Below are 57,671 nucleotides of genomic sequence, written 5' to 3' on the forward strand. Positions count from 1 at the left end.
CCGCCAGATCTTCTACTTTGTAGTTCATGCAGTTATTCTAAGAGTAACTACTCGAATCGTCCAGAGATCGAGCGAATCTGCCGGAAAAGATCGGCATTTCTGCCCTCGCCTTGCCGGTGTTGTGAATCTCACGCGGAAAATTTCGGGTACAGCGTCACTCTGCGCCCAGAACAGGCCACTTCCCCTATGAATTGTCCAGCTTGCCTACCGGAAAGCCACTAGAGTAGATCCAGCGTTTCCGTGCTCTGGACCCGCGATGCGGACGGTTGAGTTGGGCCGCCAGCGATCGCGACTGGAAGATCGACCTACGAGGATGCCCGGCGATGAATGAGTTCCCGATGGAATTGATGGAACAGACGAAAGAACCCGTGCTGACCACCGAGCAGGCCGCTCTGCGTTGGCTCAAGCAGGTCGAGGGAACCGTCTACCACAACCGCAACGGTGCCGACAGCGGCAACGCCTGGGTCGCGGTGGTCCGCACTCCCCCGGCAAACGGCAGGACCGGGAAGATCATTCTGGCTTTTGGCGAATCGATTCAGGAAGCGGCCGGCGCCGCGGAATCAGAGTGGAACACGCTGTGGTCGAACCTGAGCGCCCAGCACTGAGCGGCTGCTCAACCCAGCGCCGAGCCCCAACCGAACTATCTCTGTCCCAGCAACTTGATCACGACCCCCGCCCCGGCGTTCGCCTGGGCGAGCACTGAGATGCTGGCCTTGCTGAGAATCTGATTCTTCAGCAGATTGGATGACTCTTTCGCAAAGTCGGTGTCGCGAATTTGCGAATTGGCTCGCGCGGTATTTTCGATCGCGATCAACTGACTGCGAACCCGGGATGAGAGCCGGTTCTCCGTTGCACCCAGTCGCGCTCGACTGGAAGACACCGAACGAATCGCCTGGTCGAGCCGGTCGAGGGTCGCTGGGTCCGACGCATCGAGTCCTTCGACACCAAGCGATGACGCTGACTGATCGGTTGACGCGACCTCGGTCGCCTCTCCGCCACTGCCGTCGACGATCTCAATGCTCTCATTGCCGTCCAACAATTTCGTTCCGTTGAAGTTCGTGTTGCTGGCAATATCACTCACCTGCGCGGTCAGCTGGTCGAACTCCTGCTGGATGGCCTTCTTCTGGCTCCCGTTGAGTGTCCCGTTCTGGGCCTGAATGCTGAGTTCGCGCAGTCGACCGAGAATGTTTGAAGTTTCGTTTAGCGCTCCCTCGGCGACACGGGTCGCGCTGATGCCGTCATTGAGATTCCGCACTCCCTGGGTCAGGGACGAGGTCAGGGACTTCAACCTTTCCGAAATCGCGAGACCCGCCGCGTCAAACGACGCCCGGGGAATTCGACTGCCCGACGACAGTTTCTCGAGGCTCTTGGACAGGTTGCGCGAAATCGTATTCAGACTTCGCAGACTGCCGTTGCTCGAACCGAGACTAATGCCGATCGCCATGGTGTTCTCCTGAGGCGCCGCTTGCGCGGAACGCTTCATTTTTATGCAGTCTTCACGCAGACGACGTGCAATTTAATTTCAAATCGAAAGCAAACGCCGCCGTGCGTTTCAAATTGCAATCTATTTGTACTCTTCGGACACAGCGGGAATTAATTGAGGCGAAATTACACGGGAGCTTTCACTCCGGTCTATGCACGAGAAATGGGTGTGGGTTGCTGGGGGTTCGTGCGGCTTGATGCGGGTGGTCTACCCGGTGGGGTGGATCTCGTCATGAGGTTCACGCAACGGGGCGGTGGCCGTGAACGATCTCTCCAAAGCGTCGCAACACCTGGGTTCCGTGTTCGCTGTCGCAGGCGCTGCTGCTGATCGCGTCGGGATCCAGACCTTCTTCGAGCAATTCGGAGCGCCGCGCGCTGACATAGCCACGCACGATCTCGGCGTCGAATTCGGGATGAAATTGAACCCCCCAGGCACACGGTCCGTAGGCGAACGCCTGGTTGGGGTCCCCCGCGCTGGCGGCTCGATGCAGCGCGCCGGCGGGCAGCTCAACGACTGATTCCACGTGACTGACCTGCACGCTGATCTGCTGAGGCAGCCCGCCCAGGAGCGAATCGTCGGCGAAACCAACGCCCATGCGAACCTCGACGGTTCCGATCTGTCGACCCAACGGATTGCGTTCGACTCGCCCCCCGAGTGCTTGCGCGAGCAGTTGATGGCCATAGCAGATGCCCAGCAGCGGGATCTCGCGATCGACAGCGTCCGGGAGCCAGGCGGCGCATCGCTCGCTCCAAGCTTCTCGCTCGGTCACCAGTGCGCTCGAACCCGTGATCACCACCCCCGAAATCGCACTGGGGTCGGGCAGCGCGTCTCCTTCGTAGACCGAAACAACTTCGATCTCATCCGCTGAAAAATCGAGCCCACTCGCAATCCAGTTCTCGAAGTCGCCGTGTGCTTCGACAATGTCCGGCAGGGTTGTCCCGGTCTTCATGATCAATAGCGGCTTCAACGGGCGACTCCCGATCGGCCGCGCGGCTCGGTCAGTCTTGCATGAAGAAACTGCAGCACGATGCCCGAGGCGGTGGCGACATTGAGTGAGTCGACGCCCGGGGCCATCGGGATGCGCAGCGAGTGGTCGACATACTCGAGTGTCTCGCGGCTCAGTCCCTTGCCCTCGGTCCCGAGAATGAGTGCGATGCGCTCACCCAGATCGATCGACGACGACACGGCGGAGAGCGGGATCGCGTCCTCGGCGAGATCGAGTCCGATCAACTGATAGCCGGCGGAACGCAGGCTCGTCAGGGAATCCGGCCAGCCGTCAAAGCGCGCAAAGGGAAGTGTCAGGGTGCTCCCCATCGATACGCGAATCGCTTTGCGGTAAAGCGGGTCGCAGGAGCGGGGACACAGCAGGACGCCCGCGGCCTCGAACGCCAGGGCGTTGCGAAAGACATTTCCCATGTTTTCCGTGTTCGTCAGACCTTCCAGCACGACCAGCAGCGAAGCACCTTCTGGGGACGTGGCAATGAGTTCTTCGGGTCGCGTCTCGACGCCAATCCTGCCCGCGGCAAGGCAACCTCGATGCATGTCGAAACCCACGATTTCATTGAACACTTCTTGCTTCGCAAGATAGACCGGTGCCGTTTGGGGCAGTCGCTCCAGGACCGGGCGGATGGCTTCGCAGGCGCGCGGGGTCAAGAACAGCGAATCGGCGCGAAACCGCGAGTTGCCCACCAACCGCTCGACGACAAATCGGCCCTCGGCCATGAACACGCCCCGGCTGCGCCGCAGGTCGGCGTCTCGCACGTTTCGATAGTCCGCCAGTCGCGGATCGTCGAGATTTTCGACCCAGATCGTCTGCATCGGGAGATCCAAGCACAGGGCACGAAGACCTCGCCACTGTCCCCCGCGGATAAGGAACGGCGGTGAGAAAGTCGCTGCGAAGTCAGCACAATTGCGCCACCCTGCAGCCGCTGAACTGATCGCCCCCCGGGCGGGAGCAGGAGCGGGAGCGCCTAGATTGCCGGAACTCATGACCAAGCGGGTGGCTGTAACCGGTGCCACAGGCCTGTTGGGTGGATATTTGATTCGCGCGTTATTGCAGCGCGGAGCGAATCCGATCGCGGTCGTGCGCAATCCGCAACTCGCCGCACCGCTGCGCTCCCTTGGGGTCGAGGTGCGGACAGCAGATCTCGGGGATGTCGCAGCCCTGACGCGCGCGTTCGAGAGCGCCGATACTGTGATCAGCAACGCCGCTCTGGTCAGCTTCAAGCCCCACCCGTTCAGTCGCTATCTAGACGTCAACGTCGAAGGGACAATCCATGTCTTCAATGCGATGAAAACCGCGGGGGTGGGACGGGGGATTCAGATTTCTTCCGTGGGAATCTATCGAGGGCACCGAACTCGGGTCGACGAAGATCACCCGCGCTACGGAGAGACTCACCGACACCACCGGTTCAACGGCTACAAGGTCAGCAAGGCGCTCTCCGAAGAAACGGCCTGGCGCTACGCATCCAAATACGAAATTGACCTGACGAGCCTGCGCCCATCTGTGCTCTACGGCGCCTTCGATCGCAACTTCGGCATGTGGCACAAACGCGCCCTGCGCATGCGACCGCTCGCACCCTATCCCTACTTCGCGCGCTTCTGCCTGGTCTACGCCGGAGATGTCGCCGAGGCCACCATGCTGGCATTGGAAAACCCGACCTCGTCCGGCAAGGCGTACAACGTCACCGGGGACAACTCCAGCCTATGGGAATTTGCCGACGCTTGGATGGCAGAGGACCCGGAGTGTCAGAGCCGACGGCTCCCGTTGCCGATCCGGTATCGCCGCAGCTATTCGTGCGGGCGGATCCGGCGTGATCTCGGCTGGAAGACACGCAGCCATGTCGAGGGAATTCGAGAGACCTTGGCACTCGAAGACGAGTCGCGGCAATCCTAGAGGCGACGATCAGGGGAGCGCGTAAAAGTCGTTTCCCTTGTCGTCGATGATGATGAAGGCCGGAAAATTCTCGACTTCGATTCGCCAGACCGCCTCCATCCCGAGTTCTTCGAACTCGAGGACTTCCACCTGCTTGATGCACTCCTGGGCGAGAATCGCTGCGCCGCCGCCGATCGAACCCAGGTAGAACCCTCCGTATTCCTTGCAGGCATTTGAAACTGCCTTGGACCGGTTTCCCTTGGCGAGGGTGATGAAGCTGCCGCCGTTCTGCATGAAAAGATCCACATAGGAATCCATGCGCCCTGCGGTCGTGGGTCCGAACGATCCCGAAGCGTATCCCTCGGGCGTCTTGGCGGGTCCGGCGTAGTAGATGATGTGGTCCTTGAAGTAGTCCGGCAGCGGTTCTCCCGCGTCGAGGCGCTCCTTTAGCTTGGCGTGGGCGATATCTCGGGCGACCACGATCGTGCCCGACAGCGAGAGACGTGTCGTCACCGGGTATTGGCTCAGGGTCTCGCGCAACTCCGCCATGGGTCGATTGAGGTCGAGCTTGACCACGTCTTGATCATTGCTGTCTTCTATTGGTTGGGGCAGGAACCGCGCGGGCTCCGTTTCGAGTTGTTCGAGAAAGATTCCATCGCTGGTGATCTTGCCGAGAATCTGTCGGTCGGCGGAGCACGAAACTCCGATCCCGACGGGACACGAGGCACCGTGGCGCGGTAGCCGAATGACCCGAACGTCGTGACAGAAGTACTTGCCGCCAAATTGTGCGCCGATCCCCATTTGCTGGGTGAAGCGATGAATTTTCTCTTCGAGGTCGGGGTCGCGAAACGCGCGGGCGGTCTCGTTGCCCTTCGTGGGCAGGGTGTCGAGATAATGAGCACTCGCCAGCTTCACCGTCTTGAGTGTCATCTCTGCCGACGTCCCGCCGATCACGATGGCGAGATGGTAGGGAGGACAAGCGGAGGTTCCGAGCAGCGGCAATTTCTTGGCCAGAAATGCCATCAGCGAGTCTTCGTTCAACAGCGCACGCGTTTCCTGGAACAAGAAAGTCTTGTTCGCGGAGCCGCCACCTTTCGTAATGAAGAGAAACTTGTACTCGGAGCCCTGGGTCGCGTGGAGATCCACCTGGGCCGGCAGATTCGTTCCGGTGTTCTTCTCGTCATACATGGTGAGGGGCGCCATCTGGGAATAGCGAAGATTGGTCGTCGAGTAGGTTTCATAGATTCCGCGCGAAATTGCCTCTTCGTCATCGAAACCGGTGTAGACGTCCTCGCCCTTCTTGCCGAGAACGATTGCCGTGCCGGTGTCCTGGCAGGAGGGCAAAATCATGTCGGCGGCGATGTTTGCATTCTTCAGCAGTTCGAGGGCCACGATGCGATCGTTGCCCGACGCGTCCGGGTCTTCGAGAATCTTTGCGAGCTGCGAGAGATGGCTGGGGCGGAACAGATGTGAAACATCGCGGATTGCATGGGCCGCGAGAAGCGAGAGCGCCTCGGGAGCGACCTTCAACACCGTGCGGCCGTCGAATTCGACCGTCTTTACGTGCTCGTCGCTGAGCAAGCGGTAGGGGGCGCTGTCTTCCCCGAGTTCGAATATTTTCTGAAATTGAAATTCGGCCATGCTGCGCCCCCAGTCCCCTCGTTCTTCGTTGATGCGATTCGCTTCGGCGCGGACTCATCGAGGGACACGCGATCCGGAGTTTTCGCAGGGCCAGAGTAGCGAATAATGACCTCGTTCTCGTCGGCCCCCGTCAGTTCTAGGGGAGGAGCGCCGCACGCCCGCGCGGCGAAGACCGTCGATTCCAGTGGAGGGCCCACACGGCGGCTGGCTCCACTTGCCTTGCACCAAAACTGCGCACGGGTGGTTCATTTTTGGAAACTCAGGCTCGCGCCGCTGGTGTCCGACAAGAAATCTGAGAGCAGGCTGCCGCGGTTGCCCGACAAGCTACGGCACTGGGCGAGTTGGGCGTCATGTTGCCAGAGGGGTGTACACCTGTCGGGTCGAAAATTGTGAGGCTTGAAGCGGCGTGTCAGGGGGAATCCCGACTCGAACGCTGCGCCGGTCCCCGGGCGGGTGTAGGACACCTGCCCCGCGGCGTTCGGCCCTGTTACACTGAAAACCTATGAAGAATCTGAGCCGCTTCAGCCATTTTGCCACCAAACACGAGCCCCCATTTCGACGGGGCGTCCGTTTTGCTGCCATGATCGCGCTGGTCCTCGCGAGCGTTTCCTGTTCGGGTACGGCCGAGAGCATGGAACTCACCTGCGAACGGATCCCTGGCCTGCTCAACACGTTTCTTCACAAGCACATCAGCTATCGCCATCTCAACGACAAGCTTCGCACTCGAGCGATCGACTCCTATATCAAGCGCCTCGATTCCGCAAAGACCCTTTACACCACTCGCGAAGCGGCGGCTCTCAAGTCATCACTCCAGGGGATCTTCTTCGATGTCGGCAGCGGCGAATGCACGAGCCTCGAAGAGATCCAGAAGGACATCGTCGACCGTTACGAAAAGATGCAACAGTACGTCGAGTCCTATGTTCGATCGGATGATTACGCGGCGGATCCCGAAATCGAACTGGTAATCGATCCCGACAGGCGAGCTCGCCCCAAGAATCTCGAGCAACAGCACGCGCTTTACCGCAAGTTGGTCCAGTTCCAGATCTCCAACTACATGAGCAACGGGAACACCCTCGAAGAGGCAAAGGACAAGCTGGTCCACCGCTACGAGCTCACGGTCAAGCGGGCAGTGGAATTTGACAATGAGGACATCTACAGCCTGTTCCTCGATGCGTTCGCGAGCGCCCTGGATCCTCACTCCAATTATTTCAGCGCGGAAAACAACGAAGACTTCAAGATCCAGATGGGACTCTCGCTGATCGGCATCGGTGTCGGGCTGTCGTCTCGGGACGGATATTCGATCGTAGAGAAAGTCATTCCGGGGGGCGCCGCCGACAAGGTCGGGAAACTCAAACCCAATGACAAAGTCATCGCCGTTGCCCAGGACGGTGAAGAACCCGTAGACGTGATCGACATGGATCTGCGTAAAGTGGTCCGGTTGATCCGCGGCGAACGGCATACAGTCGTACATCTTACAATCCTGCGACAGGACGCGAAGACCGAACGTTTTGTGGTCAGCATCACCCGGGACAAGATCAACCTCGAAGAACAGGCAGCGAAGCTCACCTTCGAAACCATCAAGATCGCAGGCAAGGACGAGAAAATCGCCATCATCGACCTCCCGTCGTTCTACGGAGGCCGTGACCCCTCGGAACGCAAGAGTTCAACCGACCTGCGGAAACTCCTGCAGCAAGTGGCTGAAGCCAACGCAGTGGGGCTCCTGCTCGATCTTTCACGCAACGGTGGAGGGCTGCTGGACAGCGCTCGCGAAATCGCGGGATTCTTCATCCGCGAAGGCGGCGTGGTTGCAGTCAAGGACGAGTACGGGAACGTCCAGATCATGCGCGACGATGACCCGAATATCTTGTTCAAAGGACCCATGGTCGTGCTGACTTCCCGGATCAGCGCTTCAGCTTCAGAAATTGTCGCCGGCGCGATGAAGGACTACCACCGCGCGGTCCTGGTCGGCGACGATCACACCTTTGGCAAGGGCACAGTCCAGACCCTGGTCCCGCTGCCACCCGGACTCGGAGCGCTAAAGGTCACGACAGCACTCTTCTTCCGACCCGGCGGAAATTCGACCCAGCATTCGGGCGTCTTTTCGGACATCGTGGTGCCCTCGCCGTTCAATACAGACGACTTCGGGGAGTCCAACCAGACTTACGCTCTCGAGGCCGCAACGATCCCACCCTTCCTCGACGCAAGCGCAAATCTCAACGAAAGCGGTTCCGGCCCGGCAGACTTCTACTCCCCCGTGACACCCGAAATTGTTTCCAAGCTAGCCGTGCTTTCTGCCAAGCGAGTCGCGGATAGCGAAGACTTTGCGGAAGTGGAACGCAAGCTCAAGGAAGTGCAGAATCGCGCCGGGGTCATTCGTCTTTCGGAAATTCTCAAAGCAGAGGAAGAGGCCGAGAAGAACGCCGCAGACAGGGATGAGAATGTAGAAGAAACGGACGAGGAAATAGACAAGCCCTCGATCCAGCGGACGGAAGCCCTCGAGATCTTGCGAGACTACGTGTTGCTTTCCCGCTCACTCCCCACTTCGACGACCATTGCAGCCGAAGTACGTAAAGCCACGGTAGACGAGCTCTAGCCGTCGGCTGTCTAGTCCGGGCCACTTTTCTTGAAGTAGTCGGCCATCACATGCAGCAGCGCGGAAAAGGTGACCCGTTCCTCGATCACGAGAAGCGCGCCGAGATCCAGACAGCGATGGAAGCGCTGCAGCATAAGCAGGTGTTCAACCTGCTTCTCGCTGAGGAACTTCAGGCTGATCCCGATCTCTCCAAACAACCTCGGGTCGGCCGCTTGACGCGTGATGATCTGGTCGATCTGGTCGAGAGAAATCAACCCCACCCGCAGCCCTATGGAACCGAGCGTGTTCCCGCTCCCGCACCACTCCCCCGGTTCGGGAATGTCGCTGTCCGTGAGACCGAGCGACTGCTTTAGAAAGCTGACGAATTTCGTGTTCTGAATTGGATCCACCACAATCCGTTCTTCGGTCGAACCCGAATCCAAATCGAGTCTCCCGAGTCATAGGTTTTGAGAATGCAATCTCGATTTGCCGGCGCGCATCGTCTTGCTCATGCGAATGCACCGGGGCGTCGAAACCCAGCGTTGAGTCGACGTCAACCAATTCGTCCCCAACTGGACGATCCGGTTGCGTTGCACAACCAGGTCACGGAGTAGCGCGCAGATTCATGAGCGAGAAACTCGAGCAGTACCTCGAATCCACCGCGGATGATCTTCCCGCGATGCCCGCCATCGCACGTGAAATCATCCGTGCAGTCGACGACCCCAGTTCGTGCATTGCCGACATCAAGGAATTGATCGAACAAGACTCTGCGATAGCGGCCAAGCTGCTCAAGATGTCCAATTCTGCGCTGTACGGATTTCCGAGCGAGATCAACAGTATCTCTCACGCCATTTCACTGCTCGGCACTCGCACGGTTCGCAATCTCGTACTCGCGGTTTCGCTCAAGAAGACCTTCAGGCGCTTCGGGTTGATGGAACAGCTCTTGTGGCAACACTCCACACTCTCGGGACCTGTTGCGGCAAAGCTCTCAGCTCTTCCGCAGATCGATGTAAGTTCTGACGAGGCGTTTACGGCCGGCTTGCTGCACCATATCGGCAAAACCGCACTCGCGAACAGCCATCACGACGAATACGAGCAGGTTATCCAGCGCGTCTACAATGAGAAAATCGGATTCGTCCAGGCGGAAACCGAGCAATTCGGCTTCGACCACTCGATACTCGGCGGTGCGATCGCAAGTCGCTGGAACTTGCCCGATTCTCTCGTGTCCGTCATCGAGAACCACCACAATTCTGGCGCACTGGCAAGTTTGCCCGAAGGCGTTGCGCGACTGACGGCGCTCATAAGCGTGACCAGCATCTGCTTGACCAAGCTCGGAGTCGGTCGCGCAGAATCGGTCGATGAAATCGAGCCGGCAAATCTCCCCGCCTGGAACTACCTCGATCTCACCGAGGACGACGTGGAACATATCCTCGAAATTTGCACAGATCAGATCAAGACTTCGCAAGAACTCATCAGCTGAGAGACGTCGATGGCCCGCCCGGGGAGTCTCGGCTAGTGTGGGCACCTCATGTCCTTGGAAATTCTCGGCGACAACTCGACAAACACAATCGATCAGATGCGCAGCGCGATCGAAGCTGCGGTCGATTGCCATGAGATCTCAATCGACTCGGGAAGCCCGGGGCACTTTGCCATTCGAGTGGTCTCGGCCGCCTTTGTAGACCTTGGGCGCGTCAAGCAACAGCAGTTGATCTACGGCGCAATCGCGCACCTGATGAAGGGCGACGGCGCACCTGTCCACGCCATCGACCGTCTCGAATGCGTGGCCCCCTGAGTCCCGACGACTCAGAATAGATCGCCCTGTGCAGATCCCTCGTCCACCGGCGACTTCTTTGCTGCAGTCTTTTTCTTCGTCTTGGATTTTAATGGGGTCTGCACAACCTTTGGTTTTGTCTTTGAACTTGTCTTTGACTTAGAACTTGGCGGCAAATACTTGACCTTGCTCACTGGTTTGGCCGCCAGGCGGGTCCCTCTCGTCGACGGACTCGTCAACTCGAGAGTCGAAAGATCGAACACGGCATCTTTGACCCGCTGCCGCTTCGCCGGGGTGAAATCCAGCTTCAATGTCCCCAGGTTTCCCGGGGTCAGCAGGAAATCCATCTTCCCCTCGCGGTTCTTGATGAGTTGATACTCCTTGTTTCGAATGAACTTGTGGATCTTGATCCACTTGCCATACGCGATCTTCTTCTTGTCCCGGTAGACCACCACGAATTCTGCGCCGGCTTCGGGATCAAAGACTTCACAGTGGATCAGCTTGCCAGTAAAGAAGATTTTGTCGACGGGAGTCATGATGCGATACGTCCCGTCGTTGGCAATTCCGAGCACGAAGTCAAATTCGCTCACGTTCATTCGATACATGTCGCCACGCACCGCCGACCCGAAAAACCCCGTATCTCGATCGTATGCGAGCTTGATGTTCTGTCTTGCGACGGATTTTTTGTCCACCGCTTCGATGCGCGTGATGTGGGTTCGACGCGGATAGTCTGCACCGTACTTCTCGATCAATGCTTCGAGATAGTCGATCACTGTGCGCTTGAGTCGCTTGAGCTTCCCATTGATCTTCTTGATGCTCTTCACGATGTCGTCGATCGACTTGCGGTTTTTGTCGATGTCGTACGCGGAGATTCGACGAATCCGGATCTCCAGCAAACGCTTCACGTCGTCATCGATCATCGGGCGCACGAACAACTCTTTGAACTTCGCCATGCCCTTGTTCACTTCATCCGCGACGGCGTTTTCTGTCTTTGCCTTTTCAATGCGCTTGTAGACTCGATTCTCGACAAAGATCTGTTCGAGCGTCAGCCAATGTTGCCGGTCGGTGAGTTGACCTCGTTCGTACTCGAGTTCGGCTTTGATCTGATCACACAACCGATCGGTCAACGTGGTCAGAACCTCGGTCACGGTCATCTGGACCGGGCGTCGGTCCTTGATGATGATCATGTTCGAAGAGATCGAAACGCTGCAGTCGGTGTACGCGTAGAGTTGAGGAATCAGTTCCTTCGCCTGGGTTCCCCTTGCGACGGTGATATCGATCTCGACCCGATCGGTCGTGAAGTCGTCGATCGAAGCGATCTTGAGCCTTCCCTTCTGGGCCGCACCCTCGATCGAAGCGATGATGCTCTCGGTGGTCGTGCCGTAGGGAATCTCTTCGATCACCACATGCTTCGGATCGCGAACCTTGATGCGCGCGCGCACTTCGACCTTGCCGGCTCCGTCGTCGTACGCGGCCACATCCATCAAACCGCCGTGTAGAAAATCAGGAAACAGCTCGATCCGCTTCCCGTTCAGCAGATCGATCTGGGCCTCCCACAACTCCGGCAGGTTGTGCGGAAGGATCTTGGTCGCCATGCCGACGGCTATGCCCTCGGTCCCCAGCATCAAAGCAACGGGCAGTTTTGCGGGCAGGAATACGGGCTCTTGCCAGCGACCGTCGTAACTCGGGACCATCTCGGTGAGTGGCCTGAAGAACATGGTTTCGAGGGCCAGCGGTGTCAGGCGGCACTCGATGTAGCGAGGCGCTGCCGAGGGATGACCCGTCAGGATGTTGCCGAAGTTCCCCTGCCGCTCGATGAAGTAACCCTTGTTGGCCAGCACGACCAGGGCATCGCCGATGGAAGCGTCGCCGTGTGGGTGCAGCTTCATCGTTTCGCCGATCGCGTTGGCGACCTTGTGATAGCGCCCGTCTTCCATTGAAAAGAGGGTGTGGAGCAGACGTCTCTGCACAGGCTTCAGGCCGTCGCGCAGGTCTGGAATTGCGCGGTCGAGAATGAAGTAGCTCGCGTACTCGACAAAGTGCTCGTGCATCAGGTCTTCGAGTTGCGCCATGTCGTCCTTCCGAATTACCCAGTCGGTCCTGGCGGTGCGCTCAGAGCACCGTTTCGATCAAGTGTTCGATGATGAATTCTTTGCGCTCGGGCGTGTTCTTCCCCATGAAGAAATCGAGCACCACGGGGACCTCGCCCATGTTCTTCGCCGTGATCGGTACGAGTCGCATCCTCTCGCCGATGAACTGACCAAATTCTTTCGGGCTGATTTCTCCGAGTCCCTTGAAGCGGGTGATCTCCGGGTCGCGAATTTCTGCAAGCGCCTTGTCTCGCTCTTTCTCGCTATAGCAGTAACGAGTCTCTTTCTTGTTTCGCACCCGGAACAGCGGGGTTTCGAGAATGTATAGATGGTCCTTGATCACGAGTTCTTCGAAGTAGCGGCAAAAATACGTGATCAAGAGATTTCGAATGTGCATCCCGTCGACATCGGCATCGGTCGCCAGGATGATCTTGTTGTACCGCAGCCCCTCTATGCCGTCTTCGATCCCCAAGGCCCGCATGATGTTGTAAAGCTCTTCGTTCTTGTACACCGCGTCCCGCTTTAGACCCTGACAGTTCAGGGGCTTTCCCTTCAGCGAGAAGATCGCCTGGGTCTGGACATCGCGAGACGGAATCATCACGCCTCCGGCAGAATCACCCTCGGCCAGAAAAATCGACGTCTCGTCCCGCCGGCTTCCCTTCGCATCGTTGTAGTGAACCTTGCAGTCGATCAACTTGGGAATTCGAATCGTGACTTTCTTTGCGCGGTCCCGAGCCTCTTTCTTGATCGACGAAAGCTCCTTCCGGAGCCTTTCGTTCATCGAGATTTTTTCGAGTACCTGCGCGGCATCGGCCGGGTGTTTATGCAGCCACAAAACGACTTGCTTCTTGACTGCAGGAACAATCCAACTCCTCACGTCGGTCGAACCCAGTTTGTTTTTGGTTTGACTCTCGAACACCGGGTCCTGGAGCTTGATCGACACAGCGCCCAGGATGCCCTCACGGACGTCCTCCCCGGCAAAGTTTTTCTTCGCAAACTCGTTCACGCCCTTGAGCACCCCCTCGCGGAACGCACTCTGATGAGTTCCTCCGTCAGTCGTGTACTGACCGTTCACGAAGGCGAAGTAGTTCTCGCCATAGGTGTTGGTATGGGTAAAAGCGAATTCCAACAGTTTGTCCTTGCAGTGCGCAATATCGTAAAGGGACTCACTCTCCCCAATCTCATCGCGCAACAGATCCGCGAGACCGTTCGTGCTATGGAATTTTTTTCCGTTGTAGATGAGGCTGAGGCCCGAGTTCAAATAGGCGTAGAAGTTCAGCCGATGGGCGATGAACTCCTCATTCCAGCCATACTCACCAAATATTTTCGGATCGGGCGTGAAGGTGACGAGAGTCCCCGAACGCTCGTCCGCGGCCTTGCCCTTCTTTTCCTTGAGGAGCTTCCCCTCCGCGAAGGCAGCGCTGCGAAACTTCCCATCGCGGTAGCTCGTGACCTCGAAATCGCAGGAAAGAGCGTTTACGGCCTTGCTCCCGACTCCGTTGAGGCCGACCGAAAACTGAAAGACATCGTCATTGTACTTGCCCCCGGTGTTGATCTGGCTGACGCAGTCCACGAGTTTTCCGAGTGGAATGCCGCGACCGAAGTCTCGCACCGTTACCGATTCGCCGTGGCGGGAAATCTCGATCCGCTTGCCTTCCCCCATGATGAATTCGTCGACGGAGTTGTCGATCACTTCTTTGAGCATCACATAGATGCCGTCGAGAGGATGATTGCCGTCTCCCAGTCGCCCGATGTACATGCCCGTGCGCAGGCGGATGTGTTCGAGGGCATCGAGGGTCCGAATCGCAGCCTCGTCGTACTTCACCGCCTGCTTGGCTTTTTTCTTGGCCGCCGTCTTTGCAGTCGTCTTTGCCATCAGTTCTGCGGGTTCCCCAGATACAGCCCATGCGTGCGTCCGCCGTCATGGGACGGGGCACCGGGCAGATCAAATCTCGAGGGGTTTATTTGGGGGGACTCGGGGCCAAGAGTGGCGGATACCCGGAGCGGCATCAAGCAGCAGAACCAGAGAATTTGCTCAACTCAACTCCGGCGTCGCCCCGCGGGTCGGCAGGAGATCTCCTCGGGCTGCAACAGACGGCCCGTCCCGCCCAGCTCCGTACAGCACACCGCTGCGGCGCGGGAGGCCAGGTGAAGCGCTTCGATGAACGAGAATCCGAGGCACAAACCCGCCGCAAATGCGCCGTGGAACACATCGCCGGCCCCGGTGGTATCCCGCACCCGAACCCGACGAGGTGGAATCTCGACAGGGCGGTCTTGCCATAACGCAAGAGCACCGCGTTCGCCCAGGGTCAGCACCGGGGTTCCGCCAAATTCCTCTCGCAGCGCAAACAGGATCTCCCGCGGAGTTCCCCCGTGCCACGCCAGGCCAAATTCCAACGGCAGAATCGGGTAGTCCACAAAGGGAAGCAGTCGCAAGCACGCGGCGCGGGGACTGTGGAAGTCTGCGACCACGGGCGCACCGCACTCCCGGGCGCGGCGCACCCCACGCAGCGCCTGTGCCGGGAAGTGGCCATCGATCATGAGCACGGAGTCCCGGTTCAGGCCTGTGAGATCGAAGTCCGGTGCCGACGACTCGATCTTGCGTCGATCGGGCACAAGGAAGCGTCGCTCCCGAGTCTCGTGATCGACCAGCACGATCGCAACAGTCGTTGGGTGCTGCTTGCTGCGAGTGACACCGCGCGTCACCACACCGTGTTCCCGCAGCTGCGCGATGATCGCCCTGCCCTCGCGATCGTCTCCGAGCATGCTCAGCAGCTGGGTTTTGACGCCGAGCGCAGCCGACTGCGCCACGGCATTGCCCATCATTCCACCGGCCGCGACCCGGCGTTCCAGGTAGCGAGCGCGCGGGTTGTCCATGCGGAAATCGACGACCAGGTAGGTCTCGTCCAGCACACTGAGTCCGAGTCCCATTACCTTGCGTAAGGCCACGCCGCGAGGCTAACCCGCCCGGGGATCGGCCGGAAGTGGATTCGTGTCATTCAAAAGTCGGCGCAGTTCCTGTGCATCTTTCAGCGAGAGTTTTGCCGGCGCCTCTTCCCGGGTCGCAAGCTCGAGGGTGTGCAAACCCAACGCGCGATAGAGCGTTCCCAACTCGGGCGCCGATTCCTCGATCGCGCGCAGATGCAGCGCAACGGTCTCCCCATCGCCTCGCTGAATGGGGCCGGTGAGAGCCGCCGCAGGGCCCAGAAGCCCAATGTTCTCGAAGGTGGACTGGATCAGAGGTTGCAGTGCGGGCCACGCAGTGGTTCGCTCGACTCCGGCGGCTTCAGTGGCGCTGAGTGCGGCGTCCATCAATGCACACAAGTAGTTGCACGCGATTACGGCACCCGCGTGGTAGAGCACCTTGGCCCGAGTCTCGATGCGAACGCATTGGGTTCCGATTTCTGCGCCAAAAACTTCGAGAACCTCGAGCGCCCGGGCATCCCCTTCCAGAAAACATGAGCTGCCGGGCAAGTCGGCCTCGGCACGCGCCACCGTGGGGAAAGTCTGGAGCGGATGAAACGACGCCACGGCAACCTGACGGTCCTCCTGCACCGAGGCGAGAATCTCACTCGTCAGGGCTCCCGAACAGTGCACCAGAATACTGCCGTCGCTGATGGCGGCGGCAGCAGCAAGATCCTCGGCGACGGCTCGGATCGCGGAATCCGACACCGTCAAAAAAATCAGATCGGAAGTGCTGGCGGCTTCGACGGGAGTGAGGGCCTGGGTCTCCGGGCCAATTGCAGCGGCGGCCGCCTGGGCGCGACCCCGATCGCGGCCCGCGACCGCGGTCACTCGGTACCCAGCGGACCGCGCAAGTTTGGCGAGGGCAACCCCGAGCTTGCCCGGACCGATGATGGAGATCGAGGGACGTGCCGCGATCCCCGCTCTTTTCTTCTCGCTGGACATGGTTGTTTCCGTCGCCGGCTCAGACGCAATGGACAGGCAAAATGCCTGTTCAGACGCTGCTGAAAGCCTGCGCAAAATTCAAGTCGCTGGAAAATCACTGGACGCACGGGATCTGGAGGCGCCGCACCAGAGCGATGGCGCAGCCGCCCGACAGATTTGGTATTTAAACCCGCCATGGCAATGGTACCGATCGGCGAAATCAATCAGGGCGTGGCTCCCGCACAACCGGGGGAGTTTCCGGGGGTTTCCCTCGGCGCGATCGATCTGCCCGTCCCGGTGATCCTCGCGCCCATGGCTGGCATCACCAACACGCCCTTCCGCACCCTGTGTCGGGAGTTCGGCGCCGGCCTCTACGTCAGCGAAATGATTACCGCTCGAGCCCTGGTCGAGCGCAATCCCCGAACCCTGCAACTCGCCAGCTTTGCCCCGGAAGAGAAGCCCCGGAGCCTCCAACTCTACGGGGTCGACCCGCACTACGTCGGTGAAGCGGTCGCATTCCTCGTCGGCGAAGGACGAGTTGACCATCTGGACATGAACTTTGGCTGCCCGGTCAGAAAAGTGACGCGCAAGGGAGGTGGCGCCGCGATTCCGGCGAAGCCCAGGTTGCTCGCCAACATCGTGCGCGCGGCGGTCAAGCATGCGGAGAAGATCCCGATCACGATCAAGTTTCGCGTGGGCATCGACGACGACATTCACACGTATCTCGACTCCGGGCGCATCGCCGAGCAAGAGGGATGCGCCGCCGTGTCTCTGCATGCTCGAACTGCCGCACAGCTCTACGACGGCGAGGCCGATTGGGACACCATCGCCGAACTCAAGCGTGCCGTTTCAATCCCGGTGTTCGGCAATGGCGACATCTGGGAAGCCTGGGACGCATTGCGCATGATGCGACACACGGGTTGCGATGGTGTCGTCGTGGGTCGCGGTTGTCTCGGACGCCCATGGTTGTTCCGCGACCTGGCGGATGTCTTTGCAGGGCGCTTCCCCAAAGCACCGCCTGCCTTTGGCGAAGTCATGCAGATCATGTTGCGCCACGCCAGACTGCTTGCAGCCTGGCAGGGCGAACGCTGGGGGATCCGCGCGTTTCGCAAGCAGGCGACCTGGTACACCAAGGGCTTTGCCAAGAGCGCTCAATTGCGCGGCGAACTGATTCGCATCAACACGATCGCAGAACTGGAAGAAGTTCTCTCTCACGCCGATCCGACTCTCGAGTTTCCGGCCTCTGCCCTGCGCGTGCCCAGGGGCAAAAAGAGCGGGCGCCAGCGCGTTGCGCTGCCCGAGGGCTACCTCGACGACCGCATGGACGACACCCCTCCGGTCCCGGCGGCGGAAGCGGATTTTTCTGGCGGTTAACAGCCAGTTGAAGAACCCTGACCGAGCCAGGTGCGGTCAGGGTTTTTCAACGGGCTGTCAAGCGGGAAGCAGCCAGGCGAGAATCAACGGCAGCGCGACCAGCGAGATCGTTGTGGAGGCGACAACGACTCCCGCAACTTCGTCCGGGTCCCGGTTGAACTTTTCAGCGAACAAATAATTGATCACGGCCGCCGGCATGGCGCAGTCCAGGATCACGACGCCGCGGATCACGCCGGTCAGCTCAAAGGCGCTCGCGAGGCCGACTCCCACACCAAAACCCATCGAGAGCCGCATCATGCCGAGCGCGAAAGATCGGGGCAGACGCTTTACGCGCAGAGTGGCCAACGAGACGCCAAGGGTGAATTGCATCAAGGGAATCGTGATACCGCCGAAACTCTGGGTGGTGCGCAAAAGCCAGGTCGGGACTTCACTGTCGGTCGCGATGACCAGCAACGCCGCCAAAACCGCGTAGACGAGCGGCGTTCTGAACAACTGCCGAAATGAAATTTTGCCGCTCCAAATCCACTGTCCCAGGGTGAACTGGATGGCCGAGGTCAGCGCAAACACCACTACGGCGTAGAGCAGTCCCTCAGCTCCAAACGCGAAGAGGCAGATGGGAAGCCCGAGGTTTCCGGTATTCGGAAATATCATCGGGGCGAGAAACGAACGAATCGGGAGGCCTGCCATGCGCAGGCCGGCGTAACCCACCACAGCGAAGATTACGAAGGCCGTGGGAATGATTACGGCGAGGCGCACGAGCGCCGTCAGCTCGACATCCAGCGCAACCAGACTCGAGAAAACGAGACAAGGTGCGCCGAGGTTCATGCACAGATCAGCGATCAGCTGGTTGTCGATCGGCCGCCCGATGCGCCGCCATACATATCCGACGGCGATGCAGAGGTAGACCGGCGCAAGGATGGAGAACAGCTGCTCGAACATGGGCGACGAATATCCCTCGCAAGCATGCGGCCCCGGCAGCGGCCGACCTGCGGGAGATTAGAGCGCTTCGAGCATCAGATCCGCCAGTTTTCGGCTGAAAGCGGCCGGATCGCCGAGTTGAGCCCCCTCGGCGAGCTGCGCCTGTCCAAACAGCAGCTGGGCGTAGTTTCCAATGCGCGCGTCCTTTGCATCGGCTGCAAAAATTTCCTGGAGTCGTTTGACGAGTGGGTGTTCCGGATTGATCTCCAGGATCGGCAGCGTCGCCGGGGTTTCTTGACCGGCCTGGCGCAGCATGGCTTCGAGTTGCGGGGTGAGCTGGCCCTCTTCCAACACCAGACATGCGGGTGAAGATGTCAGGCGTTTCGAGATCCGCACCTCTTTGGCGGTGTCTTCGAGGCCCGCACCCAGCGCCGCGAGAAGGTCCTTGAATTTTTTCTGTTTTTCCTTGCTCTTCTCGTCCTTCTTCTCGTCTTCATCTGACGCTTCAGGTTCGGCGTCACTGCGACCTGCAGACTTGAAGCTCTTTCCCTTGTACTGCGGCGGCATCTGTTGGAGCCAAACCTCGTCTACGGGGTCGGCAAAGAGCAACACCTCGATCCCCTTTTCCTTGAGGGCTTCCAGGTGGGGCGATTTCGTGAGTACGTCGAGGGAGGTTCCCACCAGATAATAGATATCTTCCTGATCCTCCTGCATTCGTTCAACATAATCTTCGAGGGAGGTGAGTTTGCTCTCGTGGTGGGTCGAGCTAGCGAGCACGAGATCTAAAATGCGATCCTTTTTTTCGTCCCACATCAACAGGCCTTCCTTGAGTACCGGCCCAAACTCTCCCCAGAAATTCAGATACTTCTCTTCATCGTCCTTGCGCAGCGACTTCAGCGCATCGAGAACCTTCTTCACCAGATACTTTCGAATCGCCTGAATCTGTCGATCCTGCTGGAGTAGCTCGCGGGAAACGTTGAGCGTGACGTCTTCGGCGTCCACCACCCCGCGCACGAAGCGCAGGTATTCCGGCACGAGATCTCGACATTCGTCCATGATGAAGACCCGGCGCACAAAGAGCTGAATGCCGCGCCGTGACATTTCGCGGTGGTAGAGATCGTGGGGAGCCTTCGAGGGAATGAAGAGGAGAGACTTCGCCTCGAACGTGCCCTCCATCTTGCTCGAGATCCGGAGCAGGGGTTCCTGGAAGTCGTGGGTGATGTGTTTGTAGAACTCCTTGAACTCGTCCTCGCTGACATCGCTCTCGGGACGGGTCCAGATCGCCTTCATCGAGTTCAGCGGCTCGCTCGGCTCGTCAGTTTCCTCTTCTGCCTCAGCCTCATCGGCGGCGGGTTTGACGACTTCGAGACGAATCGGGTAGGCGACAAAATCGGAGTACTTCTTGATCGTCTGACGCAGCACCCATTCATCCGTGAAATCCGACAAGCCGTCGTCCGTGTCGCTCGGCTTGAGAGTGAGGGTGACGGTGGTCCCGGCTTCTGATCGCTCAGCGTCCTCTACGCTGTAGCCGCCGGCGCCGTCGCTGGTCCACAGGACTGCCTGGGTCTCTCCTGCAGCCCGGGTCAATACTCTGATCTGGTCGGCCACCATGAAGCTCGCGTAGAAGCCAACACCAAACTGGCCGATCAACTCGGGCGCATCACCCTTACCTCCGGCTTGTTTGAGCTTCTCGATGAACTCGACGGAACCCGACCGCGCCAAGGTTCCGAGATTTTCGATCACGGAGTCGTGATTCATCCCGATCCCGTTGTCGCTAATGCTGAGGGTCTTGTTCTCGGGGTCGGCGATCAATTGGATGGCAAACTCGCCACTCGGAAGTAACGCGGGATTGGTCACCCCCTCGAAGCGAGCCTTGTCGATGGCATCCGATGCGTTGGAGATCAATTCGCGGAGAAAGACCTCCTTGTTGGAGTAAAGCGAGTGGATCATCAGATCGAGGAGTTGCTTGACCTCGGCCTGGAAATCGTGCTGTTCGACGCTCATCGGGTTCGATCTCCAATGGTAAATTCGCTTGAGAAGTGTGCGCTGTGCTGGTGTTGGTGTCTGGTGGTGTTTCTCAGCCTGAAAGCCAAACCCAGCGACCGGGCGCGGCCAAGCATAAGCACAATCGGGTCGCGTCAACGGCCTCGGGCTCGAACCGGGCAACGAACTTGGGGGCTCAAGAATCTCAAGCATCCATCCGAATATTGAGATATACTGATGCAATGAAGGACCGCTCGCCGAAATGCTCGGATTTCGAGCGGAATGCAAGCGGCAAGTAGTTACGTAAACTTACGATTTAATTTGACTATTTATCTATTTCGAATGCGACACAAAGAGTTCACCACCGGGCGGGAGAGATAGCATGAGCGCAGACGACCGCACGGGTCTCCTCGAGTCGCAGCTTCGCAGCCGGATTCTCGTGATCGACGGGGCCATGGGGACCATGGTCCAGGGGTTCGGCCTCGGAGAAGCTGATTTCCGGGGCGAACGCTTCAAGGATCACCACAAGGACGTCCAGGGGAACAACGAACTCCTGGTGTTTTCGCGACCGGACGTGATCGAGAAGATCCACAACGATTTTTTGGAGGCCGGAGCGGACATCATCGAGACCAACACGTTTGGCGCCAATTCGATCTCCCAGTCGGACTATGAATTCGACGACCTCGACACCCTGACCCGCGACCTCAACCTCGCCGCAGCCCAGATCGCGCGCCGCGTTGCGGACGAATGGACTGCCAGAACGCCCGACAAGCCGCGCTTTGTTGCCGGAGCGATAGGGCCCACCAGCAACACCCTTTCGCTCTCTCCGAAAGTCGAAGACGCGGCGTTCCGCAACCTCAGTTTCGACGAGCTCGAAGAGACTTACGTGACCCAGACTCGCGCATTGATCGAAGGCGGCGTCGACATCATCCTGATCGAGACCATCTTCGACACCTTGAACGCCAAAGCGGCACTGGTCGCAGTGCAGAATGTTTTCGAAGAGGTCGACGTTCGCCTTCCCATCATGATCTCGGTGGCGATCACCGACGCAAGTGGTCGCACGCTTTCGGGTCAGACCGTCGAGGCGTTCTGGCGCTCGGTGGCTCACGCTGAACCTCTCTCGATCGGCGTCAACTGCTCCCTCGGCGCCACTGACATGCGGCCACACGTCGCTGAGCTCGCCCAAATCGCAAATACCCGGGTATCCTCGTATCCGAACGCCGGACTTCCCAACGCGTTCGGCGAGTACGACGAAGCACCGGAGCTGACCGGCGAATTATTGGGAGAGTTTGCGACTTCGGGGCTGGTCAATATCGTTGGGGGGTGCTGCGGGACCACCCCCGACCATATCCGCGAAATTGCAAACGCCGTCGAAGGCGTCGCGCCCCGAGAGGTTCCCGATTTTTCCGGCGAGCTGGTGAGCCATTACAGCGGTCTCGAACCCCTGTCGATTCGTTCCGACGCAAACTTCCAGATGATCGGAGAGCGCACCAACGTCTCTGGATCGGCGAAATTCCGCAATCTCATCAAATCGGGCGACATGATCAGTGCCGTCGATGTCGCGATGGAGCAGGTGCGCGGAGGCGCGAACCTGCTCGACGTCAACATGGACGAAGCACTTCTCGATTCAGAAGCGTGCATCACCGAGTTCTTGAATTTGATCGCCACCGAGCCAGAAATCACGCGCATTCCGGTGGTGATCGACAGCTCGAAGTGGTCGGTCTTGCTCGCGGGCATGAAGTGCGTCCAGGGCAAGGGCATCGTCAACTCCATCTCGCTCAAGGAAGGCGAAGAGGTCTTCCTCGAGCACGCACGCACGATCCGACGCTACGGGTTCGGCGTGGTCGTGATGGCCTTCGACGAGGTCGGGCAAGCGGATACGACCGAGCGAAAGGTCGATATCTGCACCCGGGCCTACAAGCTCTTGACCGAGACGGCCAACTTCCCGGCAGAAGACATCATCTTCGATCCCAACATTCTCCCGGTGGCGACCGGCATCGAAGAACACAATCGCTACGCACTCAACTTCATCGAAGCTGCGAAGCAGATACGCGAAGCCTGCCCGGGCGTGCATGTAAGCGGCGGCGTTTCAAATCTATCCTTCTCATTCCGCGGCAACAACGGGGTGCGGGAAGCCATGCACTCGGTCTTTCTCTACCACGCGATCGCGGCGGGGATGGACATGGGCATCGTCAACGCGGGGCAACTCGAGGTCTACGAAGACATCCCGAAGGACCTGCTCGAGAAAGTCGAGAACGTGATTCTCAACCGCTGCGAGACGGCCACCGATGATCTTCTCGAATTCGCAGAATCGGTAAAGAGAGGCGGCAAGAAGCGTGTCGTCGATCACAGCTGGCGCGAAGCCAGCGTTGGGGAGCGGCTCTCTCACGCTCTCGTGCACGGCATCGTCGATTTCATCGAAGAGGATACCGAAGAGGCGCGAGTTGCCGCAGAGCGCCCGCTTCACGTGATCGAGGGCCCCTTGATGGACGGCATGAGTATCGTGGGCGAACTCTTCGGTGCGGGAAAGATGTTCCTGCCCCAGGTGGTAAAGAGTGCCCGGGCGATGAAGCGTGCCGTCGCGCACCTCGAACCCTTCATGGAGGCAGAGAAGGTCGGCACCAGCAGTCAGGGCAAGATCGTCATGGCCACAGTCAAGGGCGACGTGCACGATATTGGCAAGAACATTGTCGGTGTCGTGCTCGGTTGCAACAACTACGAGATCGTGGATCTCGGGGTGATGGTGCCCGCGGACAAAATTCTCCAGACCGCGATCGATGTCGAAGCGGACATGATCGGACTGTCGGGCTTGATCACACCCTCGCTGGATGAAATGGTTTCGGTCGCAAAGGAAATGTCCCGGCGCAATTTTGAAATCCCGCTGTTGATCGGCGGCGCCACTACGAGTCGTGTGCATACGGCGGTCAAGATCGCTCCGACCTTTGATCAGCCGACGATACACGTGCGCGACGCATCGAAAGCCGTAGGAATAGTCGCGAGCCTGCTCGATCCGAAGAAACGGGTTGAGTGCGACCGCGCCAATCGCGAGGTGCAGCAGAAGCTGCGCGATCTCCATGAGGCGCGGCAGGAAAAACCACTCCGCTCGTATCGCGCTGCGCGCGAGAACCGCCCCACGGTGGAGTTTGGCGACGGCGAGGTTGCGCGACCGGAATTCCTCGGCCGCAGGGTGCTTATGGACTTCGATCTCGAAGAAATCGTCCCCTATATCGACTGGACGTTCTTCTTCAGTGCGTGGGAGCTCAAGGGGCGATACCCGAAGATCCTCGAGCACCCGGAGATGGGCGAGGCGGCTCGAGATCTGTTCGCCAACGGACAATCGCTGCTCGCGCAAATCGTCGAACAAAAGCAACTCACCGCCCAGGCGGTCTACGGCTTCTGGCCCGCAAACAGTGATGGTGACGACATCGTCCTCTACCGAGACGACAGTCGCAGTGACGAATTGCTTCGCTTCCCGATGCTTCGCCAGCAAGAAGAACTTGCCAAGGGCATGTTCAATCGATCACTCGCGGACTACATCGCACCCAAAGAATCGGGAGTCGAAGACTACATCGGCGCGTTTGCCGTCACCACGGGTCTGGGTGCCACCAAGCTCACAGACGACTTCAAGAGCGAGCACGACGACTACAACGCCATCATGGTGCAGTCCCTGGCGGACCGGCTCGCCGAAGCCTTCGCCGAGTACCTCCACGCCCGTGCGCGAAAAGAATGGGGGATCGCCCCGGCGGCGGGGGAAAGCATGGACGACCTGATCGAGGAGCGATATCGGGGGATTCGCCCGGCGTTCGGCTATCCCGCGTGCCCGGATCACAGCTTGAAGAACAGTCTCTTCGAACTTCTTTCAGCCGAAGAAGTCGGCATGGAGTTGACCGAGAGCTGCGCGGTCAGCCCAGCAGCCAGCGTAAGTGGACTCTATTTCGGTAATCCGGCCGCGAAGTACTTTACGGTTGGCAGACTGGATCGCGACCAGGTCAGAAATTACGCGAGCCGACAGAAGACGAACTTGAAAGAAGTCGAAAAGTGGCTCGCCCCATACCTGACCTACGACTCCGAAGAATCCGCGTAATCACGGCTTTGGAACCGCTCAGAGCGTAATTTCGACGCCCGGCTCATCCAAGAACGACTGCATCCAGAGCTCGAGATTGATCAACGCGTAGATGAGATACGCATGGTCCCTGGATCCGGTCGCGTTCTCTTTGAGAATGCGCTGCACCTGGTCCGACTTGAAGATGCCACGGCTCTTGACCTGTGCGGGGCCCAGGTAAAACTGAATGACTTCGTTCAGATCGTCCTGAATCCAGGTGCGGAGTGGCGCGCCAAAGCCAGCCTTCTTGCGGTGAATCAACTCCCGAGGCAAGTATCGCCCCATGGCGTTCTTGAGCACGCTCTTGGTCACGTTGCCCTTCAGCTTGTAGCGCTCGGGGATTCGCGCGCTCAATCGCATCAACTCGACATCCATGAATGGAACCCGCGTCTCGAGCCCTACTGCCATGCTCGACTTGTCGGTGTAAAGAAAGTTGTGTGCCGCGAGGAAGGTTTGAATCAAGAGGTGCGAATGCAAATTCAATTCGCCCGAGCCACGAAAATCGTCGTAGTACCGACGCATGCAGTCCGAGCTGTCCCAGGAATGCATGGAATAGTAGATCGCATCATCGAAGAGCCCCTCGCGAACCGCATGGCTCGACCAGTCCGAAACTTCGAGGTGGCGCTCGAGCCCCCGCCGCATCAGACCTCGGCGAAACTTCGCAATGCGCCGGGCATAGCGGTTCTGCGCGCCCAACAAAGCGCCGCTCAACCGAACACCGGCCGAGATCATCGAAGACATGGGGAACCGTGACATCCAGGCAAAGCGTTCATAGAGTCGGTAGGCCTGGTGGCTCCGATAGCCAAAGAAAACTTCGTCTCCGCCGGTACCGGACAGCAACACGGTCGTACCGTCCTCACGAGCGAGCTTCGCGATCAGGTAGGAAGGAAACACCGCCGGATCTGCATCCGGTTCGTCCAGGTGGTACACCAACTTGGGTAACAAGGTGATGACATCCGGACGCAACATGACGCTCTTGAGCCGCACACCCAGCTCCTTGGCGACCCGACGCGCATAGGGGTAGTCGTCTACACCCTGCTCCTTGGCCATGGCGCCCCGTTCGAAGCGAACCGTGTAGGCGTTGATCTCTCGATCGGGAAATACATTGCGCATGCACGCCACAATGCTCGACGAATCGAGCCCATCCGAAAGAAACGCGCCGAGAGGGACGTCTGACACCATTTGGCGCTTGGTCGTCCGCATGAAGGTTTCGTGTACCGCCTCGGTCCACTCCGATTCACTCAGACTTTCGTCCGGTTCATACTCGATCTCGAACCAGCGTCGCGTTTCGAAGCGTCCGTCCTGCCAGATCGCGTAATGGCCCGGCTCGAGCTTCTTGACTCCAGCGAGCAGCGTGTTTTCGCCCGGCACCCATAAGAAAGTCAGATAGTCGGGAATACTCGGGGTATGGAGTTCACGGGGAGCACCCGGCACCTTGAGCAGTGCTTTGATCTCGGAGGCGAAGTAAAGCTTGCGACCATCCTGCCTGTAGTAGAGAGGTTTGACCCCCGCGTGGTCCCGAACCAGAAGCAGACGTCGCTTCGTGCTGTCCCATAACGCAAAGGCGAAGATGCCGTTGAGCTCATTGAGAAAATCGAGCCCCATGGTTTCGTACAGAGCGATGACGACTTCTGTATCGGTCTGGTTGCGAAACTCATACCCCTTCGACAGCAACCGCTCGCGATGTTCGGGGTAGTTGTAGAGTTCGCCGTTGTAAGTAATCCAGATCGTACCCTGGGCGTTGGACATGGGCTGCCGCCCCGCAGCTGTCAGATCGATGATCGATAGACGCCGGTGCCCCAGACCTATCTCACCCTCGGCATCGCACCATGTGCCAGAATCGTCTGGTCCTCGGTGAATCATCGCGTCGGTCATCGGGCCGAGTAGCTCTGGCCGGTGTAGACCCGCATATCCCGCAATTCCGCACATCCTGGCTCAGGCTCCCAACGGATTCAGACATCGATCCCGGATTCGACGAAAGCCAAGCATAGCCCTTCGTGGGATCTAGAGAATCCCTGGACCATTCTCCAAGCTAGCTCCGGGGTGTTATCGTTGGAATCGACCCATTCCGTCGCGCAATCGGAGCGCCTGTTCGGTGAGTTTTTCGGTCGCTTTGCTCAGCAAACCGGCAGCGCGTTCATTCGCAACGCTGCGGCTCGACACTTCCTCCAGGAATCCCACGACCTGATTGCACGATTTCGACTGCTCCTTGAGCGACTCGTTGATCGATTCCATCTGGTCCTGCACCCCGCTTACGCTCACCCGAATCCGAGCCAGATCGCTGGCCTGTTCGGTCGTCGTGAGATGCAGTTGCTGGGAGACTTCGCGCATCGACTGGGTTGCCTCGAAGACCAGTTCATGGCCCTGTTCCTGTTCACTCGCGGCATGACCGATCGCCTGAACACCGCTGCGCACCCGTTCCATCAAACCGACCACATGCCCGGCCGCCTTGGTCTGCTCTCTGACCGACTCGACAATTTCACGGATTCGCAGACCGCTATCCCGACTGAGGCGGGTGATCTCTTCGAGGGATTCTCCTGCTTCATTCGAGCGCGCTACGCCTTCGGCCACACTGCGGCTGCCGTCTTCCATGGCGTTGATCGCACTCTTGCTCTCCTCCTGCACCGAGTTGATCAACCCGCTGATCTCCTTGGTGCTGGTGAGCACGCGGTCTGCGACTTCCTTGATCTGGTCGGCAACAACGGAGAATGCGCGGCCGTGCTCCCCCGCCTGAGACGCGATGATGGCCGCATTCAAGGCCAGCAAATTTGTCTCGTCCGCCACACTGTCGATCACGTCGAGAATCCCGCCAATTTCCTGCGCCCTGGAGCCGAGGCTGAGGATCACACCCTGGGCAGTTTCGGTGGCAGTGCGAATCGACTCGATGCCCGCGATCGTGTCCCGCACCTTCTCGAGGCCCATTTCGCTAGCCGCCACCACCTGCTCCGAGAGATCGGCAGTTGTGGCGGCGGTCGTATCTACGTGTCGCATGGCGCTGGCCATCTGCTCCATGCTCGATGATGTGTCGTCAGCCGCCTGTTCCAAGGTGGCGGTTTCCAGTCTCACTTTGCGCACGCTGCCAACAATCTGCTCTGCGCTTGTGGAGACATCCTCGATGCGAGCCGACAGAGAACCCGCGGTCGCGTTGAGTTCATCTCCCGACGCGCCCAATTCGAGAATCGAATGCGTGGACGCTTCCACCAGAAGACGCAGCCCGTCGGACGCGGTCGCAATTCCAGACACACGGGATTCGATGGCCTCCATGGCTGCAACTACGAGTTTGACATCTCGTCCCTGTCCCGTCGCAACTTCTCGGAGTTCCTCCGAGATCTCCGAGATTGTGCCGGTCGCCTCGTCGACACCATCCGCCGTCTCCGCGACCTCGCCGACTGACATCCGCAGCGAGTTCGCCATGGTGTCGAAGGCCCGGGCGAGTGTTCCGAGTTCATCCTCGGACTCGAGAACGTCCATGCGCCGCAGATCACCCGAAGCCATGCGATCGGCCGCGCGCCTGAGTTGCTGGGTGGCACCCCCTAGATCCTGTGCAACGAGCCAGCCGACCCCGACAGCCAGGCCCAGACACGCCATCAGCAGAACCGCGAACACCGCCCCGAGATCATGCTCATCTCCCACCAGTTGCGCGCGCGGACTCGCGACCACGATGACGTGCCGTGGCTCGAAACTCTCTTGCCAGACAAACAGATTCTCTGCCCGGAGCTGGTTTCCGGCGCCCCTCGACTGATCCGATTCACGAATGAGTCTGCGCTGTTTATCGGTCAGCCGATTCGAATTTCCGAACAGCGTCGAACCCGTCTCACGATCGATGAGCAGGATCGAAGCGCTGATGGCGCGGGCAACCTCATGCTCATCCAACCCGCCAAGTCCCTCGTCGCCGAATTCGCGATGCACAATGATGGCGCTCGCCAGGACTTGTCGCTGCAGTGAATGAACAAATTCTTCCAGGGGAATTGTCGAACGGGTGTGGCTCACCAGGGCGACCAGAATGACGGGAACCAGGGTGCATGCCGAGATCAGCACCTGAAGCTTGGTCACCAGCGATACTGGACGGGTTAACTCCGAGCGTTCGCGGGGATCTTCAACCGCAAGCGTCAACGCGGCCCGCAGCGGTCCAAGCCAGCGCTTGAGCACGAAACCTTCGATGATCGACGAGAGGCCCGCGCAGGACAGGATCGCCGCGAGCATCAGCAGCGCGTAATAGAGCTCGAAATCGTCGACGAACGCGAGAATACTGAGCACCGAAAGAACCGCGGGAGTGACGAGAGAAAAGAATCCGAGGGACAAGATCCGACCCGGCAGATTGACGACCGTCTGGAAAGCGTCGCGTTGTACATCGAGGGTCGCGACGTCCCTGCTTTCTTTGTCCAGCCAGAACATGATGGGTGCGACGGTTCGCCGATAAATCCACGCGGCAATCGGCACCGAGGGCACAAAAACCATCGCCACGATCAACCCGAGACTCTTCATTTGCTCTGCCGGCATGCGCAACAGCAAGACCAGGTAGATTGCCACGAATAGCGCTGAGATGATTCCACAAGCGCTCACGATCGTGATGAAGCGGGACCAAAATTCGCCGCCGGACGGTAGCCGCTGATTCTCCAAAGCTCTCTCCCCCTACCACCAACGGTGCTGGGCCGGTAAACCGATCGAACTGCGGAGCCCGTCAGCATGAAATCGGGCTCGCACTACAGGGTTTGCGCGAGGCAATCCTCGCAATTCCCTATCGGCAAAATGGGTGCAACCCTTCAATCTCTATTGGGCATTTCAGCGGATCGCGATCGAAGCCCAAGCGGCGTCAGAACGGCTTTTGAGTTGCAATTGTGATTGAAAGAATCACGAATCACGCAATGGCGCGGGCATAAGTGGGCGAGATTGCGATAGATTCTAGCTGCTGCAGCCCGGGGCTCCGCTATGTCTGCAGTATCCGGAGATATGCTGCGATCGTAGGGGGGAAGGTGTACATGGGAGCCGAGAACAGCGCAGGCGCCATTTTGGGTGCAGTCGATGAATCGGGGAAAGCAAGGGAAGACAACGTCGTGACCCGGGTCGCGCGCACGATGAACAGCCTGCGCGCACGACTCGCGGCGATCGAATCCGGCAAGGACGCCAAACCGGACTGGATCCACCTGCAAGCCGATTGTCGCCTGGACCGGCTCCGCAGCGACGAACTCGAAGAAATTCTGAGCCGTCTGCATCGCTGCGTGCTGCGGGGTTTCCGGGCCAACAACGTAGAAATCAGCAAGCGCAAGGATCGGAGAAAGTACTGGACCACGGTGGCCCAACACGGCTTTCACGACTTCTCCGAACTCAGCTGGAAGAAGTGCTACGACTCGCCCTTCGTCGAGAACTACGACTACATCACGCCCTACCTCAAGGGCGGCATCGATGCACTCGACCCCTATCGGGTCTATTCGGCAGTTCTGGGCACCCACGACTACGGTGTCGAAGACTTTATCACCTCGAATCTCTGTCGGGGGGTCGATACGATCATCGAACCGATGTCGGGCACGGCCGAATTCTGTTACCAGGGCCACTTTCGCTACCCGGACTTTCGCTACCTCATGATCGATCTCGACGAAGAGGCAAAACAGCACGTCGAAGCAATGCCCTGGCTCGAGGGGACCGAACGGCAATACGTGATCGCGGACGTCCTCAACGAGGAGATCTGGCAGCACGCCAAGAGCTTCACGGCAAACCGTTCGCTGAGCTACATCGGCAAGCAGAGCCATCACCTGTTCAGCGCCAAGCAGCTGTACCGGATACTCGACATCGCCACTCGCTACGTCGACTACTTCATGCTCGAAACACCACAGGTGGCCCTGCCCTCAGACATGGATGAGGTCGACGAAATGACCCGGCCCGAAATGGAAGACGCGGGCTTCGAGGTCGATCTGATCGACGAACACAGAGGTGCACCCAACCCGTTCACCAACTTGATGTCATTTCGTCTCGAGGCCTCGAACGCTCGCCGCAGGCGCACGCTTTTCGAGTATCACGACTGGACGGTGTGGTCCCAGCCCACGCTGGTGGCGATGGCCAGGATGCTCGACATCAACGTCGTCTACTTCCACCCGGATTACGAGCAGTTCATGGACGTGGATAATGCAGAGGAAGTCGAAGGCAGCGACTGCTTGGACAACGTCACCTTCATGCTGTTTACGCGGCATCCGGTGAACTGACAAGCTCGCTGGAGAGCCCCCCGCAGCCCGCCTGTTTCAGGCTGCGAGAGCGGTGCAGAGAAGCTTCGATTCGATCATCAGGTAGATCTGCATTGGAAGAACGTCGTCCCCCGCTGCAACCAGAATGCTGACGGTGACGACTGCGGTATCCGAGGGAGCGTGGGTGCCGAAGAGAATCAACGGGACCGAGTTCTCACAGAGTTCTGCGGACCCGGGCTTCACTTCTTGACCCAGTCCAGCCCCAATTTCACGTACCAGGTTGGACTGCACGACCTTGCTCAAGCGCACGAAGGACGCGAGCAAATCTTCATGTCCCGGATTCGAACGCACCCAGGTGAGCGCATCCTCGGGATCCATTGCGAGCAGCGCCGTACCACAAAAGCCGCCATCGAAGCGACCCATCACCCCCGCGACACATTCGCCGTCGAAGCACGCAACCCGGTCCGGCAACTCGGCCAACGTCGTGCAATGGATGCTGCGAACTTCGAGACCCGAATCGGCCGTGTGAATTTCGCGCAGAGATTCTTGACCCGCTTCGGCACCGGAGCGCGCCCAGCGAGCAATCGAGTTCAGCTGATCTTCTGTGAGCATGGAGGGGGGGGACTCCAAAGAGATTCGATGTGAGGTGTTGTTCAGGCCTTGAGGATGGCCAATCAGAGTGTTCTCCGACCGGCACGATTGAGCAATAAGTGTATCGACGGATACTCGAAAAATCGAAGGGAATTGCCCTCGAAATTTACCTGTTTTTTGTCATTTTCTTCATTTTTGGAACAACCCAGGGGCAGATTGCACGTATTTGATGCCCTTTTGCACACCGCTGAAGCGTGCCGCTCAACCCAGGCCCAAGCGCTTGGCAATGATCACCTTCATGATCTCGTTGCTGCCCGCGTAGATCGACTGCACGGCAGCATCGCGATAGTCGCCGGCGATCGGATACTCCTCCATGAATCCATAGCCTCCGAAAAACTGCAGGCACTCACTCGATACCTTCTTCTGCAGATCCGTCAGCCAGTACTTGGCCATGCTGACTTCCGACACGAGATCATCTCCGCGCACGTGGGCGACCAGCAGCTTGTCGACAAAGGCCTGGCCCATTTCGATCTCGGCCGCCATCTCGGCCATCTTGAACTGGGTGTTCTGGAACGATCCAATGGGTTGTCCAAAGGCCCGACGCTCCTTCACATACGCCAGGGTGTCGTCAAAACTGCGCCGGCACGAAGCGACGGCGCCGACCGCAATGCAGAGCCGCTCTTGTTGCAGCTTCTCCATCAACATCTTGAAGCCTTGTCCCGGCTGTCCGAGCAGGTTTTCTACTGGTACTCGGCAGTCTTTGAAGAAGAGTTCGCTGGTGTCCTGCCCCTTCAGGCCGAGCTTCTCCAGGTTGCGTCCGCGCTCGAAGCCAGGCGTCGATGACTCGACCAGCAGCAGGCTGATTCCCCGGTGCGGTGGATCCGCGTCCGGCTCGGTCTTGACCACGACAATCACCAGATCTGCGAGTTGGCCATTGGAGATGAAGGTCTTGGCACCGTTGACCACGTAGTGATCGCCATCGAGGATGGCCCGGGTCTGGATGTTGGCGAGGTCGGATCCGGCCCCCGGCTCGGTCATCGCAATGGCGAGAATGATGTCGCCCGCGATTGCCCCGGTGAGAAATTTCTCCTTCTGCTCCTGGCTGCCAAAGGTCGTGAGATACGGCATGCAGATATCGGTGTGGAGCATCAGCATCAAGCCGTGCGCCCGGGCGTAGGCCATCTCTTCCATGATGATCGCGTTGAACAAGAAGTCGCCGCCCGAACCTCCGAACTCTTCCGGAGCATTGGCGCCGAGGTAACCCTCAGCACCGCAACGTTTCCAACTCTCGCGGTCGCTGATCCCCGCGCGGTTCCAGCCTTTGATCTTCGGTTCGATCTCGTTTGCGACAAAACGGCGGAACTGCTCCCGAAGCATTTCGTGTTCGTCGCTGAAGATGTCTCTCTGCATGTTCACTACCTGCCTTTCGTACAGATCGCGCAGTCCGATTTCAGGCGGGGGTTTGCAGCAGCGCCTGGGCGGCTCGTGCGCCGTCGATCGCCGCACTGAGAATTCCGCCCGCGTAGCCCGCACCCTCTCCAACAGGATAGAGGTTCGCGACGCCCCGGGCGCGAAAGGTGTCCGGATCGCGCGGAATCCGCAGAGGGGCAGAGCAGCGGGTTTCCACACCGACCATGATTCCCTCGTCGCCGGCAAAACCGGGAATCTGGCGATCGAACGCGTTGAGCGCCCGGCGCAGGGAGTCGCGCAGCGCTGCTGGGAGCAATTGGTCGATGCGGCCGGGTACCACGCCAAACTTGTAACTCGTCGGCCCGAGCGATCTGGTCTCTCGACCCGCCAGAAAATCGCTTGCCCGCTGAGCCGGTGCGCGGTAGTCGCCGCCGCCGTGATCAAAAAACTTTGCTTCGAGTTCGCGCTGATAATCGACGCCGGCGAAGACCCCGTCGCCAAATTCCGCGGGGCCCACAGCCGTGACGATCGCCGCATTTGCCCAGGGCGAGGAATGGCGCGAATTGCTCATACCATTGGTACAGAGCAGTCCCGGAGTATTGACACTCGCGACAATCTGCCCGCCGGGACACATGCAGAAGGAATAACCCCCGGCAGTCGCAGCGTTTCCACGGCACACGAGCCCGTAGTAGGACGCGCCGAGCGCCGCGGCCTCGGGTCCCTCCCCGTAGCGCCCCGAATCGATCAACGACTGGGGGTGTTCGATGCGAACCCCCAGTTGTGTGGCCCGCGCCTCGATCTCGATGTTCTGCTCGAGCAGCCGACTCCAGGTGTCTCGAGCACTGTGTCCCACCGCCAGCACGACCGCTTCACACGGAATCTCACCGCTGCTGGTCTTCAGGCTGCAGACCCGGCGTCTGCCGTTCCCTTCTCGTTCCTCGCTGCGAAAGCCGAATCCTTCGAACCGGGTGTGCCAATGAAACTCCACTCCGGCGTCGATCAATCGTTCGCGCAGAGCCGGCAAGACCGTGTGCAGCCGATCAGTTCCGATGTGCGCCCGGGAGTCGTAGACAATCTCCGGGGGTGCACCACAGCGGACCAGGGTTTCGAGAATGGGAAGCGAGAGCGGATGATCCACCCGAGTGTAGAGCTTGCCATCGGAGTAGGTTCCCGCGCCCCCCTCCCCGAACAGAAGGTTGTTCTCCGGGTCTGGAATTCGCCGATTGAGAAAGGCCGCGAGCGCTCGACCTCGATTGAGTAGCGGCCCGCCCCGCTCGACCAGATCGACGCGACAACCGCTCTCGGCCAGTACCAGGGCGGCAAACAAACCCGCGGGCCCCGAACCCACGACCGATACGCGTCCCGGGCTCACTGCTTGAACACTGCGGGGGAGGACCAGTTCTTGTGGCGGCGGCAGGGGCTTGATGCGACCCGAGCGCAATGCCCGTTCAAAAATTTCACCAGCGGGAGCGGGGTCGAGCACGAGGTCTGCGTGAATCACGAAGCGAAATCGCCGACCTCCCCCCGCAGTTCTCCGCGCGTCGAGGGATTTGCGCGCAATGCGAAATGAACGCAGTTGCTCGGGCTCGATTCCCGCTGCCTCGCAGGCACGCTCGCGCAATCGTTCCTCAGATTCATCCAGGTCGAGGGTGAGATTCGTCACGCGAAACGCCGTGCCGGTTGCCGATGCAAAATTGTCCACCGGGGGAGGCTATCACCCGTTCGGTCCGTGAAAAGCTCCCGGGCCCGACCTCAAGGCCGGCTACCGGTGTACCGAAAATGAGAATACTGCGGAGGCGAGCGCATGCGGCGTGAAAGGTCGATCCTGGTTCTCGGTGCCCACAGCGCCCATATGGGGGCACTTACCGATCGAATTCGGGCGCTCGGATACGAGAGTATCCGCGTCAAGACCCCGAATGAGGCGATCGAGATCGCGATCGAGCGCAACCTCGAGTACGGCGTGGGGCTGTTCGAACCCCAAGGGCTCGCGTTCAACTTGATCGAAGCCCTCGAGTCGATCCGCTGCCGCTCGAACTCTTTGGACATGCGCTACATCGCCACCGGAGAAGAACCCGACGACGAAGAGTGCACCAAGCTGCGGGACGCGGGCATAAGCGTCGCCCTCTGGGCTCCGGTGGAAGACCACGCGCTGCGCTTTCAGCTCAATGCTTCGATGTCTCGAAACCACGAAGAGTTTCTGCGCAGCGAAGCCCGCGCTCCGATCGATGTGAGCGCTACCGTGAAAGCCGGGGGTCGACGCAAGCAGGTATCGGTCTATTCCCTGTCCGCAGGCGGAGCGTTCCTGGAAACTGCCCGCCCCTCGATGGCGGGGGTCGATCTCGAAGTAACGCTGCTATCTCCCGATGGCGAACTCTCGCTTGACGCACACGTGCTGTACACGAATGTCCCTGGCAATCTCTCCCAGCCGACCCTGCCCCTGGGCATGGGAGTGCGGTTCGAGAATCTGGGGCGCTCGGCCCTGGACGCGATTCGGCAAATAGTGGAATTCAATAGCGTGGCGCTCTCGATCTGACGAGCGGCCTTCCGGGGGCACCCCGGTGCCATTTCGGCTACACGCAAGAGCGTCGAACTGCAAATACACTGCAACCCTTCCCTTGCGTGCTCGAGCCTTCAGTCGCCTCGCAAATTGGCCGATGCACTAGCCGAAGGGTCCATTGCGACCCCAACACGAGGTTCTTCCTTGTCTCTACGCATCATTCTCGTTCTGGGAACTCTGGTTTTGGCGGGTCCGGCCGGTTCTGCCGCAGCCGAAAGCGATGGCGCCGGCACAGCCGATGTGACCCTCGCGAGTCCGGCTTCCGCTGAAGATTCCGAAGCAGTGGTCGAGGCGGAGGTCGAAGTCGCAGCAGAGGTCGAGGCCAAAGTCGAGGTCGTAGAAGCGGATCGCGTGCCGGATACAACCCCCGAAGTACCGGGGTCCATGACCGAAAGCGAAGCAGCCAAACCCGAAGCAAAGCCCACGGTCTGGGTGCCGACGGAGGTCGGGAAGCGCTGGACCTACGTCTACGTCCGCGAACGAACTCGCGACAATGGCGACGGTGAGCCGGTCGTCGAAACGCTGCGCGGCACCCGTATTGACGAAATCACCGCACTGGCACCCGAGTTCGGCAAGAACGTGGTGCGCGTGCAGTCCAATCTCGAGGGGCGACAGGCTGCGGGTGCAGCCCCATCGACTGAAGAACGGGTGGGCTTCCTCCGCTATACGGGGACGAGCTACCAACTGGTCGCCGAGCAGACCACCGATCCTGCCTCGGGGATTGTGTCACTCGTGCAATACGACGTGCCACTCTCGCTACTCGAATCGGGGGCCCAGCCCGGCCAGCGCTGGAAGGTCGGCGTCCGCAGCCAGGGCGGTCTCCACACCGATCTCGAGGGAGAGGTGCTCGGCGCGCAAGACGTGCAAACTCCTCTTGGTCTTTTCGAGCATTGCCTTGTGATTCGTTTGACCGGTCAGATTTCGGGCATTGTCGAAGCCTATGGCAGCCGCATGGAAGTTCCCTCCGGTGACTTCACCCTCACCGAGTGGTACGCGCCGGGTGTGGGGCTGGTTCTCGCCAAGGAACAGCGCACTCAGACCCTCGTGTTCGAAGACGGAACCCGTGTCGAGTACAGCGAGCGCACTCAATTCGCATTACGCTCTACCGACTCGGCGCTGGCCGCAGTTCCGGCCGCCGACGACAACTAGAGCCGTCCCGATTCCCTGACCCGAACGGGGCCGATGGGTTGCTCCAGGGAAGATTCGCCGTGGAACCATCCATGATCAACTCCCAACTCGGGCCCATTGCCCGGGCCCGTGCCCTCGACCGAATGGAACGCGAGACCTTCGACATCGCGATCATCGGCGGGGGCGTGACCGGAGCGGGTACCGCACTCGACGCCGCCAGCCGCGGACTCACGGTGGCCCTGGTCGAGCAACGAGACTGGGCGGCGGGGACGTCGAGTCGATCGAGCAAACTCATTCACGGCGGAATCCGCTACCTCGAACAATTGGAATTTGGTCTGGTGCGCGAAGCACTGCGCGAACAGAGCCTGTTGATCAATACGATCTGTCCTCACCTCGTACACCCCGTTCGCTTTCTGATGCCATTCAAAAGACGTTTCATCGATCGAGCTTATATAGGTGCAGGGGTCCTGCTCTACGATTCCTTGCCCGGTAGCCGCAGCCTCCAACGCCATCGACACTGGACCCGGCGCGGCGCCCTCGCACGCTTTCCCGGACTCAAACGCAGCGCGCTGGTCGGCGCGATCGAATTCTCGGATGCCCAGGTCGACGACGCTCGACACACCCTCGCCCTGGTGAGAACCGCGGCAGGGCACGGGGCCGCGGTCGCGAGCAGTGCAAGCGTGACCGATCTGCTCGAAACCGGCAGTCGAGTCACCAGTGCTGTGGTCAAATGTCTCGAGAGTGGCCGAAGCATCGAACTGCGCGCCCGACAGTTCATCAATGCCACGGGCGTCTGGACGGACGAGGTCCAGTCCATGACGGGCAGGGGTCGCATCAAGGTTCGCGCATCGAAAGGCATTCACATCGTGGTTCCCCGGGATCGAATCCACGGCGACTGTGGCCTGGTGTTGCGCACCAAGTCGAGTGTGCTGTTCGTCATTCCGTGGAAGCACCACTGGATCATTGGAACGACAGACAGCGACTGGAACCTCGACCTCGCTCACCCGGCCGCGAGTCGTAGTGACATCGACTACCTGCTCGACACCCTGAACGAGGTGCTCGCCGTCCCCCTGCGCCACGAAGACATCGAGGGTGTGTATGCCGGCCTGCGTCCCTTGCTCCACGGAGAGAGCGATGCCACGAGCCAGCTGAGCCGGACCCACGCGGTCTCGCAGTCGGTATCGGGGCTGATCACCGTCGCTGGGGGCAAGTATACGACTTACCGCGTGATGGCCGAAGATGCGGTCGATCTCGCGGCGTTCAGTTTCGAGAGAAAGATTCCGGCGAGTTGTACCGCGTCGATTCCGCTGGTGGGGAGCGACGAGGGATATCCGGCGGTCTGGAATCGCCGAGAAACCATCGCGCGCGAAAGCGGCCTGCACTTGCAGCAAATCGAACACTTGCTGAGCCGCTACGGCACCCGCATCTTCGACCTGCTCGCCATGATTTCCGAAACGCCGGAGCTTGCGGACTCGATTCCCGGGACCAAGACCTATCTCTGCGTCGAAGCCGCCTATGCTGCTTCCCACGAAGGAGCCCTGCACCTCGACGATGTTCTCACCCGGCGCACGCGCATCTCGATCGAAACCTTTGATCGGGGGACACAGGCGGCCGAACGGGTGGCCGAGGTCATGGGGAAGATTCTGGGTTGGGACCGCGACAGGTGCAGTCGAGAAGTTCGACACTATCTGCTGCGGGTTCAGGCCGAGCGCGATTCCCAGGAACAACCGGACGATCTCAGTGCCGACGCGGCGCGACTCGGAGCCCCGGACCTCCGCGTCTCCGGATCAGAGACTCCCGTCAGCACAATTCGTCTCGTTGAAGATGCCAAGTGACCAGGGTGCGGGAAGCGCGGGGACCCTGTCTTCCACGTCGTCAGTAGCTCGCGAATTCAAGCTCAAAGCGTGTAGAGCGCAAAGGTGGCCAGCAATACGCAGAAGGCCAGAAGCTTGGGGCTTGTTCCCTTGCGATGAGAATGGAGACGGAACGGGACATACTCTGTCATTGGGACGGGCGCCCGATTCGCCACGCAGCGCATCGATTCCATCGGAGCAAATATCTGATTCGCTCCACTTGCCCCATGCGTGGACTCCGCAAGTTCGAGGCTCGGGACTGCGGCGATGTTCTCCGCCTTCAGGGGGTGTGTCTCACCCACGGCTCTCTGCACCGATCTCCGCTCGGCTTTCCGGAGCTTCGGACGGGTTTCGGGGATCAATCCGCCCGCCAATCCATCGCTCGATCCATCACCCAGGCCATCGCGCAGTACCGCCCCGGCCGACGACGTCGAGAGAGGTTCGGCAGCTTCACTCTCCTCGGTCGTTCCCACGAACTCGAGCACGAACGCGGCGTCGATCAGGGTTAGACCGCGATCTGCAGCGTGTTCGAGAATGCCCATACAAGCCGCGCTGAGTCGACGCGGATTGCCCAGACTGAGCCGGTGCAGAGCCTGGGCACCGCTCTCGGAAAATAGTGGTTCACTGGTCCAGCCGACCTGTCGCAAGCGCTTGTCGATGTAGCGATGAATATCGGTTGCCGGAAGCGGCTCCATGACTTGATGAGCATCGATATCGAACCAGGCGCGCAGAGGCCGAATTTCGTCGAGGGGTACGCCGCCGAAGTCCGCAAACAAAATGACTTGTACAACTGGCAGAGCGTCATCAGTGCGCAGCTGGGGCAGAATGCAGATTCGCTCGAGGAATTCCGGCGTAAGGAATTGGGCGTCGTCCACGATGATGAGCAATTTGCCGAACTTCGCACGTGCGTCTGCGAGTCCGTCCCGGGTAATACGGCCCTCGGCAATGCCAAATTCCCGGACCAGTACCCCGCGCAAGTCGTTCCAGCACTTTGCGTGCCCAGACATGGTCGCAATACGAAAGCGACTGCCGGTCAACTTTGACAACGCGCGCGCCACACTGGACTTGCCGATGCCGGGAGGCCCGCTCACACACAAGATTTCGCTGCCTTGATCCAGTCTGCGGCACAGAAAATTGGCAGTCGTTCGCAGGGGCCCCGTCATCAGTACCGGGCCGCTGCTCTTGTTCACAGTAAATGCGGGCTTTCGCAGCCCGAAAAACGCTTCGACGAGGCTCGTCATCTTCATCTCCAGCCCCGGATCGGATCTCTCTCCGGGGAACCGCCAAATCAGCTTCCAAATGGTTCTAGTGCGCTGTTTTGTCTTCAATCTGTGCAATATGGGTGCCAAACACTACATATCTCGTAAGTCGCTGATAACACAGGGGGTAATAGGATCGTCGGGGAAATTTGCGGAATTCCTCAGATGCCGCGAATCGGAGATCGTGGGAAACCCACTTCATGCTGTGAAGTTTTCATCACAGACGAATCGCTCGATAGATCGATCCCCTGCGCGCAGATTGCACGTTACTTGTGAAGCTGCTGCTTATACAATGAATTGCCGGTAACGATGACTCCCTAACGACTGAGGAAAAATCCGTGCCCACCAGATCCAACTTCCTACGCGCCACGCTAGTCGGAATCGCATTGACCATGGTGGCGAAGACCGCCGCGGCAGAAGGCACCGTCGATTCCGGTGACACCGCCTGGATGATTACCGCCACCGCTCTGGTCCTGCTGATGACCTTGCCCGGTCTCGCACTCTTTTACGGAGGCCTGGTCCGCACCAAGAATCTGTTGTCGATCCTGATGCAGTGCTTGATCTCCGCGGGAATGATCGGAGTGATGTGGGTCCTCGTCGGATACTCCCTGGCCTTTGGAGAGGGCAACGCATTCATCGGGGATAGCAGCATGTTCGGCCTCGCCGGGATCACGCCGGATAGCGTTTATGGAACGATTCCCACCTACGTGTTCGTCATGTTCCAGGGCATGTTCGCAATCATCACCCCTGCGCTCATGCTCGGCGCCTTTGCCGAACGCATGCGCTTCAGCGTCTACACCGTATTCATCCTGATCTGGGTGCTGCTCGTCTACATTCCGCTCTGCCATATGGTCTGGGGCGGGGGCTATCTAGGCGCGACCCTCGGAGCGTTGGACTTCGCCGGTGGACTCGTCGTGCACATGTCGAGCGGTTTCTCGGCGCTCGTTGCCGCCATCTATCTGGGTCCGCGCCTCGGTCATGGGAAGGAAGTCATGCAACCCAACAACCTGCCGCTGACCGTGATCGGCGCATCGCTGCTGTGGGTCGGTTGGTTCGGTTTCAACGCCGGGAGTCAATTGGCGGCTGACGGAACCACGGGCCTCGCCTTCATCAACACCCAAACCGCAGCAGCGACCACAACCCTGGTCTGGATTCTCGTCGAATGGGTTCACCGCGGGAAGCCAACGGTACTGGGTGCGGCGACGGGAGCAGTGGCTGGCCTGGTTGCCATCACCCCCGCCTGCGCTTTCGTCACACCGATGGGTGCAATCGGCATCGGGATTGGCGCCGGTTTGCTTTGTTACGCGGCCGTGACCTTGTTGAAACCTGCGCTCGGCTACGACGACTCGTTGGACGTCTTTGGTGTGCATGGAGTTGGGGGAGCCTGGGGCGCGCTGGCAACCGGACTGTTCCTGGCCGACTTCGCGTTGGTGGATGGCGTTTCCCAGGGCGCGCAGATCGTGAAGCAAATCACCAGTATCGGTATCACCGCCGTATTCGCCAGCGTGATGACGATTGCGATCCTCTTCGTGCTGAAGCTCGTGATGGGCGACTTGCGGGTTTCGCAGGAAGACGAAAGCCAGGGCCTCGATCTCACCCAGCACTCGGAATCGGCGTACAGCTGAGCGCAGGAGCCAATTTCATTTTGGGCACAGCCACTGCAAGGAAATCCAAATGAAGCTGATTCAAGCCATCATCAAGCCATTCAAACTCGACGACGTCCGGGAGGCACTCCAAAAGGTCGGTGTCCAGGGCCTGACGCTTACCGAGGTCAAGGGCTTCGGACGACAGAAGGGCCACACGGAGTTGTACCGGGGCGCAGAGTACGTGGTCGATCTACTCCCCAAGTTCTCGCTCGAGATCATCGTGCGCGACGACGGGGTAGATTCAGTCGTCGATGCAATCTCGGAAGCCGCCAACACCGGTCGCATCGGCGATGGCAAGATCTTCATCAGTGATGTTGACGACGTGATTCGGATTCGAACCAAAGAGACGGGCGAGGCGGCGATCTAACGCCTTCCCTTCCTCTATTCTCAGCTCGGGGCCCTCTCAGCCCAGCATCTTCATCACGCTGTTGGCGTAGCCCTCGAGATACGCGCGCTTCTCGTCCAGCGTTGAAGTCGGGCCGACCGTGTAGGTGAAGGGATAGCTGACGGTGCCGTCTGCTCCCGCATCCTCGATTCGCTTCAGGTCGTCGGGGTTGGGTGGTGTCACGAGCGGCACGATCGTTTCGAAGGGTTCGTTTTCGCGCCCGTACTCTCTGCGATACGCCCGAAGTTTGCCGAGTATCTCCACCGCTTCGTCCGCGGTTTGCCCAGAGCCGAGCCAGCCGTCGCCAAGTCGCGCGGCACGGCGCAGGGCAATACCACTGATCCCCCCCACCCACACGGGTACGCGCTTTTGGGGAACGGGACAGATCAACAGCGGATCAAAATTGAAGTGGTCACCGTGATGCTCCACCAGTTCACCGCTCCACAACTTGTGCAGAACCTCGATCGATTCGTCGAGCCGTTTGCCTCGGGTCTTGAACTCGACTCCCATGGCTTCGAATTCTTCCCGCATCCAACCGGCGCCGACCCCGAGAGCAAAGCGGTTGTCGGTCATCAAACCGAGGGTGGAAGTCGACTTCGCCACCTCGATCGGGTTTCGCAGACCGAGAAGGTAGATGAAGGTCGTAAAACGCAGCTTGGTCGTCACGGCCGCCATCGAGGCGATGCTGACCCAGCTATCGGGCCAGGGGGTCTCCGCGGTAAACCCGGGGTCGCCGTCCTCGGAGTATGGGTACTTCTTCTCGAAGTCTTTCGGATAGAACATATGATCCGATACGAAGGCGCCGTCAAAACCGAGTTCGTCGCAGATCCTGGCGATCCCTATCAACTGATCGGGTTCTGAATACGCAAGGGATTGCCAGAACTTCATCGACTTGTCCTCTTGTAGGCCCTATCTGAACCGTTCGCTACCGTTGGACGGTAGACCACGAGAAAGTGGGGCGGCAACGGTTCCGTGATATTGTAGGAGGGTTCCAAACCTTTCCGATCACACGGAGCCGAGACTGACCGCCCAATCGACAACCCTCATGTCCATCCCCACGCGGGAATGTGCCCGGCTGCTGTTTCTCTTGCTCCTGCTGGTAGACCTTGCAGCCTGTGGCGAGCCGAGACCCAGCACGGCTGCACCGGCTGCACCGGTCGCTACACCGCCGGGGCCGAGCGCTTTGCTCGAAAACGAACGCAATACCATCGATGTATTCAGCGCGACCTCGAATTCGGTGGTCTTCATCACCAGCAGCCAATGGGAGAGAGGTCGATTCGATCGCTCGGCAAGGCAGGTCAGCCAGGGCACAGGATCCGGGTTCATCTGGGATCGCGACGGACACATCGTCACCAATTTTCACGTCGTGCAGGGCAGCAACGTGTTCTCGGTGAGTTTTGCGGATGGCAGTACCTACTCGGCCGAGCTCATCGGGGTTGATCCTCACAAAGATCTGGCGGTGCTGGAACTCGAAGCTTCGGCCCCGCGGCCCGCGCCCCTGAATCACGGAAGCTCCAAGCGGCTGCAGGTCGGCCAAAAGGTGCTCGCGATCGGCAATCCCTTTGGACTGGATCACACCCTCACCACTGGGGTCATCAGCGCGCTGGGACGGGAAATGCAGTCGCTGGCCGGCACCACGATCGAAGATGTGATCCAGACCGATGCGTCGATCAATCCAGGCAATTCCGGTGGTCCGCTACTCGATTCGTCCGGCCGACTGATCGGAGTCAACACTTCCATCATCAGTACCTCGGGGCAGAGTGCGGGCATTGGGTTCGCAGTTCCGGTCGACACCGTAAAACGCATCATTCCGCAGTTGATCAAGGACGGTCGGGTGCGCCGGGTCGGGCTCGGCGTGCGGATCTTTACAGATCATCAGGCCGCCCAGTGGGGAATCGAGGGAGTCATTGTTCGCGAACCCATGCCGGGCGGTCCGGCGGCGCGAGCGGGGATTCGCCCACCGCAAGTTGACCGGCGCGGAACCATACATGTCGACGTAATCGTGGCACTCGACGATGTCCGGATCACGTCGTTCGACGATCTTTATCGCGTGCTCGACACGAGAAAACCGGGAGACCGCGTGACGCTGGTGATTGAACGCGACGGTCGTAGAGAGCAAGTCGAACTGGTTCTCCAGGAACTCTAATAGCCTCTTTTTATGTGAATTCGATCTCCCCGTTCGTTCACCAAGACAGCGGATAAACAATGAGCGAGATCGGTTGCGATCAATGTGGGGGGCACTTCGAGGCGCAGCGTCTGCCCTTGTGTCCGACGTGCCTGGTCGCGACATGGCTCGCCACCGAAAACTTTGTCCGACCCAAGCACGACCCACGTCTGCTGCCACGCGCCTGGGAGGGTTATCGCTCGGTCTTGAGCCCGAATCTCGTCGCGACGCCGCGCCCACATCTCGAGTTTGCCGCGCAGTCCGGAGCCTGGTACCGCGACCTTCACTACGAGCTATTCGTGCACATGACCCATTCTCCGATGGGCCTCGATCCGGGCTCGGGCATACCCGAGGGCAAGACCACACCGGAGCACAGCCTGGATTCACTCTTGATCGCCGAAGCCGATTCACAGACCGAAGCCCACGCCTTTGCAGTGTCTCGCGTCCAGTTCGAAGCACAAATTCGCGCCGGGGAATTCGAACGCCTCGCGACTTGTCGTATTGCCGACTGCGAAAATCTGAGTGTCCCTGCCCGGGATCGATGCGCTGCGCACCGAGGGTCGCAGTGAGAATGTATTGGCGCCTCAGTCCCGAAGCGCTGCAATCACTTCGGCCACCCGGGAATCATCCGCGGGATCGTCGGGCATGGGAAACGTGATGTGCGTTACCAGACCCCGGTAGCGTTCGCGTAGCGGCTCGACAATTTCGTCGTAGGTGCCGCTCGGAATCATGGTTTCGAGCAACTCATCGTCGATCAAAGCCGTCATCTCACTCCACTGATTCTCTCGCGCCATGCGGTGGAGGCCCTCGCCAATCGGCTTCCAGCCGTAGAGTTCCAGCGCTGGCCAATAGGCCGGTGTCGAGAACAAAAAACCCAACAGTTCTCTGTTCTTTTCGCGCTGACGCGCGACCTCTTCCTGATCTCCGCCCGTCGAAACCATGCCGGCTGCCATACGCTGAACGTCGAGAGCCTTGCGGCCGACGCGCTGGGTGCCGCGATCGAGGGCGGGGAGCGCCAATTCCTTCAACACGCGTGGGGACGAATGAGTCGGATGACTCATATGCCCATCTGCGACTTCGCCCGCCAGCGCGGTCATCACCGGCCCCACCCCAGCGAGATAGATCGGAATGGCCGGATCATCGATCGGCCCCGGATTGAAGAAGGGTTGCATCTTGGTGAACTGATAGTGCTCGCCCTCAAAACACAGCGGCACTCCTCGTTGAAAGCTCTCGAAGATCGCGCGCAGCGACTGCACGTATTCCCGCATGCGAGGAACCGGAGACGTCCAGGGCGTGCTGTAGCGACCCACGATGTTTCCGCGAACCTGGGTCCCCATCCCGAGTTCGAAGCGACCCTTGGATACCGATTGCAAATCCCAGGCGGCGACCGCAACCACCATGGGGCTGCGCGGGAATACCACCAGCACACTGGTCGCGACTCGCAGACACTTTGTGGCGCGCAGAGCTTCGTGAGCGATCAGCAGCCCGTCGTGTACCGCGTCGGGAACGTTCAAACCGTCGTATCCCAGGGCCTCTGCTCGTTTCGCGTGTTCGGCGACGCGAGACAATGGCATGCGATGTTCCATGGACGCGTAGACCTGCATCAATTCGCTCCACGTCCTTCAGCGTTCTTCTTCTCGCGCTTCCGGTGGCGTGCCTCCCAGATCTTGTTGTAATGCTCGAGCGCTTTCATGGATTGGGCATCCAAATGCTCGATGGTTTTCTTGTTCAACTTTTTGCGCAGCGCGATCAACTCGCGAATTGCCGGAGGATCATCGAACAAGGCACCCATGGCAAAAAAGACATAGGACTCCGCCACGCTATTTTCCTCTTCTGTCATTCCGAACACCGACGCAGCGCCCATATAGAAGAAGGCCTCTCCATTTCTCCGGTCGATGGCACGACGCATGTACGGCAGCGCTTTGCGGCGTTTCTGTTTCACTCCGACTCCATCCCACAAGCATCGGCCAACGTAGAATTCTGCGGTTTCGTTCCCCGCCTTGGCGGCCGCGCTCAGAAATCGAAAGGCTTGATCGGGCTGCTTCGGGATTCCGTAGTCCCCCTCGAAATAGCGGATGCCCACAAAGAGTTCCGATGCGGTCCGGCCCTGTTCTGCGGCGCGAAGATGCCATTGCAGTCCCCGTTTCCGGTTCAGGGGTATGGCGCCTCTTCCTTTCCAGTAAATCTTTGCGAGTTTGGCCATCGCAGCGACGTTGCCAGCCTCGGCTTCTTCCTCGTACATCGCCATGGCCTTTGCGAGGTCACGGCGAACGTAACGTCCCTCGTCCAGCATCTTCGCGAGATGCCAGCGCGCCTCCCGGTGGCCGGCCTGAGCCGCCTTGCCATACCAATCCGCCGCGGCGGATCTGCTTTTGTCTACTCCGCTGCCCGTTTCCAGCATGCGACCGTACCTCCACTGGGCTTCGGAATCGCCGGCTTCGGCTGCGAGCAGAAAGAGCGACGCCGCCATGGAGAGATCGGATTCAACGTCCGCCCCGGACGCGAGCAGTTCAGCCCCGCGTCGCCGGGCTTCGGCGTTTCCCTGTTCGGCCGCCGCCAGATACCAGCGAACTGCCTCGGAACGATCGCGGGCAAATCCATCGGCTTCATCATAGGCCCGGGCCACCATCAGTTGAGCTTCGGCGATCCCAGCCTCGGCGGCCTTTCGATACCAGTGCAGGCTTTGGTTCCGATTTTTTCGCACGATCTTGCCTTCGGCGTAGTCCTTGGCGAGGGCCAGTTGTACTTGGGGGTCTTCGCGAGCCGCCTCCTGGTACCAGCGCTCGGCTTCGGCCGGGTCCTTGTCCACACCCGTGCCCTCGGCGTACATCACCGCCAAATTCACATGGGCTTCTGAGTTCCCCTGTGCTGCGGATAAGCGCAACCACTTCAGCGATTCCCCGTAGTCCTTGAGAACACCCTCGCCAAACCTGTACATGACGCCAAGAAATTTCTGCGCTTCGTCGTTGCCCTGCTCGGCAGACGCCCTGAACCAGCGGGCCGCGGTCTCGACATTTCGAAAAACCCCCTTTCCGTTCGTCAAATAGAGGCGGCCGAGATGGAGCTGCGCCGGGGCGTACCCCTGATCGCCGGCCTGTGTCAGCCACTTCGCGCCGCGACCGGGATTCCTGGGGACTCCGTCCCCCGCAAAATACAGGAAGGCCAAATCGAACTGGGCCTGGGGGTCGCCCCCCTCGGCGAAATGAATCAGCCACTTTGCCGCAGCTCCGGGATCCTTTTCTGTGCTCCGATCTGCTTTATGAATTGCGATCAGTGAGCGCATGGCGCGCTCATTGCCCTGCTCCGCGGCGGCCTCGTACCAACGGATCGCCTCAGCCAGATTCTCGTCCGTGCTCTCCCAACCGGCGAGCATCTCTGCCAGGCGCAGCTGGGCCTCTTCAAGTCCCTGTTCCGACGCTTTCTCGTACCAGCTTCGAGCCGCAGCCGGATCCCGCCCTTCGCCTTCCGCTGCAAATTGATCGCCGAGCTCGAGCTGGGCCTGACTGTCTCCTCGCTCGGCGCGGTCGAGAAGCTCGTCAGCCAAGCCGCATCCCCAGTGCGGTAGCCCCAATGCGATTGCCAGGGCGGCTGCCGGAAGCGAACGGCGAAATTCACACAACCACGTGCGCCGACAGTGTTTTCGCGAGGTTTTTACGGTCAAGAAGGAGGCTCGAGAGGTGGGGACATCAATGGGAAGCATAGCGATCTTCCCCACCACCCTCCGGTGCAACCCCAACATCCACAACCGACCCCAAGAAACTGCATCTCACCGCCTATTCCCGCGCCTTATCCGCCGAATCTGCTTCGGGTCGACTTCTAAAGGTGAGCTTCAATTTATCCGAAGCAGAGGCGGGAACCGACTTAGGGTGCAAGCGATTGACAGCGAGACCAAGGGAAAAGCGCTGGCAGACTGTGATGCGAATTCAAACTCGAAAGACGCTGGTCATTTTGTTGCGCCATTGACGATCGAAACAACAATTATCGAGCTGAAATCCGTTGTAAGCGCCAAGGGTTGTCCTAATCTCTGCGGCGCTTACCCCGGTCCCAGGCTCTTCGAACCCAAGCGGACCTCGCCGCCGTCATGGCCGGAAGTGCGGCTAGAACAGCGACGAAAACTGCGGCCACCGAGAGACGGAATCACAGCGATCATCAATGTCACTTCACAAGATCACCAAGGGGCTTGACCTCCCGATCACGGGAGAGCCAATCCAAATCATCCGAGAGAGCCGCCTGCCCACCCGCGTGGCCGTCGTAGCCGACGATTTCCCCAGCATGCGTCCGGGAATGTTCGTAGAAGAAGGCGACACGGTGAAACGGGGCCAGCCCCTGTTCGAGGACCGAACTCGCAGCGGGGTGATCCACACCTCCCCCGGTGCCGGGCGTGTCATTGGCGTCTACCGCGGGGCTCGCCGCGTGCTGCAATCGGTCGTAATCGATCTCAGTGACAACGAACGCGCGGGATCGCCCAGCGATTCGGAACTGGCTTCGTTCGAGCACTACTCGGGGAGGGCCATCGATCAGCTGGATCGCGACAAAATCGTTGCGCTGCTCGCCGAATCCGGAGACTGGACCGCCTTTCGCACCCGGCCGTTCAACCGAACCCCGCCCACGGACACGACGCCCGCGGCCATCTTCGTCAACGCCATGGACACCAACCCCCACGCCCCCCTGCCCGAGGTCGTGTTGGCCGATCGGACGGAAGACTTCGATCGCGGGCTGTCCATTGTCGCCAAACTAACCGCCGGAAAGACCTACCTCTGCGTAGATCCGAGTTCGGAAATCGAGCAAGGCTTGAGTGCACCGGTCACCGTCGAGCAATTTTCCGGCCCCCATCCGTCGGGGACCGCTGGCCTGCACATCCACACCCTCGATCCCGTCAGCCGCAACAAGACGGTCTGGACGATCGGATATCAAGATGTCGCCGCGATCGGGTCGCTGTTTGCCACCGGCAAACTCGATGTCAATCGAGTGATCTCCTACGCCGGACCACCGGTTGCGGACCCACAATTGCTGAGGACGCGCAGCGGTGCTTCCGTCGACGATCTCGTCACCGAAACATTCGACGGCGCCGAGGTGCGCCTGATCGCGGGCTCCGTGCTCTCGGGCAAGAAGGCGATGGGGAACGTCTTTGGCTTCCTGGGCCGCTTCGATTATCAGATCAGCGTCTTGAAGGAAGGTCGAGAACGGATCTTCATGGGCTGGCTGACCCCGGGCCTGAACTCATTCTCTACTCTGGGCATCTATCTTTCGAGGCTCTTCCCCAGCAAGCGCTTCGACTTCACGACGACGACCAACGGATCACCCCGGGCGATGGTGCCGATCGGCATGTACGAACGCGTGATGCCGATGGACATCATGCCGACCTTCCTGCTGCGCTCGATGCTGGTCGGTGACCTCGAGCGCGCCGAAGAATTGGGCGCCCTCGAACTGGCCGAAGAAGACCTCGCCCTGTGCACCTTCGTGTGCCCGGGCAAGACGGACTACGGGCCGATCTTGCGCAGGAATCTCGAACTGATTGAAAAGGAAGGGTAAGCAGACTCCGATGAAATTTCTTCGGGACATCAGCGATCAGATCGCACCCATTTTCGAGAAGGGTGGGCGCCTCGAAAAATTCTATCCCGCCTGGGAAATGATCGACTCCGGAAACTTCACTCCCGGTGAAGTGACCAAGACCAGTTCCCACGTCCGGGATGGCATAGATCTCAAGCGGTTGATGATCACCGTCGTGATCGCGCTCGTACCCTGCGCCGGCATGGCGATGTACAACACCGGGTACCAGACATTGCTCGCAACCGCCCACGGTGGACTCCCGCTCGACGACTGGCGGATGGTGGTATGGGCCGCCACCGGGCTCGCATCGGACTTCAACAGTCCGCTCTCCTGCATCGTTCTGGGTTCCCTCTTCTATCTGCCTGTCTACGCCACGGTCATGGCAACCGGGGGAGCCGTTGAAATCACCGGTGCGATCGTTCGCGGACACGAGGTCAACGAAGGTTTTCTCGTGACCGGCATGTTGCTCCCCCTGACGCTCCCCGCCACGATTCCGTTGTGGATGGTCGCATTGGGGATGGCCTTCGGCCTGATCTTCGGCAAAGAAGTCTTTGGCGGCACGGGGATGAACTTCTTGAACCCCGCGCTGGTCGCGCGAGCGTTTCTGTTCTTTGCGTATCCGGCGGACATGAGCGGTGAATCTCCTTGGATCGCCGCAAACCTCTCTGGCGTCGATTCCTACACCGGCGCGACCTTGCTCGCCCAGGCCGCAGAGACCAGCAGCGCCCTGGCGAATTACGACTGGTGGGACGCCTTTTACGGTTACATACCCGGCTCGATGGGCGAGACCTCTACGGTCGCATGCCTGATGGGCTGCGCATTGCTGCTCTGGACCAAGGTCGGATCTGGCAAGACGATGGCCGGAGTGGTGATCGGCACCATCGCCATGTCGCTGACCCTCAACCTCGTCGGTTCCGATTCCAACCCGTTGTTCGCCGTCCCCTGGTACTGGCACATGGTGCTGGGCGGCTGGGCGCTGGGGGCGGTCTTCATGGCGACGGACCCGGTCTCGTCCGCCTTCACCGATTCGGGCAAGTTCTACTACGGGCTGATGATCGGCATCCTCTGTATCCTGATTCGCGTGATCAATCCCGCCTATCCGGAGGGGATGATGCTCGCAATCCTGTTCATGAACATGTTTGCGCCGCTGATTGATCACTTCGTAGTGCAGGGAAACATCAAGCGGAGGCAGGCCCGAAGTGCAGCATAGTCCGGGATATATCATCGGCTTTACCGCGGTCGTGTGTCTGGTCTGCGCCGTATTCGTGGCGGGTTCTGCGGTGTCGCTCAAGGAGCGCCAGGATGCGAACATCGTCCTCGACCGGCAGAAGAAGGTACTGATTGTCAGTGGACTGATGGGCGAGAAGGACAAGCTCTCCGCAATCGAGATTGGCGAGCTTTTCAACGAGAGAGTGACACCCCGGGCCGTAACCCTCGCCAGTGGCAGCTACAACGAAAAAATAGATGCCGCAAGCTACGACCAGCGCAAGGCCGCAAAAAACCCGGCGTTGAGTGAAGCTGTGCCGCCCAACGCCGCCAAGGTCCGGCGCGTTCCCAATGTGGGCCTGGTGTATCAGGTGCGATCCGCCGCGGGAGAAATCGAAGCCATCATAATCCCGATCGAGGGCATGGGGCTTTGGTCCACCCTCTATGGCTACCTCGCTCTCGCCCCGGATACCCGCACGATCAAAGGCATTACCTTCTACGAGCACGGCGAAACTCCCGGGCTCGGTGGCGAGGTCGACAACGCGCGTTGGAAGTCTCTCTGGAAGGGACGCCTCGCCTTCGACGAGCGCTGGGTTCCGCGCATCGGGGTCGTAAAGGGAATGGCGGGCTCGGTAGCAGATGATCCCTACAACGTGGACGGTCTCTCGGGGGCAACGATTACGAGTCGCGGAGTGGGCAGTCTGGTCAAGTATTGGCTCGGGGATTCGGGCTTTGGTCCCTACCTCGCCAAGCTGCGGGCCGAACAGAGTTAGATCCGGCAAACTGTTCCAGCGGACAGCGGGCCAACATATTAGAGTTAGAGCGGAGGCAATTTCATGGCAGCGAATTCGGCGGAGCGGGAAGCACTTCTCGATCCGTTGTTCAACAACAATCCCATCGGGCTTCAGGTGCTGGGGATCTGCTCTGCGCTCGCGGTCACGACCAAGATGGAAACCGCGCTTGTCATGAGTGCAGCGTTAGTTGCGGTCTGCGCCTTCTCGAACCTGGCGGTCAGCTTGATCCGCGAACACATCCCGCCCAGCGTGCGCATCATCGTTCAGCTCACGATCATCGCGTCTCTCGTCATCGTGACGGATCAGATCCTCAAGGCCTTCGTCTTCGACGTCAGCAAGCAGCTTTCGGTGTTCGTCGGTTTGATCATCACCAATTGCATCGTCATGGGCCGCGCCGAGGCCTTCGCAATGCAGAACCCGCCGAAGTTGGCCTTGATGGATGGGATCGGGAACGGTCTCGGCTACGGCGTAGTTTTGATGGTGGTCGCGTTCATGCGCGAACTGTTTGGCAGCGGCAAGTTGTTCGGCTACACAATTCTGAAGACGGTCAACGAAGGTGGCTGGTACGAACCCAACGGTTTGATGCTGTTGGCACCCGCCGCGTTCTTCTTGATTGGCTGCTTTATCTGGGCCGTGCGCGCCTGGAAACCCGAGCAAGTGGAGGAAGAGTTCCGTGTTGGAACACTATTTGAGCCTGGCTACGAAGGCAATATTCGTTGAGAACATGGCGCTTGCCTTCTTTTTGGGCATGTGTTCATTCCTGGCGATTTCAAAGAAGGTCGAGACTGCGATCCAGTTGGGCTTCGCGGTCATCTTTGTGCTCGCGGTTACCTGCCCACTAAATCAGTTGCTCAACGAGGTGCTGCTGAAAGATGGTGCGCTCTCCTGGCTGGGCCTGGGAGACATCAACCTCGGCTTTTTGACCTTCTTGACTTTGATCGGCACGATCGCGGCCACGGTGCAGATCGTAGAGATGGTCATGGATCGTTTTTCACCGGCGCTCTACAACGCACTCGGGGTGTTCTTGCCCTTGATCGCGGTCAATTGCGCGATTCTAGGCGCGTCGCTCTTCATGGTCGAGCGCGACTACAACCTCGCCGAGAGCACGGTCTTTGGCATCGGTTCGGGAATTGGCTGGGCGATCGCGATCGCTGCGCTGGCCGCCATTCGCGAGAAACTCCGTTACAGCAACGTACCTCCACCCCTTCGCGGTCTCGGTATCACGTTTCTTCTGGTCGGTTTGATGTCCATTGGCTTCATGGCCTTTTCAGGAATTCAGCTCTAACTCATTTCTATTTCCGTCTAGCTGTCCGAGCTTCCATTCGGACACCGGACACAGGGTTACGCAGTCATGGAAACAGTCATCTACGGTGTCGTCGCATTTACACTCTTGATCGTCATGTTGGTCGGTGTGCTGATATTTGCCAAGGCAAAGCTGATCCCGAGCGGCGACGTCACGATCATGATCAATGGCGATCCTGAAAACTCACTCGTCACCGCAAGTGGCGGTACGCTGCTCAATACCCTGAGTGCGAACAAGATCTTCATACCCTCTGCCTGTGGCGGAAAGGGAAGCTGCGGGGTCTGCACCGTGAAGGTCCTCGAAGGCGGGGGCGCGATACTTCCCACCGAGGGGGCGTTCATTACCCGCGGTGAAGCCCGGGAGGGGTGTCGACTTTCCTGCCAGGTCAAAGTCAAGCAGGACATGAAGATCGAAATTCCCGCCGAAATCTTCAGCGTCCGCAAGTGGGAGTGCACGGTTCGCTCGAACAAGAATGTCGCGACGTTCATCAAGGAACTGATTCTCGAGCTGCCCGAGGGTGAGAGCGTCCCCTTCCAGGCGGGGGGCTACATCCAGATCGAAGCACCGCCCCACACTGTGCACTACAAGGATTTTGAGGTCGAAGAGGAGTACCGGGACGACTGGGATCAATTCGACCAGTGGCGCTATGTCTCCGTGGTCGACGAGGAAGTCATCCGCGCCTTCTCGATGGCGAACTATCCCGAGGAAGAGGGCATCATCATGCTGAACGTCCGCATTGCCTCGCCTCCGCCTCGCACCCCGGACGTCCCGCCGGGCATGATGTCTTCATGGCTCTTCAGTCTCAAGCCCGGAGACAAGGCCACCATCTCGGGCCCCTTCGGCGAGTTCTATGCCAAGCCTACCGACAACGAGATGATCTTCATCGGCGGCGGAGCGGGAATGGCGCCGATGCGCTCGCATATCTTCGACCAGTTCCGAAGACTGAACAGCGATCGCAAGATCTCGTTCTGGTACGGCGCGCGCAGTCTTCGAGAGTCGTTCTACAATGATCACTTCGACAAGATCGCCGAGGACTTCGATAACTTCGAATGGCATTTGGCACTCTCGGAACCGCAGGAAGAAGACCATTGGACCGGGCTCACGGGGTTCATCCATCAGGTGCTGTACGACAACTACCTGAAGGACCACAAATCGCCCGAGGATTGCGAGTACTACATCTGCGGCCCGCCGATGATGAACGACGCCGTGATCGCGATGCTCATCGATCTCGGAGTCGAGAACGAGAACATCATGTTCGATGACTTCGGCTAGGCCGACACCCCCTTCGACCGGCCTCCCTCGCCGTACTCTCGACAAGCGGGCGCGCATCGCCCTGCCGCTGTGTGGAGCATTGCTGCTCGGGCTTGCGATTCACCGCCTGATCATCGCCGACCCAGCCGAACGCCCATATTTCGAGTTCACCGGCAGAACCATGGGCACGACCTACTCAGTGAAGGTCGCAACCCAAGACCTCTCAGAGGCTGCGAAGTCGGTGCTCGCTCGCGACGTCGAAGCTCAGCTCGACCGGGTGAATGCGCTGATGTCCAGTTACCTTCCCGATTCCGAGCTATCCCGCTTCAATCGACACAGAGCGACTGATCCATTCGAATTTTCTGAAGAGACGATCGAGATATTTCGCATTGCCCGTCGGGTGAGTGAAATGACGGGCGGGGCGTTTGACATTACCGTTGGGCCGCTGGTAGCCGCCTGGGGTTTTGGGGCGACCGATCGCCCCCCCGAGCCCCCGAGCGAAGAGGCTCGCCGAGAACTCCAACAAAGGGTCGGATACACCAAGCTCATTTACGATCCGGCGCGGCCCACCGTCGCAAAAAGCGATCCTCGCATCGAGTGCGATCTGTCTGCGATCGCAAAGGGCTACGGAGTCGACCTCGTCGCTCGGACAATAGAGAAACTCGGTCACTCCAACTACCTGGTCGAGATCGGGGGCGAGTTGCGCGCTCACGGCCACAAGCTCGACGGGCGGATCTGGCGGGTGGGGATCGAGCGACCCGATGCCGCCGCGCCCACGAGCCACGAAGTCGTGGTTCTCTCCGATATTTCCCTGGCGACTTCGGGAGACTATCGGGACTACTACGAAGTCGAGGGTCAGCGGATTTCTCATACCATCGATCCCCGAGCCGGCCGGCCAATCGCACACCATCTCGCATCGGTGAGTGTGCTCCATGCAGAAGCCGTCTGGGCCGATGCATTGGCGACCGCACTCAACGTCATGGGGCCAGAAGATGGATTGGCCTGGGCCGAGGCCCACAAAACTCCAGCGCTGTTCCTGGTGCGCGAAGACGGGGGCAAATTTCGAACGATTGCGAGCACGGCATTCGCCCGCCTGCGCGAGCCGCAGTGAGCCCGGGCCCGGATCAACGATTCATCGTTGGCCCCGGGCGACCTGCTATCATGGGGCCGCCCTTGAGCTTTCGACTCCTCTGACCGAAACAGATCAAAACAGATCGAAAACGACAGGAAACCCCGGAACGGGCGGAAAAAGCATCATGCAGACCTTCATCGCAACTCTGATTCTATTTTGTCTGGCCGCCGCCGGCATGGCGGTAGGTTTGATCTTTTCGAATCGAAGCCTGCGCGGTTCCTGTGGCGGAACGGGCAAGGACTGCAGTTGTAGTGAGAAAGAGCAGAAGGAATGCGCGCTGAAAAAGGAACATCAGGCGCACGCCGGAGCGCACTGAGGATTCAGGAGCGCTGCTTGATCGGGTAGCCGTTGCGGAAGAGTTGCTCCCCGAGTTGGTTGCCGGCGTTGTCCCAGGAAATCAGTTTGCCGTGTTGGAGTCCTCGCTGGAACTCGGCTTGAACTCGCTTTTTTCCGTTCGGGTACCAGCGTGTCCACACTCCGACACGGAGCCCATCTTCGTACGCGCCCGATCTCGCAGGACGCCCGTCGGGGTACCACTCGGAATACCAGCCGTGCTTGAGTCCCTGGTCGAGACCGACCCGCACACACCATTCTTTGAATCCCGCCGGAGGTTCGTCACCTTGGCGTTCGGTTCCGGGAGGGCAGTCAGGGCGGTACGGGACTACGAAACCGACGCCACCGTCATACGCGTTATTCGCCCGACTGGCGGAGGCCCTGGCAAGAGATTCTGAATCTTGGGCCTGTTCTTGGCGTGAGGCAGCCAAGTCATCGGATTGACGGTTCGCAACGACACCTCCAGCCAGAACCACAAGCGCAATACAAACCAGCACCGCTGGACTGCGAAGGTGATCGATTTGCGACATGAGATCCACAGCCCAAGACTCCCCATCTGACCAAGTCTCGAGTCGTATCGTCCCCCCGCCCAAACCAATTTAGCCCGCCAACACCTCAATATGCCCGGCTTGCCCATCCACCACTTCACCGATCACCGCCCGAGTCTCGACCCCATTCTCCTCGAGTTGCTCGAGCAACTGACGCTCATTCTCCGGACGTACTGCAATCACCAATCCCCCTGATGTCTGGGCATCCGCGAGAATCAGGCGGTCGTCCTGGGAGACTGATTCGGCAAACTTCGTGGTGGCTTCGATGTAGCGAAGGTTGTTCTTGCTCCCCCCCGGCACCAGCCCCTCGGAGGCGAGCCGCCGGGTCGCCGCGAACATGGGGACCGATGCGGCCTGGATCCGAGCCGACAAACCAGAACCCATCACGAGGTTGTAGACGTGTCCCAACAACCCAAAACCCGTGACGTCAGTTGCCGCGCGAGAACCGGCTGCCAAGGCAGCGTCCTTGGCACCCTTGTTCAGGGTTTGCATCGCCGAGATCACCTCATGCATCTCGGCTTCCGTGAGTTTCTGGTGCTTGATCGCCTGGGCGGCGATCCCCGATCCGATCGGTTTCGTGAGCACCAGCCGGTCTCCAACCCGGGCACCGGTTTGTGAGAGAGTTCGCTCTGGGTCGACGTCTCCGATCACACACAACCCGTACTTGAGCTCCGGGTCGAGCACCGTATGTCCCCCGACAATCGCGCAACCCGCTTCTGCGGCTTTGTCGGTACCTCCCTGGAGAATGCGCGTCAAAATTTCGGGCGGAACTTCGTCCTCGGGAAAACCGCAAATCGCCAACGCGACCCGGGGCTCGCCCCCCATCGCGTAGACGTCGGAGAGTGAATTCGCCGCAGCAATCGCTCCAAACTGCACCGGATCGTCGACAATCGGAGTGATGAAATCCACCGTGAAAGCGAGCTTCGACACATCGCCTGTATTCACGAGGGCGGCATCATCCATCGGGCCGACATTTGTATCGACCCACGAATTTGAAAACGTATTCAGTTTCGACAGGACCTGACCCAGGCCCTCAGCACTTAGCTTGCGCGCTCAACCACCGGCGGGAACAAGCTGGGTCAATCGAATATCACCCATGATGCCTCCTATTGATGCCGACTCTTGATACCCCACCCCCTTGATCGATCGCAACTTCCTGGAATCATTAGCGCATGAGACTGCGGATCCAGATGCTCTGCCCAGCCCCTCCCGGTTCCCGAAACGGCAACCGAATCACGGCGCTGCGTTGGTCGCGCTTCCTCCGCTCACTCGGACACCAGGTCGAGATTCTCCACGACCTCGATGATCGCGATATCGGTGCGCGAGCCGACGTGCTCGTACTTCTTCACGCCGCAAAATGCGCGAACGCAGCGCGGCGATTCCGCGAGAACTACCCCGAGCGCTCGTTGGTGGTGGCCCTCACCGGAACCGATCTGTATCGGGATCTCGCAAGGCAACCCCGAGTGCATCGCTCCCTCGAACTTGCAGACCGGATCATCTTGTTGCAACGCGCAGGTCTCGCAAATCTCGCCCCTCACCTTCGGCGCAAGTCCCACGTGATTCATCAGAGCAGCGTTCCGGTAGCTGCACCGCGGTTTTCGTTCGATCGCCACTTTTACGTCTGTGTCGTTGGCCACATGCGTGCGGTCAAGGATCCGCTGCGCTGCGCAATGGCCGTGCGCGCACTA

At 59.6% G+C, this 57,671-nt stretch carries 46 protein-coding genes (1 of these 46 running past the window's edge); 24 read left to right on the top strand and 22 right to left on the bottom strand.

All coding sequences use genetic code 11. The features are described from left to right. The first annotated feature begins 323 nt into the window (after nucleotides 1-323). The gene (locus tag IH881_06770; GenBank protein ID MCH7867383.1) at nucleotides 324-605 is read left to right on the top strand and encodes a hypothetical protein; all 282 of its coding nucleotides are present in this window, start codon (nucleotides 324-326) and stop codon (nucleotides 603-605) included. A 35-nt stretch (nucleotides 606-640) separates the two neighbouring features. Here the strand turns inward: IH881_06770 and IH881_06775 are convergent, their stop codons facing one another. The 3 genes from IH881_06775 to IH881_06785 form a co-directional block, all read right to left on the bottom strand. Next, nucleotides 641-1,444, bottom strand: coding sequence for a flagellin FliC (locus IH881_06775; GenBank protein MCH7867384.1), 804 nt, complete (start codon nucleotides 1,442-1,444; stop codon nucleotides 641-643). 277 nt (nucleotides 1,445-1,721) lie between these two features. Continuing rightward, on the bottom strand, nucleotides 1,722-2,450 hold the full coding sequence (locus tag IH881_06780; GenBank protein ID MCH7867385.1) for a glutamine amidotransferase: 729 nt from the start codon (nucleotides 2,448-2,450) through the stop codon (nucleotides 1,722-1,724). Then, nucleotides 2,447-3,301 carry an RNA methyltransferase gene (locus IH881_06785; GenBank protein ID MCH7867386.1) on the bottom strand — a complete coding sequence of 285 codons (855 nt, stop codon included), beginning with the start codon at nucleotides 3,299-3,301 and terminating at the stop codon, nucleotides 2,447-2,449. The genes IH881_06780 and IH881_06785 overlap by 4 nt, the downstream gene beginning before the upstream one ends. 157 nt (nucleotides 3,302-3,458) lie before the next feature. Here IH881_06785 and IH881_06790 point away from each other — a divergent pair, with 157 nt between their 5' ends. Next, a complete protein-coding gene (locus tag IH881_06790; protein MCH7867387.1) occupies nucleotides 3,459-4,379 on the top strand; it encodes an NAD-dependent epimerase/dehydratase family protein in 921 nt (306 codons plus the stop codon). Between the two features lie 9 nt (nucleotides 4,380-4,388). Here the strand turns inward: IH881_06790 and IH881_06795 are convergent, their stop codons facing one another. Beyond that, nucleotides 4,389-5,999, bottom strand: coding sequence for a fumarate hydratase (locus IH881_06795; GenBank protein MCH7867388.1), 1,611 nt, complete (start codon nucleotides 5,997-5,999; stop codon nucleotides 4,389-4,391). Between the two features lie 502 nt (nucleotides 6,000-6,501). Here IH881_06795 and IH881_06800 point away from each other — a divergent pair. Further along, the gene (locus IH881_06800; protein MCH7867389.1) at nucleotides 6,502-8,592 is read left to right on the top strand and encodes a PDZ domain-containing protein; all 2,091 of its coding nucleotides are present in this window, start codon (nucleotides 6,502-6,504) and stop codon (nucleotides 8,590-8,592) included. A gap of 11 nt (nucleotides 8,593-8,603) precedes the next feature. On the opposite strand, the gene IH881_06805 is transcribed toward IH881_06800, so the two are convergent. After that, complete coding sequence (locus IH881_06805) at nucleotides 8,604-9,014, bottom strand: hypothetical protein (GenBank protein MCH7867390.1); 411 nt, start codon at nucleotides 9,012-9,014, stop codon at nucleotides 8,604-8,606. Nucleotides 9,015-9,196: 182 nt separating this feature from the next. On the opposite strand from IH881_06805, the gene IH881_06810 reads away from it, so the two are divergent. Together IH881_06810 and IH881_06815 are read left to right on the top strand one after the other, a co-directional pair. Next, the gene (locus IH881_06810; GenBank protein MCH7867391.1) at nucleotides 9,197-10,051 is read left to right on the top strand and encodes an HDOD domain-containing protein; all 855 of its coding nucleotides are present in this window, start codon (nucleotides 9,197-9,199) and stop codon (nucleotides 10,049-10,051) included. A 48-nt stretch (nucleotides 10,052-10,099) separates the two neighbouring features. Next, entirely contained in the window at nucleotides 10,100-10,363 is a 264-nt protein-coding gene (locus IH881_06815) for a BolA/IbaG family iron-sulfur metabolism protein (protein MCH7867392.1), read from the top strand. An 11-nt stretch (nucleotides 10,364-10,374) separates the two neighbouring features. Here the strand turns inward: IH881_06815 and IH881_06820 are convergent, their stop codons facing one another. The 4 genes from IH881_06820 to IH881_06835 all read right to left on the bottom strand — a co-directional run bounded on the left by IH881_06820 (nucleotide 10,375) and on the right by IH881_06835 (nucleotide 16,341). Continuing rightward, entirely contained in the window at nucleotides 10,375-12,414 is a 2,040-nt protein-coding gene (locus IH881_06820) for a DNA topoisomerase IV subunit A (protein ID MCH7867393.1), read from the bottom strand. A 40-nt stretch (nucleotides 12,415-12,454) separates the two neighbouring features. After that, complete coding sequence (locus IH881_06825) at nucleotides 12,455-14,308, bottom strand: type IIA DNA topoisomerase subunit B (protein ID MCH7867394.1); 1,854 nt, start codon at nucleotides 14,306-14,308, stop codon at nucleotides 12,455-12,457. Between the two features lie 164 nt (nucleotides 14,309-14,472). Next, nucleotides 14,473-15,381: a hypothetical protein gene (locus tag IH881_06830; protein MCH7867395.1), complete on the bottom strand. Its 909-nt coding sequence runs from the start codon at nucleotides 15,379-15,381 to the stop codon at nucleotides 14,473-14,475. 9 nt (nucleotides 15,382-15,390) lie between these two features. Continuing rightward, the gene (locus IH881_06835; protein ID MCH7867396.1) at nucleotides 15,391-16,341 is read right to left on the bottom strand and encodes a DUF2520 domain-containing protein; all 951 of its coding nucleotides are present in this window, start codon (nucleotides 16,339-16,341) and stop codon (nucleotides 15,391-15,393) included. A gap of 180 nt (nucleotides 16,342-16,521) precedes the next feature. Here IH881_06835 and dusB point away from each other — a divergent pair, with 180 nt between their 5' ends. Further along, a complete protein-coding gene (gene dusB / locus IH881_06840; GenBank protein ID MCH7867397.1) occupies nucleotides 16,522-17,694 on the top strand; it encodes a tRNA dihydrouridine synthase DusB in 1,173 nt (390 codons plus the stop codon). Between the two features lie 57 nt (nucleotides 17,695-17,751). Here the strand turns inward: dusB and IH881_06845 are convergent, their stop codons facing one another. After that, entirely contained in the window at nucleotides 17,752-18,633 is an 882-nt protein-coding gene (locus tag IH881_06845) for an AEC family transporter (protein ID MCH7867398.1), read from the bottom strand. A gap of 57 nt (nucleotides 18,634-18,690) precedes the next feature. Next, on the bottom strand, nucleotides 18,691-20,616 hold the full coding sequence (htpG, locus tag IH881_06850; GenBank protein MCH7867399.1) for a molecular chaperone HtpG: 1,926 nt from the start codon (nucleotides 20,614-20,616) through the stop codon (nucleotides 18,691-18,693). Nucleotides 20,617-20,977: 361 nt separating this feature from the next. Between htpG and metH the strand changes: the two genes are divergently transcribed. After that, nucleotides 20,978-24,679, top strand: coding sequence for a methionine synthase (gene metH / locus IH881_06855; protein ID MCH7867400.1), 3,702 nt, complete (start codon nucleotides 20,978-20,980; stop codon nucleotides 24,677-24,679). 18 nt (nucleotides 24,680-24,697) lie between these two features. On the opposite strand, the gene asnB is transcribed toward metH, so the two are convergent. Both asnB and IH881_06865 read right to left on the bottom strand, forming a co-directional pair. Next, nucleotides 24,698-26,626, bottom strand: a complete 1,929-nt coding sequence (asnB, locus tag IH881_06860) for an asparagine synthase (glutamine-hydrolyzing) (protein ID MCH7867401.1) — start codon at nucleotides 26,624-26,626, stop codon at nucleotides 24,698-24,700. Nucleotides 26,627-26,743: 117 nt separating this feature from the next. Next, entirely contained in the window at nucleotides 26,744-29,317 is a 2,574-nt protein-coding gene (locus IH881_06865) for a HAMP domain-containing protein (protein ID MCH7867402.1), read from the bottom strand. A gap of 359 nt (nucleotides 29,318-29,676) precedes the next feature. Here IH881_06865 and IH881_06870 point away from each other — a divergent pair, with 359 nt between their 5' ends. Further along, a complete protein-coding gene (locus IH881_06870; GenBank protein ID MCH7867403.1) occupies nucleotides 29,677-30,894 on the top strand; it encodes a hypothetical protein in 1,218 nt (405 codons plus the stop codon). Nucleotides 30,895-30,930: 36 nt separating this feature from the next. On the opposite strand, the gene IH881_06875 is transcribed toward IH881_06870, so the two are convergent. From IH881_06875 to IH881_06885, 3 genes are all read right to left on the bottom strand, one after another. Further along, nucleotides 30,931-31,485 carry a hypothetical protein gene (locus IH881_06875; GenBank protein MCH7867404.1) on the bottom strand — a complete coding sequence of 185 codons (555 nt, stop codon included), beginning with the start codon at nucleotides 31,483-31,485 and terminating at the stop codon, nucleotides 30,931-30,933. A 240-nt stretch (nucleotides 31,486-31,725) separates the two neighbouring features. After that, on the bottom strand, nucleotides 31,726-32,874 hold the full coding sequence (locus IH881_06880; GenBank protein ID MCH7867405.1) for an acyl-CoA dehydrogenase family protein: 1,149 nt from the start codon (nucleotides 32,872-32,874) through the stop codon (nucleotides 31,726-31,728). Between the two features lie 40 nt (nucleotides 32,875-32,914). Then, nucleotides 32,915-34,576 carry an FAD-dependent monooxygenase gene (locus IH881_06885; protein MCH7867406.1) on the bottom strand — a complete coding sequence of 554 codons (1,662 nt, stop codon included), beginning with the start codon at nucleotides 34,574-34,576 and terminating at the stop codon, nucleotides 32,915-32,917. Between the two features lie 102 nt (nucleotides 34,577-34,678). Here IH881_06885 and IH881_06890 point away from each other — a divergent pair, with 102 nt between their 5' ends. From IH881_06890 to IH881_06900, 3 genes are all read left to right on the top strand, one after another. Continuing rightward, the gene (locus tag IH881_06890) at nucleotides 34,679-35,407 is read left to right on the top strand and encodes a PilZ domain-containing protein (protein ID MCH7867407.1); all 729 of its coding nucleotides are present in this window, start codon (nucleotides 34,679-34,681) and stop codon (nucleotides 35,405-35,407) included. A gap of 168 nt (nucleotides 35,408-35,575) precedes the next feature. After that, complete coding sequence (locus tag IH881_06895) at nucleotides 35,576-36,580, top strand: hypothetical protein (protein MCH7867408.1); 1,005 nt, start codon at nucleotides 35,576-35,578, stop codon at nucleotides 36,578-36,580. 71 nt (nucleotides 36,581-36,651) lie between these two features. Then, the gene (locus tag IH881_06900; protein MCH7867409.1) at nucleotides 36,652-38,394 is read left to right on the top strand and encodes a glycerol-3-phosphate dehydrogenase/oxidase; all 1,743 of its coding nucleotides are present in this window, start codon (nucleotides 36,652-36,654) and stop codon (nucleotides 38,392-38,394) included. A gap of 62 nt (nucleotides 38,395-38,456) precedes the next feature. Here IH881_06900 and IH881_06905 read toward each other — a convergent pair whose 3' ends face one another. Next, on the bottom strand, nucleotides 38,457-39,653 hold the full coding sequence (locus tag IH881_06905) for an AAA family ATPase (protein MCH7867410.1): 1,197 nt from the start codon (nucleotides 39,651-39,653) through the stop codon (nucleotides 38,457-38,459). Between the two features lie 410 nt (nucleotides 39,654-40,063). Between IH881_06905 and IH881_06910 the strand changes: the two genes are divergently transcribed. After that, on the top strand, nucleotides 40,064-41,296 hold the full coding sequence (locus IH881_06910; protein ID MCH7867411.1) for an ammonium transporter: 1,233 nt from the start codon (nucleotides 40,064-40,066) through the stop codon (nucleotides 41,294-41,296). Nucleotides 41,297-41,345: 49 nt separating this feature from the next. After that, nucleotides 41,346-41,684, top strand: a complete 339-nt coding sequence (locus tag IH881_06915; protein ID MCH7867412.1) for a P-II family nitrogen regulator — start codon at nucleotides 41,346-41,348, stop codon at nucleotides 41,682-41,684. A 36-nt stretch (nucleotides 41,685-41,720) separates the two neighbouring features. On the opposite strand, the gene IH881_06920 is transcribed toward IH881_06915, so the two are convergent. Further along, nucleotides 41,721-42,590, bottom strand: a complete 870-nt coding sequence (locus tag IH881_06920; protein ID MCH7867413.1) for an LLM class F420-dependent oxidoreductase — start codon at nucleotides 42,588-42,590, stop codon at nucleotides 41,721-41,723. A gap of 157 nt (nucleotides 42,591-42,747) precedes the next feature. Here IH881_06920 and IH881_06925 point away from each other — a divergent pair, with 157 nt between their 5' ends. After that, nucleotides 42,748-43,848 (top strand): trypsin-like peptidase domain-containing protein, encoded by a 1,101-nt coding sequence (locus IH881_06925; GenBank protein MCH7867414.1) that lies wholly within the window; start codon nucleotides 42,748-42,750, stop codon nucleotides 43,846-43,848. A 59-nt stretch (nucleotides 43,849-43,907) separates the two neighbouring features. Then, the gene (locus IH881_06930) at nucleotides 43,908-44,435 is read left to right on the top strand and encodes a hypothetical protein (GenBank protein MCH7867415.1); all 528 of its coding nucleotides are present in this window, start codon (nucleotides 43,908-43,910) and stop codon (nucleotides 44,433-44,435) included. Between the two features lie 15 nt (nucleotides 44,436-44,450). Here IH881_06930 and IH881_06935 read toward each other — a convergent pair whose 3' ends face one another. Further along, nucleotides 44,451-45,473, bottom strand: a complete 1,023-nt coding sequence (locus tag IH881_06935; GenBank protein MCH7867416.1) for a TIGR03617 family F420-dependent LLM class oxidoreductase — start codon at nucleotides 45,471-45,473, stop codon at nucleotides 44,451-44,453. Next, nucleotides 45,470-47,410, bottom strand: a complete 1,941-nt coding sequence (locus tag IH881_06940; protein ID MCH7867417.1) for a sel1 repeat family protein — start codon at nucleotides 47,408-47,410, stop codon at nucleotides 45,470-45,472. Before IH881_06940 ends, IH881_06935 begins: the two co-directional genes overlap by 4 nt. Nucleotides 47,411-48,018: 608 nt before the next feature. On the opposite strand from IH881_06940, the gene IH881_06945 reads away from it, so the two are divergent. The 8 genes from IH881_06945 (at nucleotide 48,019) to IH881_06980 (ending at nucleotide 55,418) form a co-directional block, all read left to right on the top strand. Then, entirely contained in the window at nucleotides 48,019-49,398 is a 1,380-nt protein-coding gene (locus tag IH881_06945) for a Na(+)-translocating NADH-quinone reductase subunit A (GenBank protein MCH7867418.1), read from the top strand. 10 nt (nucleotides 49,399-49,408) lie between these two features. Next, nucleotides 49,409-50,626 carry an NADH:ubiquinone reductase (Na(+)-transporting) subunit B gene (locus IH881_06950; GenBank protein ID MCH7867419.1) on the top strand — a complete coding sequence of 406 codons (1,218 nt, stop codon included), beginning with the start codon at nucleotides 49,409-49,411 and terminating at the stop codon, nucleotides 50,624-50,626. Further along, entirely contained in the window at nucleotides 50,616-51,395 is a 780-nt protein-coding gene (locus IH881_06955) for a Na(+)-translocating NADH-quinone reductase subunit C (GenBank protein MCH7867420.1), read from the top strand. Before IH881_06950 ends, IH881_06955 begins: the two co-directional genes overlap by 11 nt. A gap of 63 nt (nucleotides 51,396-51,458) precedes the next feature. Continuing rightward, nucleotides 51,459-52,136 carry an NADH:ubiquinone reductase (Na(+)-transporting) subunit D gene (locus IH881_06960; protein ID MCH7867421.1) on the top strand — a complete coding sequence of 226 codons (678 nt, stop codon included), beginning with the start codon at nucleotides 51,459-51,461 and terminating at the stop codon, nucleotides 52,134-52,136. Beyond that, nucleotides 52,093-52,701 (top strand): NADH:ubiquinone reductase (Na(+)-transporting) subunit E, encoded by a 609-nt coding sequence (nqrE, locus tag IH881_06965; protein MCH7867422.1) that lies wholly within the window; start codon nucleotides 52,093-52,095, stop codon nucleotides 52,699-52,701. Before IH881_06960 ends, nqrE begins: the two co-directional genes overlap by 44 nt. Before the next feature lie 66 nt (nucleotides 52,702-52,767). Continuing rightward, complete coding sequence (locus tag IH881_06970; protein ID MCH7867423.1) at nucleotides 52,768-53,991, top strand: NADH:ubiquinone reductase (Na(+)-transporting) subunit F; 1,224 nt, start codon at nucleotides 52,768-52,770, stop codon at nucleotides 53,989-53,991. Next, nucleotides 53,978-55,081 carry an FAD:protein FMN transferase gene (locus tag IH881_06975; GenBank protein MCH7867424.1) on the top strand — a complete coding sequence of 368 codons (1,104 nt, stop codon included), beginning with the start codon at nucleotides 53,978-53,980 and terminating at the stop codon, nucleotides 55,079-55,081. The genes IH881_06970 and IH881_06975 overlap by 14 nt, the downstream gene beginning before the upstream one ends. 145 nt (nucleotides 55,082-55,226) lie before the next feature. After that, nucleotides 55,227-55,418, top strand: a complete 192-nt coding sequence (locus tag IH881_06980; GenBank protein ID MCH7867425.1) for a hypothetical protein — start codon at nucleotides 55,227-55,229, stop codon at nucleotides 55,416-55,418. 4 nt (nucleotides 55,419-55,422) lie between these two features. Here IH881_06980 and IH881_06985 read toward each other — a convergent pair whose 3' ends face one another. Then, on the bottom strand, nucleotides 55,423-55,974 hold the full coding sequence (locus IH881_06985) for a hypothetical protein (GenBank protein ID MCH7867426.1): 552 nt from the start codon (nucleotides 55,972-55,974) through the stop codon (nucleotides 55,423-55,425). Nucleotides 55,975-56,034: 60 nt separating this feature from the next. Further along, on the bottom strand, nucleotides 56,035-57,012 hold the full coding sequence (selD, locus tag IH881_06990; GenBank protein ID MCH7867427.1) for a selenide, water dikinase SelD: 978 nt from the start codon (nucleotides 57,010-57,012) through the stop codon (nucleotides 56,035-56,037). 149 nt (nucleotides 57,013-57,161) lie between these two features. On the opposite strand from selD, the gene IH881_06995 reads away from it, so the two are divergent. Next, nucleotides 57,162-57,671 carry the 5' portion of a TIGR04348 family glycosyltransferase gene (locus IH881_06995; protein MCH7867428.1) on the top strand. The gene runs 456 nt beyond the window's last position, so only the first 510 of its 966 coding nucleotides appear in the window; the start codon lies at nucleotides 57,162-57,164; its stop codon lies off the right edge, out of view.

This window comes from Myxococcales bacterium (assembly GCA_022563535.1).
Taxonomy (GTDB): Bacteria; Myxococcota_A; UBA9160; order UBA9160; family UBA4427; genus DUBZ01.

Excerpts from the sequence above, each read along its gene's own strand:
- IH881_06845 (MCH7867398.1), bottom strand. The coding sequence starts at position 18,633 with ATGTTCGAGCAGCTGTTCTCCATCCTTGCGCCGGTCTACCTCTGCATC.
- IH881_06835 (MCH7867396.1), bottom strand. The coding sequence starts at position 16,341 with ATGTCCAGCGAGAAGAAAAGAGCGGGGATCGCGGCACGTCCCTCGATC.
- IH881_06775 (MCH7867384.1), bottom strand. The coding sequence starts at position 1,444 with ATGGCGATCGGCATTAGTCTCGGTTCGAGCAACGGCAGTCTGCGAAGT.
- IH881_06920 (MCH7867413.1), bottom strand. The coding sequence starts at position 42,590 with ATGAAGTTCTGGCAATCCCTTGCGTATTCAGAACCCGATCAGTTGATA.
- IH881_06945 (MCH7867418.1), top strand. The coding sequence starts at position 48,019 with ATGTCACTTCACAAGATCACCAAGGGGCTTGACCTCCCGATCACGGGA.
- IH881_06925 (MCH7867414.1), top strand. The coding sequence starts at position 42,748 with ATGTCCATCCCCACGCGGGAATGTGCCCGGCTGCTGTTTCTCTTGCTC.
- IH881_06915 (MCH7867412.1), top strand. The coding sequence starts at position 41,346 with ATGAAGCTGATTCAAGCCATCATCAAGCCATTCAAACTCGACGACGTC.
- IH881_06875 (MCH7867404.1), bottom strand. The coding sequence starts at position 31,485 with ATGCTCACAGAAGATCAGCTGAACTCGATTGCTCGCTGGGCGCGCTCC.
- IH881_06820 (MCH7867393.1), bottom strand. The coding sequence starts at position 12,414 with ATGGCGCAACTCGAAGACCTGATGCACGAGCACTTTGTCGAGTACGCG.
- IH881_06870 (MCH7867403.1), top strand. The coding sequence starts at position 29,677 with ATGGGAGCCGAGAACAGCGCAGGCGCCATTTTGGGTGCAGTCGATGAA.
- asnB (MCH7867401.1), bottom strand. The coding sequence starts at position 26,626 with ATGTGCGGAATTGCGGGATATGCGGGTCTACACCGGCCAGAGCTACTC.
- htpG (MCH7867399.1), bottom strand. The coding sequence starts at position 20,616 with ATGAGCGTCGAACAGCACGATTTCCAGGCCGAGGTCAAGCAACTCCTC.
- IH881_06905 (MCH7867410.1), bottom strand. The coding sequence starts at position 39,653 with ATGACGAGCCTCGTCGAAGCGTTTTTCGGGCTGCGAAAGCCCGCATTT.
- IH881_06800 (MCH7867389.1), top strand. The coding sequence starts at position 6,502 with ATGAAGAATCTGAGCCGCTTCAGCCATTTTGCCACCAAACACGAGCCC.
- IH881_06770 (MCH7867383.1), top strand. The coding sequence starts at position 324 with ATGAATGAGTTCCCGATGGAATTGATGGAACAGACGAAAGAACCCGTG.
- IH881_06880 (MCH7867405.1), bottom strand. The coding sequence starts at position 32,874 with ATGCAGAGAGACATCTTCAGCGACGAACACGAAATGCTTCGGGAGCAG.
- IH881_06810 (MCH7867391.1), top strand. The coding sequence starts at position 9,197 with ATGAGCGAGAAACTCGAGCAGTACCTCGAATCCACCGCGGATGATCTT.
- dusB (MCH7867397.1), top strand. The coding sequence starts at position 16,522 with ATGGTACCGATCGGCGAAATCAATCAGGGCGTGGCTCCCGCACAACCG.
- IH881_06970 (MCH7867423.1), top strand. The coding sequence starts at position 52,768 with ATGGAAACAGTCATCTACGGTGTCGTCGCATTTACACTCTTGATCGTC.
- IH881_06975 (MCH7867424.1), top strand. The coding sequence starts at position 53,978 with ATGACTTCGGCTAGGCCGACACCCCCTTCGACCGGCCTCCCTCGCCGT.
- IH881_06910 (MCH7867411.1), top strand. The coding sequence starts at position 40,064 with ATGGTGGCGAAGACCGCCGCGGCAGAAGGCACCGTCGATTCCGGTGAC.
- IH881_06785 (MCH7867386.1), bottom strand. The coding sequence starts at position 3,301 with ATGCAGACGATCTGGGTCGAAAATCTCGACGATCCGCGACTGGCGGAC.
- IH881_06795 (MCH7867388.1), bottom strand. The coding sequence starts at position 5,999 with ATGGCCGAATTTCAATTTCAGAAAATATTCGAACTCGGGGAAGACAGC.
- IH881_06930 (MCH7867415.1), top strand. The coding sequence starts at position 43,908 with ATGAGCGAGATCGGTTGCGATCAATGTGGGGGGCACTTCGAGGCGCAG.
- IH881_06950 (MCH7867419.1), top strand. The coding sequence starts at position 49,409 with ATGAAATTTCTTCGGGACATCAGCGATCAGATCGCACCCATTTTCGAG.
- IH881_06980 (MCH7867425.1), top strand. The coding sequence starts at position 55,227 with ATGCAGACCTTCATCGCAACTCTGATTCTATTTTGTCTGGCCGCCGCC.
- IH881_06960 (MCH7867421.1), top strand. The coding sequence starts at position 51,459 with ATGGCAGCGAATTCGGCGGAGCGGGAAGCACTTCTCGATCCGTTGTTC.
- IH881_06815 (MCH7867392.1), top strand. The coding sequence starts at position 10,100 with ATGTCCTTGGAAATTCTCGGCGACAACTCGACAAACACAATCGATCAG.
- IH881_06890 (MCH7867407.1), top strand. The coding sequence starts at position 34,679 with ATGCGGCGTGAAAGGTCGATCCTGGTTCTCGGTGCCCACAGCGCCCAT.
- metH (MCH7867400.1), top strand. The coding sequence starts at position 20,978 with ATGAGCGCAGACGACCGCACGGGTCTCCTCGAGTCGCAGCTTCGCAGC.
- IH881_06900 (MCH7867409.1), top strand. The coding sequence starts at position 36,652 with ATGATCAACTCCCAACTCGGGCCCATTGCCCGGGCCCGTGCCCTCGAC.
- IH881_06825 (MCH7867394.1), bottom strand. The coding sequence starts at position 14,308 with ATGGCAAAGACGACTGCAAAGACGGCGGCCAAGAAAAAAGCCAAGCAG.